General features: G+C 47.3%; 60 protein-coding genes and 1 tRNA gene (2 of these 61 only partly in view). 48 read left to right on the top strand and 13 right to left on the bottom strand.

The features are described from left to right. The 5 genes in view from F569_RS0103480 to F569_RS0103460 are tightly spaced (at most 40 nt apart) and all read right to left on the bottom strand, a layout consistent with a single transcriptional unit that may run on beyond the window. On the bottom strand, nucleotides 1–115 hold the start of the coding sequence (locus F569_RS0103480; RefSeq protein ID WP_026941064.1) for a hypothetical protein. The gene continues 119 nt to the left of window position 1, outside the view; 115 of the gene's 234 nt are visible here — the first part of the coding sequence; its start codon is at nucleotides 113–115; its stop codon lies off the left edge, out of view. A 40-nt stretch (nucleotides 116–155) separates the two neighbouring features. Beyond that, on the bottom strand, nucleotides 156–614 hold the full coding sequence (locus F569_RS0103475) for a MaoC family dehydratase (RefSeq protein WP_026941063.1): 459 nt from the start codon (nucleotides 612–614) through the stop codon (nucleotides 156–158). Beyond that, on the bottom strand, nucleotides 614–1783 hold the full coding sequence (locus F569_RS0103470) for an isovaleryl-CoA dehydrogenase (RefSeq protein ID WP_034387153.1): 1170 nt from the start codon (nucleotides 1781–1783) through the stop codon (nucleotides 614–616). The genes F569_RS0103475 and F569_RS0103470 overlap by 1 nt, the downstream gene beginning before the upstream one ends. Beyond that, on the bottom strand, nucleotides 1783–3657 hold the full coding sequence (locus F569_RS0103465) for an acetyl/propionyl/methylcrotonyl-CoA carboxylase subunit alpha (protein ID WP_026941061.1): 1875 nt from the start codon (nucleotides 3655–3657) through the stop codon (nucleotides 1783–1785). The genes F569_RS0103470 and F569_RS0103465 overlap by 1 nt, the downstream gene beginning before the upstream one ends. A 2-nt stretch (nucleotides 3658–3659) precedes the next feature. After that, nucleotides 3660–5243 carry a carboxyl transferase domain-containing protein gene (locus F569_RS0103460; RefSeq protein ID WP_026941060.1) on the bottom strand — a complete coding sequence of 528 codons (1584 nt, stop codon included), beginning with the start codon at nucleotides 5241–5243 and terminating at the stop codon, nucleotides 3660–3662. 79 nt (nucleotides 5244–5322) lie between these two features. Here F569_RS0103460 and F569_RS0103455 point away from each other — a divergent pair, with 79 nt between their 5' ends. The 6 genes from F569_RS0103455 (at nucleotide 5323) to F569_RS0103430 (ending at nucleotide 10194) form a co-directional block, all read left to right on the top strand. Beyond that, nucleotides 5323–5940 carry a TetR/AcrR family transcriptional regulator gene (locus F569_RS0103455; protein ID WP_084168748.1) on the top strand — a complete coding sequence of 206 codons (618 nt, stop codon included), beginning with the start codon at nucleotides 5323–5325 and terminating at the stop codon, nucleotides 5938–5940. Further along, nucleotides 5941–6642, top strand: coding sequence for a CoA transferase subunit A (locus tag F569_RS0103450; protein WP_026941058.1), 702 nt, complete (start codon nucleotides 5941–5943; stop codon nucleotides 6640–6642). Beyond that, nucleotides 6642–7280: a CoA transferase subunit B gene (locus tag F569_RS0103445; RefSeq protein ID WP_026941057.1), complete on the top strand. Its 639-nt coding sequence runs from the start codon at nucleotides 6642–6644 to the stop codon at nucleotides 7278–7280. The genes F569_RS0103450 and F569_RS0103445 overlap by 1 nt, the downstream gene beginning before the upstream one ends. Before the next feature lie 9 nt (nucleotides 7281–7289). Beyond that, nucleotides 7290–8468 (top strand): thiolase family protein, encoded by a 1179-nt coding sequence (locus F569_RS0103440; protein ID WP_026941056.1) that lies wholly within the window; start codon nucleotides 7290–7292, stop codon nucleotides 8466–8468. Beyond that, the gene (locus tag F569_RS0103435) at nucleotides 8468–9292 is read left to right on the top strand and encodes an HpcH/HpaI aldolase/citrate lyase family protein (protein ID WP_026941055.1); all 825 of its coding nucleotides are present in this window, start codon (nucleotides 8468–8470) and stop codon (nucleotides 9290–9292) included. Before F569_RS0103440 ends, F569_RS0103435 begins: the two co-directional genes overlap by 1 nt. 86 nt (nucleotides 9293–9378) lie before the next feature. Then, entirely contained in the window at nucleotides 9379–10194 is an 816-nt protein-coding gene (locus tag F569_RS0103430) for an enoyl-CoA hydratase (RefSeq protein WP_034387150.1), read from the top strand. A 26-nt stretch (nucleotides 10195–10220) separates the two neighbouring features. Here the strand turns inward: F569_RS0103430 and F569_RS0103425 are convergent, their stop codons facing one another. Next, nucleotides 10221–10901: a TetR/AcrR family transcriptional regulator gene (locus tag F569_RS0103425; RefSeq protein WP_051279215.1), complete on the bottom strand. Its 681-nt coding sequence runs from the start codon at nucleotides 10899–10901 to the stop codon at nucleotides 10221–10223. 173 nt (nucleotides 10902–11074) lie between these two features. On the opposite strand from F569_RS0103425, the gene F569_RS0103420 reads away from it, so the two are divergent. From F569_RS0103420 to F569_RS16275, 17 genes are all read left to right on the top strand, one after another. Continuing rightward, nucleotides 11075–13426, top strand: coding sequence for a TonB-dependent receptor (locus tag F569_RS0103420; RefSeq protein WP_026941052.1), 2352 nt, complete (start codon nucleotides 11075–11077; stop codon nucleotides 13424–13426). A 301-nt stretch (nucleotides 13427–13727) separates the two neighbouring features. Then, nucleotides 13728–14912 (top strand): amine dehydrogenase large subunit, encoded by a 1185-nt coding sequence (locus F569_RS16285; protein ID WP_233353583.1) that lies wholly within the window; start codon nucleotides 13728–13730, stop codon nucleotides 14910–14912. A 6-nt stretch (nucleotides 14913–14918) separates the two neighbouring features. Beyond that, nucleotides 14919–15458: a MauE/DoxX family redox-associated membrane protein gene (locus tag F569_RS0103410; RefSeq protein WP_026941051.1), complete on the top strand. Its 540-nt coding sequence runs from the start codon at nucleotides 14919–14921 to the stop codon at nucleotides 15456–15458. Beyond that, nucleotides 15451–16074, top strand: a complete 624-nt coding sequence (locus tag F569_RS0103405) for a thioredoxin domain-containing protein (protein ID WP_026941050.1) — start codon at nucleotides 15451–15453, stop codon at nucleotides 16072–16074. The genes F569_RS0103410 and F569_RS0103405 overlap by 8 nt, the downstream gene beginning before the upstream one ends. 2 nt (nucleotides 16075–16076) lie before the next feature. After that, a complete protein-coding gene (locus F569_RS20040) occupies nucleotides 16077–16631 on the top strand; it encodes a methylamine dehydrogenase light chain (RefSeq protein WP_084168744.1) in 555 nt (184 codons plus the stop codon). Next, nucleotides 16624–17235 carry a c-type cytochrome gene (locus F569_RS19825; protein ID WP_051279211.1) on the top strand — a complete coding sequence of 204 codons (612 nt, stop codon included), beginning with the start codon at nucleotides 16624–16626 and terminating at the stop codon, nucleotides 17233–17235. Before F569_RS20040 ends, F569_RS19825 begins: the two co-directional genes overlap by 8 nt. A 1-nt stretch (nucleotide 17236) precedes the next feature. Continuing rightward, the gene (locus F569_RS18720; protein WP_051279209.1) at nucleotides 17237–17767 is read left to right on the top strand and encodes a c-type cytochrome; all 531 of its coding nucleotides are present in this window, start codon (nucleotides 17237–17239) and stop codon (nucleotides 17765–17767) included. A gap of 59 nt (nucleotides 17768–17826) precedes the next feature. Continuing rightward, the gene (locus F569_RS0103390) at nucleotides 17827–19227 is read left to right on the top strand and encodes an aldehyde dehydrogenase family protein (RefSeq protein WP_026941047.1); all 1401 of its coding nucleotides are present in this window, start codon (nucleotides 17827–17829) and stop codon (nucleotides 19225–19227) included. A gap of 89 nt (nucleotides 19228–19316) precedes the next feature. Then, nucleotides 19317–21002, top strand: coding sequence for an AMP-binding protein (locus F569_RS0103385; RefSeq protein WP_026941046.1), 1686 nt, complete (start codon nucleotides 19317–19319; stop codon nucleotides 21000–21002). Nucleotides 21003–21366: 364 nt separating this feature from the next. Next, complete coding sequence (locus F569_RS0103380; protein WP_026941045.1) at nucleotides 21367–22683, top strand: MFS transporter; 1317 nt, start codon at nucleotides 21367–21369, stop codon at nucleotides 22681–22683. 612 nt (nucleotides 22684–23295) lie between these two features. Continuing rightward, on the top strand, nucleotides 23296–24348 hold the full coding sequence (locus tag F569_RS16280; RefSeq protein ID WP_084168742.1) for an ArdC family protein: 1053 nt from the start codon (nucleotides 23296–23298) through the stop codon (nucleotides 24346–24348). After that, complete coding sequence (locus F569_RS0103365; protein WP_026941043.1) at nucleotides 24345–24860, top strand: antirestriction protein ArdA; 516 nt, start codon at nucleotides 24345–24347, stop codon at nucleotides 24858–24860. The genes F569_RS16280 and F569_RS0103365 overlap by 4 nt, the downstream gene beginning before the upstream one ends. Beyond that, on the top strand, nucleotides 24860–25054 hold the full coding sequence (locus F569_RS0103360) for a hypothetical protein (protein WP_026941042.1): 195 nt from the start codon (nucleotides 24860–24862) through the stop codon (nucleotides 25052–25054). The genes F569_RS0103365 and F569_RS0103360 overlap by 1 nt, the downstream gene beginning before the upstream one ends. Next, nucleotides 25051–25530 (top strand): hypothetical protein, encoded by a 480-nt coding sequence (locus F569_RS0103355; protein ID WP_026941041.1) that lies wholly within the window; start codon nucleotides 25051–25053, stop codon nucleotides 25528–25530. The genes F569_RS0103360 and F569_RS0103355 overlap by 4 nt, the downstream gene beginning before the upstream one ends. After that, a complete protein-coding gene (locus F569_RS0103350) occupies nucleotides 25527–25820 on the top strand; it encodes a hypothetical protein (protein ID WP_026941040.1) in 294 nt (97 codons plus the stop codon). Before F569_RS0103355 ends, F569_RS0103350 begins: the two co-directional genes overlap by 4 nt. Continuing rightward, nucleotides 25817–26056: a hypothetical protein gene (locus tag F569_RS0103345; RefSeq protein WP_026941039.1), complete on the top strand. Its 240-nt coding sequence runs from the start codon at nucleotides 25817–25819 to the stop codon at nucleotides 26054–26056. The genes F569_RS0103350 and F569_RS0103345 overlap by 4 nt, the downstream gene beginning before the upstream one ends. Continuing rightward, a complete protein-coding gene (locus F569_RS16275; RefSeq protein ID WP_051279207.1) occupies nucleotides 26053–27807 on the top strand; it encodes a ParB/RepB/Spo0J family partition protein in 1755 nt (584 codons plus the stop codon). Before F569_RS0103345 ends, F569_RS16275 begins: the two co-directional genes overlap by 4 nt. Nucleotides 27808–27902: 95 nt before the next feature. Here F569_RS16275 and F569_RS0103335 read toward each other — a convergent pair whose 3' ends face one another. Both F569_RS0103335 and F569_RS0103325 read right to left on the bottom strand, forming a co-directional pair. Continuing rightward, nucleotides 27903–28730, bottom strand: coding sequence for a hypothetical protein (locus tag F569_RS0103335; protein WP_026941038.1), 828 nt, complete (start codon nucleotides 28728–28730; stop codon nucleotides 27903–27905). Nucleotides 28731–29106: 376 nt separating this feature from the next. Next, a complete protein-coding gene (locus tag F569_RS0103325) occupies nucleotides 29107–29445 on the bottom strand; it encodes a DUF736 family protein (protein ID WP_162143730.1) in 339 nt (112 codons plus the stop codon). Between the two features lie 298 nt (nucleotides 29446–29743). Between F569_RS0103325 and F569_RS0103320 the strand changes: the two genes are divergently transcribed. From F569_RS0103320 to F569_RS18710, 7 genes are all read left to right on the top strand, one after another. Beyond that, a complete protein-coding gene (locus F569_RS0103320; protein WP_026941036.1) occupies nucleotides 29744–30070 on the top strand; it encodes a DUF736 family protein in 327 nt (108 codons plus the stop codon). Between the two features lie 107 nt (nucleotides 30071–30177). Then, nucleotides 30178–30987 (top strand): hypothetical protein, encoded by an 810-nt coding sequence (locus F569_RS0103315; RefSeq protein ID WP_154813625.1) that lies wholly within the window; start codon nucleotides 30178–30180, stop codon nucleotides 30985–30987. A gap of 158 nt (nucleotides 30988–31145) precedes the next feature. Continuing rightward, the gene (locus F569_RS0103310) at nucleotides 31146–31379 is read left to right on the top strand and encodes a helix-turn-helix domain-containing protein (protein ID WP_034387593.1); all 234 of its coding nucleotides are present in this window, start codon (nucleotides 31146–31148) and stop codon (nucleotides 31377–31379) included. 2 nt (nucleotides 31380–31381) lie between these two features. Further along, the gene (locus F569_RS0103305) at nucleotides 31382–31831 is read left to right on the top strand and encodes a DUF2840 domain-containing protein (protein WP_026941033.1); all 450 of its coding nucleotides are present in this window, start codon (nucleotides 31382–31384) and stop codon (nucleotides 31829–31831) included. After that, complete coding sequence (locus F569_RS18715) at nucleotides 31821–32375, top strand: S26 family signal peptidase (RefSeq protein WP_026941032.1); 555 nt, start codon at nucleotides 31821–31823, stop codon at nucleotides 32373–32375. The genes F569_RS0103305 and F569_RS18715 overlap by 11 nt, the downstream gene beginning before the upstream one ends. A 190-nt stretch (nucleotides 32376–32565) precedes the next feature. After that, a complete protein-coding gene (locus F569_RS0103290) occupies nucleotides 32566–34479 on the top strand; it encodes a DUF3363 domain-containing protein (protein WP_026941030.1) in 1914 nt (637 codons plus the stop codon). 14 nt (nucleotides 34480–34493) lie between these two features. Beyond that, nucleotides 34494–35138: a hypothetical protein gene (locus tag F569_RS18710; RefSeq protein ID WP_154813624.1), complete on the top strand. Its 645-nt coding sequence runs from the start codon at nucleotides 34494–34496 to the stop codon at nucleotides 35136–35138. A 267-nt stretch (nucleotides 35139–35405) separates the two neighbouring features. On the opposite strand, the gene F569_RS0103280 is transcribed toward F569_RS18710, so the two are convergent. Both F569_RS0103280 and F569_RS0103270 read right to left on the bottom strand, forming a co-directional pair. Continuing rightward, the gene (locus tag F569_RS0103280; RefSeq protein ID WP_026941028.1) at nucleotides 35406–35768 is read right to left on the bottom strand and encodes a hypothetical protein; all 363 of its coding nucleotides are present in this window, start codon (nucleotides 35766–35768) and stop codon (nucleotides 35406–35408) included. Between the two features lie 506 nt (nucleotides 35769–36274). After that, the gene (locus tag F569_RS0103270) at nucleotides 36275–37537 is read right to left on the bottom strand and encodes a Y-family DNA polymerase (protein ID WP_026941026.1); all 1263 of its coding nucleotides are present in this window, start codon (nucleotides 37535–37537) and stop codon (nucleotides 36275–36277) included. Between the two features lie 367 nt (nucleotides 37538–37904). On the opposite strand from F569_RS0103270, the gene F569_RS0103265 reads away from it, so the two are divergent. From F569_RS0103265 to F569_RS20035, 14 genes are all read left to right on the top strand, one after another. Then, on the top strand, nucleotides 37905–39944 hold the full coding sequence (locus tag F569_RS0103265) for a conjugal transfer protein TraG (protein WP_026941025.1): 2040 nt from the start codon (nucleotides 37905–37907) through the stop codon (nucleotides 39942–39944). A 2-nt stretch (nucleotides 39945–39946) separates the two neighbouring features. After that, nucleotides 39947–40450, top strand: a complete 504-nt coding sequence (locus tag F569_RS18705; protein ID WP_051279205.1) for a hypothetical protein — start codon at nucleotides 39947–39949, stop codon at nucleotides 40448–40450. Beyond that, nucleotides 40443–41459, top strand: a complete 1017-nt coding sequence (gene trbB, locus F569_RS0103255; protein ID WP_051279203.1) for a P-type conjugative transfer ATPase TrbB — start codon at nucleotides 40443–40445, stop codon at nucleotides 41457–41459. The genes F569_RS18705 and trbB overlap by 8 nt, the downstream gene beginning before the upstream one ends. Next, nucleotides 41437–41775, top strand: a complete 339-nt coding sequence (locus tag F569_RS0103250) for a TrbC/VirB2 family protein (protein ID WP_051279201.1) — start codon at nucleotides 41437–41439, stop codon at nucleotides 41773–41775. The genes trbB and F569_RS0103250 overlap by 23 nt, the downstream gene beginning before the upstream one ends. Further along, a complete protein-coding gene (locus F569_RS0103245) occupies nucleotides 41775–42041 on the top strand; it encodes a VirB3 family type IV secretion system protein (protein ID WP_026941022.1) in 267 nt (88 codons plus the stop codon). The genes F569_RS0103250 and F569_RS0103245 overlap by 1 nt, the downstream gene beginning before the upstream one ends. After that, nucleotides 42035–44491: a conjugal transfer protein TrbE gene (trbE, locus tag F569_RS0103240; protein ID WP_026941021.1), complete on the top strand. Its 2457-nt coding sequence runs from the start codon at nucleotides 42035–42037 to the stop codon at nucleotides 44489–44491. The genes F569_RS0103245 and trbE overlap by 7 nt, the downstream gene beginning before the upstream one ends. Beyond that, nucleotides 44470–45195, top strand: a complete 726-nt coding sequence (trbJ, locus tag F569_RS0103235) for a P-type conjugative transfer protein TrbJ (RefSeq protein ID WP_034387143.1) — start codon at nucleotides 44470–44472, stop codon at nucleotides 45193–45195. The genes trbE and trbJ overlap by 22 nt, the downstream gene beginning before the upstream one ends. Then, on the top strand, nucleotides 45195–46556 hold the full coding sequence (trbL, locus tag F569_RS0103230) for a P-type conjugative transfer protein TrbL (protein ID WP_026941019.1): 1362 nt from the start codon (nucleotides 45195–45197) through the stop codon (nucleotides 46554–46556). The genes trbJ and trbL overlap by 1 nt, the downstream gene beginning before the upstream one ends. An 11-nt stretch (nucleotides 46557–46567) precedes the next feature. After that, complete coding sequence (trbF, locus tag F569_RS0103225; RefSeq protein WP_034387140.1) at nucleotides 46568–47272, top strand: conjugal transfer protein TrbF; 705 nt, start codon at nucleotides 46568–46570, stop codon at nucleotides 47270–47272. Further along, nucleotides 47272–48345: a P-type conjugative transfer protein TrbG gene (gene trbG / locus F569_RS16255; RefSeq protein ID WP_051279198.1), complete on the top strand. Its 1074-nt coding sequence runs from the start codon at nucleotides 47272–47274 to the stop codon at nucleotides 48343–48345. The genes trbF and trbG overlap by 1 nt, the downstream gene beginning before the upstream one ends. A gap of 101 nt (nucleotides 48346–48446) precedes the next feature. Then, nucleotides 48447–49568, top strand: a complete 1122-nt coding sequence (locus tag F569_RS0103215) for a TrbI/VirB10 family protein (RefSeq protein WP_051279196.1) — start codon at nucleotides 48447–48449, stop codon at nucleotides 49566–49568. Nucleotides 49569–49570: 2 nt separating this feature from the next. Beyond that, the gene (locus F569_RS0103210) at nucleotides 49571–49801 is read left to right on the top strand and encodes a DUF2274 domain-containing protein (RefSeq protein WP_026941016.1); all 231 of its coding nucleotides are present in this window, start codon (nucleotides 49571–49573) and stop codon (nucleotides 49799–49801) included. 37 nt (nucleotides 49802–49838) lie between these two features. Beyond that, nucleotides 49839–50162: a DUF736 domain-containing protein gene (locus tag F569_RS0103205; RefSeq protein WP_026941015.1), complete on the top strand. Its 324-nt coding sequence runs from the start codon at nucleotides 49839–49841 to the stop codon at nucleotides 50160–50162. A 57-nt stretch (nucleotides 50163–50219) separates the two neighbouring features. Next, nucleotides 50220–50414: a helix-turn-helix transcriptional regulator gene (locus F569_RS20035; RefSeq protein ID WP_026941014.1), complete on the top strand. Its 195-nt coding sequence runs from the start codon at nucleotides 50220–50222 to the stop codon at nucleotides 50412–50414. A 171-nt stretch (nucleotides 50415–50585) separates the two neighbouring features. Here F569_RS20035 and F569_RS0103195 read toward each other — a convergent pair. Then, nucleotides 50586–50661 (bottom strand) — tRNA-Phe (locus F569_RS0103195). A 307-nt stretch (nucleotides 50662–50968) separates the two neighbouring features. Between F569_RS0103195 and tkt the strand changes: the two genes are divergently transcribed. Both tkt and F569_RS16250 read left to right on the top strand, forming a co-directional pair. Continuing rightward, nucleotides 50969–52963 carry a transketolase gene (gene tkt / locus F569_RS0103190; protein WP_026941013.1) on the top strand — a complete coding sequence of 665 codons (1995 nt, stop codon included), beginning with the start codon at nucleotides 50969–50971 and terminating at the stop codon, nucleotides 52961–52963. 6 nt (nucleotides 52964–52969) lie between these two features. Continuing rightward, on the top strand, nucleotides 52970–53386 hold the full coding sequence (locus tag F569_RS16250) for a TIGR01244 family sulfur transferase (protein ID WP_051279193.1): 417 nt from the start codon (nucleotides 52970–52972) through the stop codon (nucleotides 53384–53386). Nucleotides 53387–53389: 3 nt separating this feature from the next. Here the strand turns inward: F569_RS16250 and F569_RS0103180 are convergent, their stop codons facing one another. Next, complete coding sequence (locus F569_RS0103180) at nucleotides 53390–54205, bottom strand: hypothetical protein (protein ID WP_154813622.1); 816 nt, start codon at nucleotides 54203–54205, stop codon at nucleotides 53390–53392. A gap of 190 nt (nucleotides 54206–54395) precedes the next feature. Between F569_RS0103180 and F569_RS16245 the strand changes: the two genes are divergently transcribed. Beyond that, nucleotides 54396–55658, top strand: a complete 1263-nt coding sequence (locus F569_RS16245; RefSeq protein ID WP_162143729.1) for a DUF917 domain-containing protein — start codon at nucleotides 54396–54398, stop codon at nucleotides 55656–55658. A 273-nt stretch (nucleotides 55659–55931) separates the two neighbouring features. Next, nucleotides 55932–56540: a hypothetical protein gene (locus F569_RS18700; RefSeq protein WP_026941010.1), complete on the top strand. Its 609-nt coding sequence runs from the start codon at nucleotides 55932–55934 to the stop codon at nucleotides 56538–56540. Nucleotides 56541–56773: 233 nt separating this feature from the next. On the opposite strand, the gene F569_RS0103165 is transcribed toward F569_RS18700, so the two are convergent. Further along, nucleotides 56774–56863: the 3' portion of a hypothetical protein gene (locus tag F569_RS0103165; protein ID WP_162143728.1), read on the bottom strand. The gene runs 462 nt beyond the window's last position; only the last 90 of its 552 coding nucleotides appear in the window; the start codon falls outside the window, past its right edge — the gene reads right to left on this strand; the stop codon is at nucleotides 56774–56776.

Raw genomic sequence — 56863 nt, 5'->3', positions numbered from 1 at the left:
CATTTTTGAGGGTGGTGGCGCGTGTTCTATTTTCAAAGTAGAGATGAGTCAGTGTTCCATTATCATCTCGTTTGACGGCCACAGGTTTGCCAACATGTTTAGCTGTTCTAGTCATTATTTATAGTCTTCTTGAAATGTGGGTAGGTTGAAAAACTTCAGGATAAAGGGTTTTTATGTTGTAATCCGCTGCGTTGAAGCGTGGCGATAAGAACGTCATTTTGATTGTATGCCCGATGTTCAAAAGTGACGATGCCCTGCATAGGCCTGGATTTAGACTCGCGTAATGCTATAATTTCCGTTTCGACATGGATAGTATCACCAGCAAACAGAGGTTTTGGAAAACGAACCTTATCTGTTCCAAGATTGGCAACTGCTGTACCGAGTGTCGTATCCCCAACAGAAATGCCGACAACAAGTCCTAATGTAAAATAGCTATTGATGAGTGGCTTGCCAAATTCAGTTTCTTTTTCGCAATAATCAGAATCTAAATGAAGTTGCGCGGGATTATGGGTCATGCTTGTGAAAAGGATATTGTCAGTCTCCGTTAATGTTCGCCTGATCGCATGTTGAAAGACTTGACCCACTTCCAATTCATCAAACCATTTACCGGCCATTACGCTGTCTCGCCAAAGAGTTCTCGGCCAATAAGCCAGCGGCGGATTTCGGATGTACCTGCACCGATTTCCATTAGTTTAGCATCTCGCCAAAGACGACCTGTTGGGCTTTCATTGATATATCCCATGCCGCCTAACATCTGAATAGCGTCACTTGCCATTAACGTAGATTTTTCGGCAGCATAGAGAATGCAACCCGCCGCATCTTTGCGGGTAGTCTCGCCGCGGTCGCAGGCTGCCGCAACGGCATAAACATAAGACCTAGCCGTAGAGAGCGTAACATACATGTCTGCGAGCTTGCCTTGCATGAGCTGGAATGTTCCAATGGGTTTGCCAAATTGTTTGCGCTCATGAATGAAAGGAAGAACGACATCCAAACACGCTTGCATGATACCTACTGATATGCCTGACAAGACAACACGTTCATAATCAAGGCCGCTCATCAATATCTCGGCACCTTGCCCTACTTCGCCAACAAGGTTCTCCTTAGAGACAAAACAATCTTCAAAAACCAACTCGCAAGTATCAGAGCCGCGCATCCCAAGCTTGTCGAGTTTTTGAGCTGTAGAAAAACCTTCCATATCTGGCGTAATAATGAAGGCTGAGATGCCTTTAGAACCAGCATTTGGGTCGGTCTTGGCATAGACTAAAAGTGTATTGGCTTCTGGCCCGTTTGTAATCCACATCTTATTACCGTTAAGGAGATATCCGCCTTGAGCACTTTCGGCTTTTAGTTTCATTGAGACTACATCTGAACCTGCACTTGGCTCTGACATTGCAAGTGAACCGACATGTTCTCCGCTCATGAGTTTAGGTAAATATTTAGCTCTTTGCTCCGCATTACCCCAGCGCCTAAGTTGGTTGATGCAAAGGTTAGAATGAGCGCCATAAGATAAACCAACAGAGGCAGAAGCACGGCTGATTTCCTCTAGGGCTATTGTGTGCTGAAGATAACCAAGGCCGGTGCCGCCGTCCTTTTCAGGCACTGTGATTCCGTGCAGGCCAAGCTTGCCCATTAAAGGCCATAGGTGACGTGGAAATTTATTATCTGCATCGACAGCTTCAGCTATAGGCGCAATATGTTCTTGTGCAAAGCCGTGTACGGTCTCGCGAATCATTTGCGTTTCTTCTGAATGACCAAATTGAAGTGTTGGGTAAGTTGTCGTCATTATGTGTCTTCTTCTAATGTGAGTAAAATGTCGCCATCTGCAACAAGGTCATTTGGTTTAATGTTAAGCATCTCAATTTTACCGTCACGAGGGGCTTCCAGTGTCATTTCCATTTTCATGGCTTCCATCACAATTAGGGGGTCTCCGGCTTTGACCACATCACCGGCCGCCGCGTTCACAGCGATAATTGAACCAGGCATAGGCGAGGCAATTGAATTGCCGCCGCTTGAATCAAATCTGCCAGACATGGGTGATTGGATGAGGTAGCTCAGGCCATCAACAATGACGACATCCCCCTCAGGTCTTGGATGACAGGAAATATAATCCTTCATTTTTTCGGGCTTTGGAGTGAGGCTTAGCTGGATATCTTCCTCGTCAAAGATTCTATTAAAAGTTGTTCTCGAGGGTTGGTTTAATCTCCATGCCCCACATTCACTAAAACCTGTTCCGTTAGTTGTTGGGGCGAGGGCCGATGAAAGACTTGGAAGGTCATGGCTAAGCGCGTCTTTATAGAAAAGAACGTCTGATTGGTCTTTTATGAAATTGGTCGATACATCGCCTGCGATGAAAACTGGGTGAGCTAGGCAATTGGCAAGAAATCGCGCATTAGTTTTCACTGGATAGACTTGCGTATCACGACATTGATTTTCCAACGTAGCAATGGCGCTATTTCGATCTTGTTCATGCACAATGATTTTAGAAATCATGGGGTCATAAAAAATTGAAACCTCGCCGCCTTCTTCTACGCCAGTGTCAATTCGGTGGTCTTCGGGAAACTTAAGCACGTGAAGTTTGCCTACACTTGGTAGAAAGTCATTGGCTGGGTCTTCGGCGTAAAGACGAGCTTCAAGGGCGTGACCTCTAAGCGTAATCTCGTTTTGCGGCGGCAACTTTTCGCCTTGAGCTACGCGAATTTGCCATTCTACTAAATCAAGCCCTGTAATCATCTCTGTCACTGGGTGCTCGACTTGAAGGCGGGTGTTCATTTCCATGAACCAAAACCCGTCTTCTTTTAGGGCTCCAGATCCATCGACAATAAATTCTACAGTGCCTGCGCCAATATAATTTACGGCCTTGGCAGATTGAATAGCAGCCTCGGTCATAGCCTTACGGACCTTATCGGTCATGCCGGGTGCAGGGGCTTCTTCAATCACTTTTTGATGGCGACGTTGCAGCGAACAATCTCGCTCAAACATATGAACGACATTGCCATGACTATCACCAAAGACTTGGACTTCGATATGACGGGGAGATGTAATATATTTTTCAATTAAAACGCGGTCATCGCCAAAGCTAGACGTCGCTTCACGCTGACAGGAGGCGAGGGAAGCTTCAAAATCAGCATCTTTATCGACTTTTCTCATGCCTTTGCCGCCGCCGCCCGCAACGGCTTTGATGAGGACAGGATACCCAATATTTTTGGCTTCCTTGCGCAAGAGTTGTGGATCTTGGTTTTCGCCGTGATAGCCTGGCGTGATGGGGACATTCGCGGCATCCATGAGCTTCTTCGCCGCATCTTTCAGGCCCATCGATTCCATGCTTTCAGCTTTTGGGCCGATAAAGGTGATGTTGGCGGCTTCGCAAGCGCGAACGAAAGAAGGGTTTTCAGATAGAAAACCATAACCGGGGTGAACAGCATCCGCTTTTGTTGCGTTGCAGGCCTTGATAATTTTGTCAGCTACCAAATAGCTTTCAGCCGCCGGAGGTGGGCCTATGTGAACAGCTTCGTCTGCCATTTTGACATGCACAGCATTTTTGTCTGCATCAGAATAGACGGCCACCGTTGCTATACCCATTTTACGGGCCGTCTTGATAACACGGCAGGCGATTTCGCCGCGATTGGCGATTAGGATTTTTTTGATCTTTTTTGTCATCATTACATCCTAAACACGCCAAACTGGGTCGATTGAACCGGTCCGTTAGCCGCCATAGCCAATCCGAGACCAAGAACCCTTCTCGTGTCGGTTGGCGCGATAATTCCGTCATCCCATATTCTAGCGCTAGCAAAATAGGGATGGCCTTCACGCTCAAAACGTTCACGAATAGGCTGCATGAAAGCTTCGCGTTCATCCGGCGACCAGTTAGGTGCATCACGGTTGACGGTTGCTAAAACGCTCGCGGCTTGTTCACCTCCCATTATGGAAATGCGCGCATTGGGCCACATAAACATCAGGCGCGGATCATAGGCTCGGCCGCACATGCCATAGTTGCCCGCCCCATAAGAACCGCCGACTATGATAGTGAATTTGGGGACTTTAGCACAAGCAACAGCATGGACCATTTTTGCGCCGTGTTTGGCAATACCGCCTGCTTCAGCTTTTGAACCAACCATGAAGCCTGTTATATTTTGTAAGAAAACGAGGGGAATATTTCGTTGGCAGCAAAGCTCAACAAAATGCGCGCCCTTTACGGCGGACTCGGAAAATAATACGCCGTTATTGCCAAGTATGCCAACTCTATGCCCCTCAATTTTAGCAAATCCACACACAAGTGTCTCACCGTAATTTTGTTTAAATTCATCAAAATGAGATCCGTCTACAATACGAGCAATAATTTCACGGCAATCATAAGGTTGGCGAGCATCGTCAGGGACAATGCCGAGCAGTTCGTCTTCATCATATGCAGGTGGCTCTATTGTTTGCGCTTTATAGCTGAGGTTTGCAGGACCAAGCGTCGCCACCGAGTTGCGCGCTATTTGTAAAGCATGGGCATCATTGCTTGCGAGGTGATCAACAACACCGGATGTTTTAGCGTGCAAAGCACCACCGCCCAGGCTTTCCGCGTCGATTTTTTCGCCTGTAGCGGCTTCAACTAGAGGGGGGCCTGCAAGGAAGATTGTACCTTGATTGGCAACGATGATACTTTCATCCGCCATAGCGGGAACATAAGCACCGCCAGCTGTGCAGCTTCCCATGACAACAGCAATCTGTGCTATGCCTTTAGCACTCATATTGGCTTGATTATAAAAACACCGACCGAAGTCGTCTTTTCCCGGGAAAATTTCTGCCTGGTTAGGTAAGTTACCGCCGCCGCTATCGACGAGGTAAATGCAGGGTAGGTGGTTTTTTTCTGCAATTTCCTGAGCTCGTGCCTGCTTTTGGCACGTCATCGGATAATAGGTTCCACCTTTTACAGTTGCATCATTGCAAATGATCATTACTTCGCGGTCTGAGACACGTCCAATCCCTGTTATGAGACCAGCGCTGGGGACTTGGTCGTTATACATGCCATATGCTGCTAGCTGAGACAGCTCCAAAAATGGCGTTCCGGGATCCAGCAGCCGCTCTACTCTCTCGCGAGGCAACAATTTGCCTCTGGCCAAGTGCTTTTCACGGGCGCGAAGGGGGCCACCTTCAGCTATCTTCTCAACTTTTTTTTGTAGGTCTGAAATGAGGGCTTTCATGCTTTTCTCATTCTCACGAAAAGCATCAGTATCAGGTTTTATTTTCGAAATAATCATCTTTTCTTTCACTTAATTAAATTTGAAGTAATAAAATTCTACTCTTGAGTCAAATTTATTCTTGTGATAATGCGTGAGCATGACGAAAACGACACTTATAAGTTCTCCATTTGATAGAGATGTTCAATTTGCGGCGAAGAAGAGAGCTGTAATCGTAAGCGCGGCAAGCGCTTTTAGGCGACGCGGGTACCACAATACATCAATGGTTGATATCGCTGAAACGTTGGGTCTTACTAAAGCGGCGCTCTATTATTACGTAAAGAATAAAGAGGAAATTTTGTATGAGTCGCATCTTATGACCTATGCCTCTATGGATGATGTTCTCCAACTGAAGCCTGCGACTAACCAAACTGCATTGGACTACTTGGCGGGGGTTTTTAGAAGTTTTGTAAACCTTCTCACACAATCTGGTGTTTCCTTATTAACAGATGTCGATAGCCTCAAGGGTGATTGGCAAGCCGAAGTACTTGCTCGCCGGGCAAGGATTGAGCGGCGAATTATTCGTATTGTTAAGTCCGGTCAAATTGATGGGTCCATTCGTAGCGGCGATCCTCGCTTACACGTTTTCTTTTTCATGGGAGCCTTAAACTGGCTCAATGCATGGTTCGACGCCGATGGGCGCCTAGATGGTCAAGATATTGCTGATCATTTTGTTGTGCAGCTGCGAAGTGGAATTTCGGCACTAGGTGAGGGTTAGGTGAGTAAAATTTATAAAACGGCTAGTACTGCTTTAGAGGGCTTAACCCTAAATGGCATGACGGTGATGAGTGGCGGATTTGGTCTTTGCGGTATAGCAGAGAACTTGATTGTGGCCTTGCGCGATAGCGGCGCAAAAGACCTCACGGTGATTTCCAACAATGCGGGCGTTGACGGTTTTGGCCTTGGGCAGCTTTTGGAAACGCGGCAGATTAAAAAAATGGTCAGTTCTTATGTTGGCGAGAATAAAGAATTTGAGCGCCAATATCTGGGCGGAGAGTTAGAGCTTGAATTCAATCCGCAAGGCACTCTCGCTGAACGAATCCGCGCAGGCGGGGCAGGTATTCCGGGGTTTTATACCAAAACAGGTGTCGGCACGCTTATCGCGCAAGGCAAAGAACATAAAGACTTTGAGGGTGAAGCTTATATCATGGAAACAGGGCTAAAGGCAGATCTTTCCATTATTAAAGCTTGGAAGGGAGATGCGGAAGGAAACCTGACTTTCAAAGCCACCGCACGAAACTTCTCCCCCATGATGGCGATGGCTGGTAAGGTGACGGTGGCCGAAGTGGACGAGATTGTCCCCGTCGGCACGCTTTATCCCAACTTTATTCACACGCCCGGTATTTTCGTACAGCGGATTATCGAAGCTGAATGTGAGAAACGTATTGAACAGCTGACGACACGCGAGAGGAGCACATAATGGCTTGGACACGCGATGAAATGGCTGCCCGTGCGGCGCAGGAGCTTGAAGACGGGTTTTATGTTAATCTCGGCATTGGGATTCCGACTTTGGTCGCAAACCATATTCCGGACGGGATGGATGTCACTTTGCAGAGCGAAAATGGTATGCTCGGCATGGGGCCTTTTCCGTATGCGGGTGAAGAGGATGCTGACCTTATTAATGCGGGTAAGCAGACGATTACAACTTTGCCTAAATCAAGCTTTTTTGACAGCGCGACCAGCTTTGCGATGATACGCGGCGGGCATATAGACTTGTCGATTTTGGGCGCGATGGAAGTGGCTGAAAATGGGGACATCGCCAATTGGATGATACCGGGTAAGATGGTCAAAGGCATGGGTGGCGCTATGGATTTGGTCGCAGGGGTGAAGCGCTGTATCGCTTTGTTTGACCATACTAATAAACGAGGTGAGAGTAAGTTTCTCAAAGAATGTACTTTGCCGCTGACAGGTAAAAACTGCATCCACATGGTCATTACAGATTTAGGCGTGTTTGATCGCGGGCATGGTCAAAAGCGCTTTCGATTACGAGAGCTTGCGCCGGATGTGATCGTTGATGAAGTTAAGTCTAAAACCGAAGCCGATATTGTTTTTGAATAGGGGTATATAATGTCTGATCCAGTCGTCATAGTAGGTATGGCCCGCACACCCATGGGCGCTTTTCAAGGAGCGTTTTCAACCGTGTCAGCCCCGAAACTTGGCGCGGTGGCTATTAAGGCCGCCATGGATGAGGCAGGCATGTCTGCCGATAAAGTTGAGCAAACCATAATGGGCTGTGTTTTGCCGGCAGGCCAGGGGCAGGCGCCTGCGCGTCAAGCCGCTATCTATGCGGGGCTTGGTGAGCATGCCGAAGCCACAACCGTCAATAAGATGTGCGGCAGTGGTATGCAGGCAGTTATTATGGCGCACGATGCGATTAAGGCGGGTTCTATTGATGTAGCAGTTGCGGGCGGGATGGAGAATATGACCCGCGCGCCGTATCTGATGCCAAGCGCAAGGGCCGGAGCGCGCATGGGGGATGCTAAGATGATTGATAGCATGATGTATGATGGCTTGACGGATGCCTATGAGGGGGACGCTATGGGTGTCTTTGCTGATATGATTGCAAAAGAATATCAATTTACACGCGAGCAACAGGACGCCTATGCCATAGAATCCGTACGCCGTGCCAAAGCCGCACAAGAGAGCGGTGACTTTGACCGCGAGCTTACGCCTGTTACCGTTAAAGGCCGTAAAGGGGATACCGTTGTGAGCGAGGATGAGGGCCCTAGAAATGCGCGCCCCGAAAAAATTCCAAGCCTGCGGGCTGTCTTTACCAAGGACGGGACTGTTACAGCGGCGAATGCATCCTCCATTAATGACGGCGCGGCGGCGCTTGTTTTGATGCGGAAATCAGAAGCTCAAAAGGGAGGGCATAAAATTCTCGCCGAAATCGTCTCGCACGCAGCCCACGCTCATGCGCCGGCCTATTTCACTACGGCCCCTGTGCATGCAATGAAAAAGGCGCTCAAGAAAGCTAATTGGGAGGCTGCTGATGTCGACCTTTGGGAAATTAATGAAGCCTTTGCCGTAGTCCCTATGATTGCAATGCAAGAACTTGGACTCAATCATGAAAAAGTTAACGTCAATGGTGGCGGCTGTGTACTTGGTCATCCTATCGGGGCCTCAGGAGCTCGGATTATGACAACCCTCATCGCAATGATGGAAAAACGCGATGCCAAAACAGGCGTTGCGAGTCTTTGCATTGGCGGCGGCGAAGCGACGGCGGTTTGCCTTAGGCGCATTTAGTGTATTATCGCAGCCAGCTTTTTGTTCCGGGCAATCGTTCCGATAGATTTGAAAAAGCCTGCAATGCAGGGGCCGATCTGGTTTGTATCGATCTGGAGGATGCAGTCGGGCCTGCTGCTAAGGACAGTGCACGCAATGACGTCTTCTCATGGTTGAAGGAGACACAACACACGCATGTGAGCTTGCGTATTAATCCTGTTGATACTGAAACCGGCCAAAAAGATATAACGGCCCTGTCAGAGGCCAATCTAAACCTTCCTTTCGTAATGGTTCCTAAGGTGGGCTCACTGCAGGACATTGTTGATTTGGATAACAAAATACCCGCTGTATCAGGACCGTTTTTTGCGATTATTGAAAGTGCAAAAGGGTTGGTGAATTGCAGCGATATTTTCAGTCATGCCCGCGTGAAGCTCGGCATGTACGGCGCTGTTGACTATGCCAGTGATGTTAATTGTGATTTGCAGTGGAGTACACATTTATATGGTCGGTCCAAGCTTGTCGCTAGTGCCAATGCTCATGATGTCTTGCTTTTTGATACCCCACATATCGACGTGCATAATTTAGAGGACTGCGAAGCCTCTACACGCAAGGCCAAGTCTGTAGGCATCCTTGCTAGAAGCGCTATTCATCCAGCTCAAATAGACTCTATTCATAGAGCTTTGGAATCATCTGATACTGAAATTAGTTATGCCAAACGCGTGATTGAAGCTTTTGAGGCATCACATGGAAATGTTGTTTTACTAGATGGTAAATTTATTGAAGAGCCCGTTGTAAAAAAAGCTCGTAGAGTTTTGCAATTTAGACAAGATGAGTCTCGTATTTAGAGGTGGTCAAAGCCTAACATTTCATAGTTATATTTCGCAGATAGAAAATATACCTCATATACGGCCCTAAAATAAGGCATTTATTCATGGAAATAAATTCTGATATTCTACTTACTGGCTTGGAAAATGGAATTCTTAGGCTGACTTTAAATGATAGTTCTCGTCGAAATGCACTTTCCAAATCCCTTCTGCAGAAATTGCTTGCTGAGCTAAAGGGAGCTCATGACAACAAAGCTATTAAAGTCGTTTTAATTACAGCGAATGGCCCAGTGTTTAGTGCGGGCCACGATCTAAAAGAAATTACTATTGCCAGAAAGTCTGAAGACGGCGGTTTAGCTTTTTTTCAAGAGCTTATGAATTTATGTGCGTCGGTTATGCAAGCCATTGTTAAAAACTCTAAGCCCGTTATAGCGCAAATTGATGGTGTTGCTACTGCGGCGGGATGTCAGCTCATTGCAAGCTGCGATTTGGCCTATGCCTCTAGGACGTCTCGATTTGCAACACCCGGAGTCAATATCGGCTTATTTTGTTCCACGCCTATGGTCGCTCTCTCTAGAAATGTTACTCATAAGCACGCCATGGAAATGCTCTTAACTGGGGATATGATAAGCGCAGGTCATGCACAAAATATTGGACTTCTAAACCGAGTTGTGGAGAGTGACGACCTGGCTTTAACAACGTCAGAAATTGCTAAAAAGATAATGTCAAAATCAAGCGCGGTTCTGTCAATAGGCAAGGGGGCGTTTTACACTCAAACTGAAATGCCTCTAGCTCAGGCCTATGAGTATTGCTCAAATGTTATGGTTGAAAATATGATGAATGAACATGCACAGGAAGGTGTTTCGGCATTCTTAGAAAAGCGCCCAGCAAATTGGGGGGGGGGGCACTTAATCAGAGTGTGAGTAATGCTCTAGGCTTGGATATACAATCAAGATTTTTTCGAATTGCTGAGAGCCGATATATCATTGACTGTAATGTTTTTTACGAGATCAAGAAAAGACTTCGTTGTTATATTGATGATCAATTCCATATGATCGGCCCACGGTTTATTATATCCGGCGAAAGTAGTCATGCCCTCCATTGATGCAGATAGAAAAAGCGCGAGTGTTTCGCGTTCTTTTGCAGGGAGGTCGGGATTAAGATCTAATATTATTTTATTCAGATAAGTACGAGCGCGACGATATAGGGCTTCTACTCTGTCCGCTACAAAAGAGTCTTGGTTAGCAAGGACCCAAAGTTCTGGAAACAACCGCGTTGTCTTTTTTGTCTTTATATCCTCTAACACAATTGTGATATAAGCCCTTAGCCGATCTTCAGCAGCGATACCATCTTGATCAAGACTTTTGTCAAATTCATCTTCGTAATGGCCGATGATCGCTTCGAGTAATTGTCTGATTAATTCTTGTTTCGATGAAAAGTAATAATTTACATTTCCAACATTCATATCGCAAGCTTTTGCAATATTTCGAAAACTGATAGAGTTGTACCCTTCTTCTATCAATATATTTAAAGTTGCGAACAAAATATGTTCGTAACCATTCTTTCCACGTGAATAGCCCGATTTTTTGCGAGTGATTTTCAGTTCGCCATATAGAGGATGTGTTTCCATTGGGATAAGCTAGCACCGAATAGAAATTAATCTAACAAAAATTCGTGGTGTGTAGTAAATATGTTACAATTATTAAAATAGTACGATTGACCAAAATAATACACTTGACCAAGTTTGGTTATATGTCCTAATTGGTATTGTTAATGATATATAAAGTCAAAAAGGGGACTCTCGTGGAACGTACTAAATTAAATTGGTTAAATGGAGCTGCTGTTATACCCGTGTTGGTAGGGATAGGTTTGTCTAGCCCTGCTTATGCGCAGGTATTTGAGGATGAAATCATCGTCACAGCAACCAAGAGAGCAGAATCTGTGCAAGATGTTGCGATTTCTGTTACGGCGCTGAGTGAGAAGCAAATCAAAGCTTTGGGGTATACAAATGCCCAGCAGATTACCGCTCTAGCTCCGGGTGTGAGCACTGTGCAGCCAAATGGAGAGTCAAATTATTCCGTTGCGATCCGTGGAGCTTCTAATTCGGACTTCACCACTAATGTTGAGAGCCCAGTGGCGCTATATGTGGATGAAACTTATATCAGTCAATCATCAGGCAGCGGATTTCAACTTTTTGATACGGAACGTGTAGAGATTTTGCGTGGGCCGCAAGGGACGCTGTTTGGAAGAAATGCAACGGGCGGGCTAGTTCATTATATTTCAGTCAAGCCTCAAGAGGAATTTGGGGGCTACGTGAATGCGTCATACGGGAGCTACGATCGAATTAAAGTTCAAGGCGCGCTAAACGCCCCTATCAGTGATACAGTTGCTGCACGTGTTTCATTTGCAACTCATCAGGGCGATGGCTATGTCGAAAATAGACTTCGTCCAGACAGAAGTCTGAATAATGCAAATGATGTGGCGGGTCGGGCGCAGTTGAGTTTTAAGCCAACTGATGATTTTGATTTATTGTTGGCGGCTCGTTATGGTTCTCAAGATATTCGGACTGGTTTCTTTGAATATGTCAGTGCCCCACTGCCTACAGGAGCAGGGCAGCCGTCATCACCTAATCCAGCTATCGGTGGATATACGGATCTTGATGGTGATATTTACGCGGGTTCGTATGATTTTCCAGGTCGCAACCAGCTAGAAACCTACAGTTTTACGGCAACAGGTAATTACAGATTCGGTGATAGCTTGGAGTTAACTTCAATCACCGATTATCAATCAACAGACCGAGATTATATTGAGGATTCCGATGCTTCACCATTTAATTTCTTTAATTTTTTTCTTACAACAGACGCTAAGCAGTTCTCACAGGAAATCAGGCTTTCTGGAAGTGCTGATAAGTTTAAATGGGTGGCGGGTGGCTACTATATTAATATAGATATTGATGATCAAAATGGCGGTATAGCGCCGGGCTTCATAGCAAACTTTGTCAATTTGTTGTCAGGACAAAACCCAAGTAATGTCGACTTTGATAATCTGGATGCAGAAGTCGCTAATGCCGGTTTCAATGGTGTAGACAATCCATATACGCAAGAGACGGAATCTTTCTCAATTTTTGGTCAAGTTGATTATGATCTTAGTGATCAACTTACTTTGATTTTGGGCGGACGTTTTATTAGTGAGAGTAAAGACTTTCAGTATAATAATAATGGCGTGTTGTTTGATGAAAATGCAACAAGTGGGCGCGATCCGCGTACTCAGCTAATCGCACCCGATCTTGTACCTTCATTTACAGGAGATCGGTCTGATGAAATGTGGTCATTGAGAGCTGTGCTTAATTATCAAGTGAATGATGATCTATTGCTTTATGGCGGGTATAACCGTGGGGTACGTGGGGGCGGTTTTAATGCGCCTTTATTACCTGGTATTATTGATGCAAGCTTTTATGAATACGAGCCTGAGACTCTCAACGCCTATGAAGCAGGGTTTAAGAAAACTTTTGCCGACGGAAGGGCCAGGTTGAATGCCTCGGCTTATTTCTATGATTACACAGACTATCAAGCCTTCTCTATAATTGGACTTGACACATTTACTCAAAATGCGAACGCTGAAAATTATGGCTTTGAGGCGGAATTGCAGGCTAATCCTGCTGAAGGTTTGGATGTTCTCTTGGGAGTTGGGTACATTAATTCAAACGTTTCTGACGTGGCTGGTGTCAACACAGATGCAATTGCATCCGATGGAAGTTTAATCTCAGCTGCATTCCGCCAGGGTGATATTGTCCCTGTGCAGACACCGGAATGGAACCTGAACGGACTTGTTCGGTATGAAGTTCCTGTAAGTAATGATTATAGCGTAGCGTTTCAAGCGGATGCTGAATATCGTTCTGAGCACGTATTCAACTTATCTGGGGCTGCGAGTTCCATCGAGGATGGATACGCTGTTGTAAATGGTTCCGTGACTTTATCTCCAGAAGAGCAGCCATGGGATTTGGCAGTAGGTGTAAGCAATATATTTGGAGAGGAATATCTTGTTCAAACATTCGATCTGTCGGGAACGTTAGACGCAGGCGGTTTTTTCGGGATGATTGAACAATATTATGGGCGTCCACGGATGTGGAATGTCTCACTTAACGTCGATTTCTAAATTCATTTAGCATAAAAAATACGCTGCAATATGCCAGTGCCTTACTAAATCGACTGAACCCCAGGCTTGGTCTGGGGTATATTTTATTTCTGGTTAAGTGCTCTGATCGCGGTGTTGTTTTCTTGACTACATTTCAGTCAAGTTGAAGGTATTAATTTTATAACATTATACTATTGACCAATTTTGTACATATGTATAAAATTGAAATCAAGTGATGTTAAATATCAGTAGATTCTGGGCGAGAACTAAGTGTTCGCCACTGCATTGAGGGTTAAATATGCGAAAATTCATTCTCGGATTAATGTTAACGACGTCATTAGCTGCATGCGTAGAAGGTGAGCGCCCAAAGTCCAATAGTTCTGCTAGTGACGGAGTTGTGGTTTCCAGTGAGTTTGAAGGTTTGCCGGAGCTTGAAATCGAAGAGGTGGGTTTGGTGCAGGAATTACCGTCCGATTATCCTTCGAATTATATTTTTGCTCATAATATGAATTTCTATTCGATCTTGGATGGGAATATCAATATTATAGATACGGCTGCTGATACACTCGAATTTAAAGGCATGATCAATGCGGCGCAAATGGCTTCGTTCGCTCAGTCAAAGAGCCGGAATGAGCTGTATGTTTCTGAAACTTATTATTCACGCGGCACTCACGGCAAAAAGACCGATGTGCTGACGATTTATGATATGGCGACGTTGAATATAAAAGATGAAATTCTCTTGCCGGGCGGAAAGCGAGGGCAATCAGTTATTCAAAAAGGGTCCTTGCAGCTAATCAATGATGAGAAGCTAGCACTCCTGTGGAACTTTACGCCGGCGTCGTCAATTTCAGTGATTGATATGGTAAGCCGAGAAATTGTCACTGAAATTCCTACTCCTGGATGTGCGTTGACCTTCCCGTTAAGGGGGGCCGCATTTGCGACTTTATGCGGTGACGGCAAGGTCGCATCATTTGTTATTGATGGAGCTGATGTTTCGCGGACAATAAGTGAGTCGTTTAACGACATTGATGATGATGCAATGTTTATGAAGTCGGCCCGTGTGGGAAATACGCAATATTTTCCAACATTTACAGGAAATGTGCGCCCCATTAGTGTCGGCACTGAGCAGGCTATCCCATTGGAAGAATGGTCCTTAGTCACTCCTGCAGAAAGGAAAGATAACTGGAGACCGAGCGGGTGGCAAGTTGTGACGGCTCAGCCAAACGGAAACCTTTTCGTTTTGATGCAAAATAACGGCGAAGAAGGCAGCCATAAAGCAGGGGGCTCCGAAGTCTGGATTTTTGACGTCGAAGCTAAAAAGAAAATTGGCGCCATAAAGCTCGATAAAGGCGGACTATCGATCGAAGCGACTAGGGGGGCTGATGGTCACCTTGTTGTCACAAATTTAGAAATGGGTCTTGAGGTTTATTCTTTTGATGGCAACTTACAGCGGTCGATTATCGTCAATGATACGGCAACGCCCTTTCTTCTTCATGCAGCGAAATAAAAGATCATGATTGATCCGCTCATATTGATGCCAGTGTCTCTAGGGTTCGCTATTTTTTGGGCTTTGTCTGGGCTTCACAAGCTCAATAATTTTCAATGGTTTATACAGGTTTTGACAGGTTATGAGCTTTTTCCAAAGCGCTTGATTGGTTTGATGGCTATGGCTGTACCTGTAATTGAAATTTCAGTAGCTGCAGCTTTAGCTCTGAAATCAAGCATCGGTCTTTTTGGTAGTGTCGCTCTTCTCGCGGTATATACTTTACTTCTCATATTTAACACTTTGCGTGGTCATGAGCTGAGCGATTGTGGTTGTCATTGGGGTGAGGGCTCTGGTGATGGCGGTGGTAAGATGAAGTCTTATATTTATCGTAACCTTCTATTGATGGCAGCTATGATGACGATGCTAATACCGACAGGCTCTCGTCATTTGGGGCTGTTGGATTGGGTAAATGTAGTCTTGGCTCTTGCTTTTTTATCTGTGTCATTCTTGGCGGTTATCTCCCTTTATTCAAATTTTCAAAAAATGAAAGCGACGGGTTATGTTTGAGGCTCTAATCGTATCTCAAGTGCTCTTATGGGGCGCCGTTATTATCATTGGCACGCTATGCCTTGCACTCGCAAGGCAAGTGGGCGTTTTACATGAGCGCATAGCGCCAGCTGGAGCGTTGTCTATGAATGAAACATTAAAGGTGGGGTCAAAAGCCCCTATGGTTCCTGTGCAAACAATTGATGGGGATAGCATAAAAATTGGATCGACAGAAACGAATGGTCGGTCGACTTTATTGTTCTTTCTATCGCCGGATTGTCCGATTTGTAAAAATCTAATGCCAGCGCTGCGCTCTGCTTTAGCAAGGGAAAGTGATTGGGTGGACGGAATTCTAGCTAGTGATGGCGGGCTTGAATCTATCCATCAAGATATTCGTAAATCGCAGAAAATGGATGATACACCTTACGTTCTCTCAGAAGCCTTAGGGCGTGCTTACAGCGTGGCTAAGCTACCATATGCCGTGTTGATAGACGAGAATGGATTGGTGGCGTCAATGGGCATGGTGAATACGCGTGAGCATATTGAGAGCCTATTCGAGGCTAAAGAACACGGCGTGGCTTCTATTCAGGAGTATTTAAATCGCGGTTCTCGCAAACCTCAAGACAAAAAGGCTTAGATATGAAGTTTTTAGATAAACTAACAGAGAAAACCACACGGAAAATTGCGCATAAAAGCTCAAGAAGAGGCTTTTTAACAAAAATTGGAACAGTTGTGGTAGGCACAGCAGTTGTACCGTTGTTGCCCGTCTATCGGGCTCACGCCAATCCAGCGTCAGCATCAAAATACCCGGGAGTTGGAGCGCAATCTACGGGTAACCCACAAGATCCCGGTGATCCAACGAGCTGTGATTATTGGCGGTATTGCGCCATTGATGGATTCTTGTGTTCGTGTTGTGGAGGCTCGGCGAGTAGTTGTCCGCCAGGTACAGAAATGTCGCCAATAACATGGATCGGTACTTGCCAAAACCCTGCAGATAACCGGAATTATATTATTTCTTATAATGATTGTTGTGGCCGTTCCAGTTGTGGGCGTTGTCTATGTAATCGCAATGAGGGGGATCGTCCAATGATCCGCCCACAGTTGAATAATGACATCAATTGGTGCCTTGGAACAGAAAGCCAGATTTATAATTGCTCTACAGCTGTTCTCATTGGAGTGGCACTAGATGGTTAATGCGTACTTACATCGTAAACATGATTGGCCCACATCGGTTGTGCTTATAGTGTGCGTTAGCATTCTTTTATTAGCAGGATGTGGTGATAAAAGCGCGCACAAAGTTAACCCACCGCAAACACCGCCAAAGACCGAACCTATTGTTATCGCTCCGCCGAAACAGTCTACTGCTCCTATAAAAGTCACTAGAAATACCACTCGGGTAGATGGAGCGAAGCTTTATAAGCGTTGTGCAGCTTGCCATTTGCCGACAGGTGAGGGTGTTCCGGGCGCCTTTCCTCCGCTTAAGGGGGAGATTGCCTCATTAATGGATAGTGATTTAGGTAAAGAATATCTTGTGCTTGTGGCTAATTATGGTGTTGCGGGAGAACTCACTGTAAACGGCCAATCCTATAAAGGCGTGATGCCGGCTCAAGGGGGGTTAAATCCTGAGAAAACCAGCGCACTATTAAATTACTTACTAGAAGAGTTCAACGGCTTTCTAAAAGAAGATGAGCGCCTCTATACACCAGAATTTGTTGCAGCAACAAAAACTAAATATGGCCGTATATCAGGCCGTAAAGTCAGGGAACTTAGAGACCCAGCTTTTGAGAGCGTAAGGTGATATGTGTGTCGGTTCAACTACGTCAGGTGTGACCAAAACTGGCTTTGCCCTTATGTTGGTTTTGTTGATTGGCTCTATTGCTTTGGCCAATTCAGACCCCAAGGATCCGTCGTTCATAGAAGTGAATTCAGAGGTATCTTACGGTGAGCTTCGTATTAATAACCCTCGCCTTGCAAAGCAAAACTGGATGCTAAATTGTCAAGGATGCCATAAATCAGGGGCGGTAGGTCTAGGGCCGGATATGCCGAACATGAACGGAAATGTATCTCGATTTTTACAAGTACCTGGCGGGCGAAAGTATTTATCTCAGGTCAACGGAATAACAAATTCCCCGCTTTCAGATGAAGACTTGGCTGATTTAGTAAATTGGATGTTTTTGACATATGACCCTTTGAATATCCCGTCAAAATTTTCAGGTATCACAGCACAAGAGATAGGGGAGTATCGTCAAGCACCTCTGGACCATACGATTTTAGAGCAGCGGGCTGCCCTTATAAAAGCGATGACCATAACGTCTAAAACACATGAATAATTATAACTGAATAAGCGCCCGAAGAGGTGCGTAACTGAAGCAATATAAAGGAAAATGGTATGTTTCAAAAAATGCTAATAAATGGGGAACTGGTTGGAAGTGATTCCAAGATTAATGTTTTAAACCCTGCCACTGAAGAGGTTTTCGCCGCTGTACCTAAAGGTACTAAAGATGATATAAATAATGCTGTTTCAGCTGCAAAAAACGCCTTCCCAGCATGGGCAGCGCGCCCAGAAAGCGAACGGCAAGGCATGGTCAATCAAATGGCCGATGTTATAGCGTCTAATGCCGATATGCTTGCACGCTTAATGACCCAAGAACAGGGGAAACCCCTAGCGGAAGCAATGGGCGAAATGGCATGGGCTGAAGGGTATTTGCGTCATTATGCTACTCTATCAGTATCAGGTCGAACAATCCAAGATGATGATGACTTTAAGATACAAATGCGCCGCGTCCCTCTGGGAGTTGTAGCTGGTATATGTCCTTGGAACTTTCCAGTCCTGGTGCCATTCTGGAAGATCGGCCCGGCACTGATTTCTGGCAATACAATTGTTGTGAAACCAGCACCGACAACGCCAGTCACTATTTTGAAAATTCTTGAGCTTTGCAATGAGTTCATTCCTGCTGGTGTTGTTAATATTGTTACAGATGAGAATGACCTCGGCCCGCTACTTACTGGACATCCGGATGTCGCTAAGGTCAGCTTCACAGGGTCTACGGCGACAGGTAAGAAAATCATGTCTTCCTCTTCTGGAAGCCTCAAGCGAGTGACATTAGAACTTGGCGGAAATGATCCCTCTATCGTCATGCCAGATGTCAATGTACCTGAAACTGCCGCTCAGATTTATGGCGGCGCTTTTCTAAATGCGGGTCAGGTGTGTTTGGCTGTTAAACGGGCTTATGTGCATGAAGACATCTATGATGACATGTGTGATGAACTCGGAAAAATTGCTGATGCGGCAATTGTAGGAGATGGGCTGGAACAAGGGGTCACCATGGGGCCTATTCAAAACAAAGCTCAATATGAACTTGTAAAAAATTTGCTAGAGTCGGCAAAGAAAGACGGAAAAATTGTATCAGGAGGCGTTGTAGAGAATAAATCTGGTTACTTCATCCGCCCTACAATTGTTCGGGATGTCACAGATGGTGACGATATTGTCGATCTTGAACAGTTCGGCCCGGTTTTGCCTGTAATCAAGTACACAGATTTAGATGACGCTGTTTCTCGCGCTAACAATTCTGATTATGGTTTGGGGGCCTCTGTTTGGTCGTCCGATGTGGATAAAGCTGCTGATGTAGCTGTTCAAATTGAGAGCGGTAGTGTCTGGGTTAATCAGCACATTAATATTGGCCCGCACATTCCAATGGCCGGTTTCAAATCTTCCGGCATTGGCGTGGAGCAGTCTGCTGAGGGCCTAGAGGAATACACTCAAGTTCAAGTGCTTAATATAGCTAAATAATTAAGTCGTACAAAAATCCACCCTAGTTGAATTTTCAACTTGGGTGAATTTTTGGTGCACCTTCGAATGATAATGTGAATGGACGTGAAATGACTCAGGCAAGAAATTCTGTCTATAAAAAAGCAATTTATGTTGGCGAAAAAGCAACACTTCTTGATATGACTATTGGTCAAAAACTTGAAGAGATCACAAAGCAAAACCCAAATCATCCAGCTCTCATAATGCCTCAACAAAACATTCATTGGAGCTATGAAAAGTTTAATGCACAGGTAGACAGATTGGCTGCAGGCCTTGTTAGATTGGGTATTGGGATAGGGGACCGTGTGGGAATCTGGTCACCTAACCGAGTTGAATGGGTTTTGACACAATTTGCGACAGCGAAAATTGGCGCAATAATGGTTTGTGTTAATCCCGCATATCGTTTGTTCGAACTTGAATATGTTTTGAATAAAGTTGGATGCAAAGCGCTTATCACAGCAGAGTCTTTTAAAACCAGCATGTACTTAGACATGCTTTTAGAATTGGCGCCAGAGCTAGAAACATCTGTCCTTGGAAAGCTAAATTCTGAAAAACTTCCTCATCTCAAAATTATTATACGCATGGGCGATGCTATAACAAACGGAATGTATAACTTTAATGATGTTCTGGATATGGGAACCCAAGAAGATAAAGATGTGTCCAGAGCTTTGTCTTTAAAACTCTCGCCCGTTGATCATATTAATATCCAATTTACGAGCGGAACAACAGGTACGCCTAAAGGTGCGACGCTCAGCCATAGTAATATTCTAAATAATGCTTATTTCTCAGCTCGGACGATGAATCTTACTGCAAATGATCGTCTTTGTATTCCTGTGCCATTGTATCATTGTTTCGGTATGGTTTTAGGTTCCCTTCTATGTGTCAGCGTCGGAGCAACAATGATTTTTCCTGGCGAGGGTTTTGAAGCAGAGCAGACCCTGAGGGTTGTTTCTGAGGAAAAGTGCACGGCCTTGCACGGCGTGCCAACTATGTTCATAGCCCAGCTTGATTTGCCAAATTTCAAAGACTTTGATGTGGGACCACTTCGAACAGGCATAATCGCGGGTTCCACATGTCCCGTTGAGCTAATGAACCGTCTTATAAATGATATGGAGCTAACAGAAATAGTGATTGGATATGGGCAAACAGAATGTAGTCCGATTAATACAATGACGGCCATAGATGATACTTTTGAGCAACGCGTCTCGACCGTTGGCCGTGCTCATTATAATTGGGAACAAAGAATTCTCCGCGAAGACGGAACCGTTGCCGCTGTAGGAGAGCAGGGAGAAATTTGCTCGCGAGGTTATGGCGTTATGGCGGGGTATTGGAATGAGCCTGAACGTACGGCCGAGACTATAGATAGTGATGGATTTCTTCACAGCGGTGATCTCGGTGAAATGGACCATGATGGCTACGTCAAAGTTACAGGCCGTATTAAAGATATGATTATTCGCGGGGGTGAAAATATATATCCACGTGAAGTCGAAGAATATCTCTATACCCATCCTCAAATCGCAGAAGCACAAGTTTTTGGAATACCGGATGAAAAATATGGGGAACAGGTCTGTGCTTGGGTTCAACTACGTCCTGGTTCCAACTTATCATCTCAAGACATACGCACATTTTGTCAGGGTCAAATTACCCATTTCAAAGTCCCAAAGATTGTAAAAATTGTCACTGAATTTCCGATGACTGTAACAGGAAAGATGCAAAAATTTGTTATGCGCGATCAGATGATAGAGGAACTTGGTTGATTAGAGTCTTCTGATTTCAGATGCATCCCACCCTATCTAAGTCATGGTTACAAAATTCTAGGAAATATTAAGCGTTGACTTTGATGGAGCTACACAAGGATACGCCGTAAAAAAGTGTCCTAATAATCAAAAATTCGTTTCGTTCCCCGACGAAATGGGATCAGTGTGCACTAGGTACGAGTGGATACGATTAACTTGCCCAGACATTGTCTGGGCATTTTTTATTAAACCGTGCAATGCATCGATATATCTTTACAGAAACATAGTCTTCATTATCCCTTCGTAAAAAATCGCCGTATCTCACCAATTAGAATTTGTACGAATGTATAAAAATTACTAGTATTATCTAAAACAGGGTAAGACTATGGCATCCATAGATAGGCTGAAACAAGCCCCGATGGGACGAGGACAGTGGCTCATTGTCATTCTCTGTATAGGTATCCTCGCTTTAGATGGTTATGATGTCCTATCAATCGCATTTGCCGCGCCTGGAATGACGGCAGAGTGGGGCTTAAGTAAGGCGGCGTTAGGGTTTATATTGCCACTTGAATTAGTGGGCATGGCACTAGGGTCAATATTTATTGGGGGATTAACAGATCAATATGGGCGCAGGCCAACAATGTTGTTGGGTTTGATCATATTGACAATAGGTATGGCGATTGCTGGAATATCACCCAATGTATATATCTTAGGCGCGGCTAGAGTTTTTACAGGTATAGGGATCGGGGGATTGCTTGCGACGGCGACAGCAACAACATCAGATTTTTGTAATGATAAGAACCGATCTCTCGCCGTTGTATTAGTCGCGGGCGGCTTTCCTTTAGGAGTCTACTTAGGCGCTACTTTCCTAGCACCATTGTTAAAACAATATGATTGGCGCGTAACGTTCTATCTGGGGGCTGCACTAAGCTTGGCGTTTATTCCGCTCGTCTATGTTTTTGTGCCGGAAACCATTTCTTTTCTTGAACGTAAGCGCCCTAAAGATACATTAAAGCGGATACAGAAAACAATGAAAAGATTGGGTCATCCAGCACCGCAAAACCTTTCTCCCCAAACTGCTGAAGGCTTGATCAAAGTAAACGTAATCCATTTATTTAAACCAGGCATGTTGAATATTACATGTATTCTTATTTTCGCTTATTTTGCCAATATCGCGACTTATTATTACTTCGTAAAATGGTTGCCGACAATTGTTACAGATCTGGGCCATACAGCGTCAGAGGCGACTAAAGTTCTTGGAGTAATTAGCCTGGGCGGCGTGATCGGTTCTATCGGTATGAGCATAGCCGCTAGGTTTCTTCCTATAAAACTTATTATGATCGTTAGTCTCCTTATGGCAGCGATAGGTATATGGTGTTTTCCGCTTTTCACGGAAACGCTTGAGAGTATGAAGTTGGTTGGCTTTGTTACGGGAATATTAATCTTTGCGGCGATATCCGGTTTTTTTGGTCTCTTCGCGACATCCTTCAAATCATCACTATTGGGTTCTGGCGCAGGTTTAGTTCTAGGCATTGGCCGAGGTGGCGCTGTTCTGGGTCCGATGATCCCTGGTTTTCTTTTTACAGCTGGACTAGCATTGCAAAGCGTTGCTCTTATTATGGGGGCAGGTTCCTTTTTCGCGGGCCTAACAGTTTTATTTTTGCGGCAGACCAAGCAGGTTGATAAATCACATTTGTCATAAAAGGAGACAATTGGCTTCTGATCTGACTATAGTTCTTTTAATTTTGTCTTGGTGGCGTACGGGATCCCGTAGTCATCGTTGGGTATTACGAACTCACTTACTTGGTGTATGGAAGTCATGAAGGTCGCTTTGAAGCCTAGCTAAGTTTAAAGTTGTTTCATTAGAATTTTTGCAAACTGAAGTAAAATTTAGCTGATGTGATTATGAGTTTGGGCGCCTCCCTTCGCTATCGCTTCGGGCCACGCTCGCGTGAATGGAGACACGCTTCGCTTTGTCTCCACCCTTTCGGGCTTTGATCATTCCCTCGGCTTCACCTCGGTTGGCGCTCCTCGCTTGCGCTGCGGCGGTAAGCGGCGCGGCGCGCCGGCATTAGATATTTGTTCCCTCCTCAGTCGTCGGGGGTTGGCGGACGGTCAGTCTGGCGACGGGCAGTCCCGCCGCAAGGGCTTAGGATAAAATCTTCAAAGTCTCTCCACATACTCCTACCTAAACCCTTGCGCCGGGCCTTCACTACCCGTCGCCTGTCTGCCCTCCTTGCCGCCAACCCCCGCCGCCTTGCGGGGGGAACGCGCGCGGTGGTTCGCGTGTGTGGCTTGATTTGGAGACTCAGATATGACTTTGCACTTAGTAGATAGACACGACTTGCCGCCTTGCGGCGACACGCCCCCGCTCGTTGGCGGGAGCGATAAACCCGCCGCTAGTCTTGCGCCCCAAGCCAAAGCGGGGAAAGGTAAAACCGACCTTTATCAATCGGTGACGGATTCCATCATTAAGCAACTGGAAGCAGGGGCCGTGCCTTGGGTTCAGCCTTGGGGCCGACCCGATAGCGAAACCCCCTTCGGACTGCCCACCAATGGCGATACGGGAAACGCTTATTCAGGGGTAAATATCTTGCTTTTATGGGGAGCCGCCATTGAAACCAAGCGCACGACGCAGGTCTGGCTGACCTATAAACAGGCCAAAAAATTAGGGGGACAAGTTCGCAAAGGCGAGACAGGGACAACGATTTGTTATGCCAGTTCATTCATTCCGAAAAATGAAAAACTAAGAGCGCAAGAAAACGGCACAGACGCGCAAAGCATTGGCTTTCTGAAAAAATACACCGTGTTTAATGCCGACCAATGCAAAGGCTTGGACGAGGAGTTTTTTAAAGATGTTCAGCCTTTACCAGAGCGTGAAGCCATCCCCGCCGCTGAAAGGTTGATAACCGCAACAGGGGCAGATTTTAGGGTAGGGGGCGATAGAGCCTTTTTTGCGCCGTCACAGGACTTTATCCAAGTCCCACCGCAACAGGCCTTTTATGAGCAAATCAATTATTACCACACCTGTTTTCATGAGCTTGGCTACTGGAGCGGCCATAAATCCCGCCTTGATAGAAACCTCAAAGGTAAAAAAGGCTCAAAGGATTACGCGCGGGAAGAGCTTGTCGCGGAAATGGCCACGGCGTTCATCTGTGCAAGCCTTGGGATTGTCCCAACCGTGCGGCATACCGACTATTTGGCGTCATGGCTTAGAGTCTTGAAAGAGGACAAGCGGGCGATATTTCGCGCCGCGTCAATGGCCTCAAAAGCCGCTGATTATATCCTTCAATTTCAGACCCCGCAAAAGGCAGACGCCGCCGCGCAGATAATGCCCCAATCCCTAAAAATGGAGATTGCGGCATGAGCGCGTTACGGATTTATGTGGCATGTTTGGCGGCTTACAATGAAGGCCACTTGCACGGACGATGGATAGACGCCGCCCTAGGCGAAGCCCATGTTATTGAGCAGACCCAAGCCATGCTAAAAGCCTCACCCATAGAGGCCGCAGAAGAATGGGCAATACATGATTATGAAGGTTTTGAAGGCGCTGAATTATCCGAATATGCCAGTTTCGAAACTGTTGCGGCCATGGCCGAATTTATCACCGAGCATGGCGCTTTAGGCGGCAAATTACTTTCCCATTTTAGCGGCCATATGGCGGACGCGAAAACCGCGCTTGAATATTATTACGGCCAATATGACAGCCTTGAAGATTATGCGCGGAGCCTGACCGAAGAGACGGGAACCCAAATTCCTGACAGCCTGAAAAACTATATCGACTACGCCGCTATGGGCCGCGATATGGACATCAATGGCGATGTGTTCACAGTTGAAACGGCCCATTCTGAAATCCATATTTTCGGGGGGATTTCGTGATGGCCCGTTATCAAGTGCGGCCTAGAGAGGATGGACGTGGCCCTTATCGGTGGAGCCATGTTGTTAAGACTAGAGGCAATTTACGCCAAGGCTCGATTTATCGACAGATGGGCGATGAACTGGACGCCGCAGACGCCGCGCAATTAGTCACCCTTTGCGACAAATCAGGTTTTGACATGCGGAGGGTTGCATGAGTTTCAAAGACACATTTGAGAACTATGTTTGTCTTGGCGATAAGATCACATGCGAGGTTAATGGCTACACAGTCACGGCGCGTATTGCCCATGACGATACGCCAGACCGCCCCGACCAGAGACAAGACGGATTTTGGCCGAGCCTGATTAAAACCGATGCAGGATTTATCGGACGCGACAAAACCCTTGACGATTTTATGCGGGAACAGGCCAAGACCCAAGCCATCATGGACGCATGGAAAGCGGATAAATGGTTTTATTGCGGAGTCATTTTATCGGTCAAAATTGAAGATGTGGAACTGACAGACCATGCCGCAAGCCTGTGGGGCATTGAGGCCAATTATCCCGATAGAGACAATGCGTATTTAAGCGAAGTCGCCAATGAACTTTTAGGCGAAGCCTTGAGTGAAGCGCGGAAAGAACGGACGCGGCGTTGCCGCATACTTTATCTTGAACCGAGCGTGAGCACGGCATGACGCGCCTTAATCGCACAGCCTCGCGCCTCTTAGAGCAAACATATTCCGAGCTTAGAGAGGGATATATTCAGCCCACGCTATTGGCCATATGGGAATCGAGCGGGAGCGGAGACGCCATTGCGGCAGAGGCTATGGTCGGGCTTGAATTGGCCGCGAAGGACGTAGCCAAAACAAAACGTATGACGTTTTCGAGACTCGAAGAGACGGAACCTGATTTGATCAAGCCGATGTTTCAAGCCGCCATAGCCATCACAGAATCCAGGCCCCGAAACAATGCGGGGGCGAAATGACACAACAATCAGAAAAAACAGAAGTCGGTGAGCAGACCCTGATTACAGGGGTGGCTCCCATCACCTTGCGGGAGAAATTGGCCTTGCTATCGGCACAGCCAATGAAAGGCCCCCGCAAATTCGGGCTGTTACAATTACGGCCCCAAAAATCTTGCAATCACGGCTTATTCAATGAGGTCAGTCGTGCGCAAATTGACCTTTTAGACCTCATTGCAACTATGGAGACTAAACCATGAAACTCAAAGAAATCCCATTAGGGAAATTAGCTATCTCAAAATTGAATATGAGAGCCAAGGACAAAAATCCTGACATCTCTGATATTCTTCCATCCATCCGCGAAAATGGTGTGCATCAATCTCTTCTCGTGCGTCCCGAAGGAGACGGTTACGGCGTTGTGGCAGGACGCCGCCGTTATTATGCGCTTTTGGAAGTTGCCACAGAGACAGGTAAAAAACTGAAAGCCCCTTGCGGTATTCTTGATAGTGGTGATGATGCAATCGCGATTGAAGCTTCATTGATTGAAAACCTCGCCCGATTACCCGCCACAGAATTAGAACAATTTGCGGCGTTTAAAGCCTTGAAAGTTACAGGCCGAACCGTGGCTGATATTGCCAACCATTTTGGCGTGACGGAACTTAAGGTCAAACGCATATTGGCTTTGGCGAATCTGAAACCCGCTATTCTCAAAATGTATGAGAATAAGGATATTGATATTCCGTCTATTCGTCTTTTGACAATGGCGAGTAAATCCAAACAGGGGGCATGGCTTAAACTCGCCAAAGACACCGAGCAGGATACCCCGACAGGTCATTGGCTAAAGTCATGGCTCTTAGGGGAGGAGCAAATCCATACCAAACACGCCTTGTTTGATGTGAAAGACTATAAGGGCGCTATCCTAACCGACCTCTTTGGCGAGACAGCCTATTTTGCAGACCCCGATAAATTTTGGGAACTTCAAAACACCAAGATAGCCGAGGCCGTTGCAGAGTATGAGTCCGATGGATGGACGGTTGAGCTCATGGGGCGCGGCAGACGGTTTAATAGTTGGGGTTATACGAAGCGGGCTAATGAGGCAGGTGGTAAAGTCTTTATCGCTATTGGCAATGATGGCGATGTTGAATTTAATGAAGGCTATTTAAGTCATGAGGACGATAAAAAAATCCAAGCTATCCTTACAGGCGAAGATGAAGCCGAGTCAAAAAAGGCTCCAAAAGCTAAACCCGAAATGTCAGGGCCGCTAACCGAATATGTGACCTTACATCGTCATAGCGCCATCCGCGCCGAATTGCTTAAGCATCCCAAAGTCGCGATGCGTTTGACCGTGGCCCATATGCTAGTCGGGTCATATCGGTGGTCTGTTGAAGCCCAAGGGACAAAATCCCGTAAAGAGTCGACAGCTAACAGCGTTGCGGGTTCACATGGCGCGACGATATTCGAAGCCGAGCGCAAGGCCATCTATGAGATTGTTGGGCTAGAGCAATTCATCAGCCCTTATAGCCCCCGCAAGCGTTTGGCTGATGGTGAATTAACGCCCGTTTTTGCCCGTCTCTTGGAACTGGATGACGCTAGCGTCATGCGGGTCATGAGTTTTGCCATGGCTGAAAGCTTGCAGGCTGACGAGGCTGTTGTTGAAGCCCTGACTTACGTCATGCCTGTTGATATGGCCGCCTTGTGGGAACCTGACGAGGCTTTCTTTGACATCTTACGCGATAAGAAAGTTATCAATGCTATGGTCAAAGACATTGCGGGGAAGGGCACTGCCGATAGCGCTATTACTGATACGGGGAAGGCTCAAAAGCAAATCATCCTCAACCGTATCGCAGGGCACGGCGTTGATAAACCCAATCCCGATTGGCGTCCACGTTGGATGCAAATTCCTGCCACCCATTATCTGGATAAAACAACATGCCCACCCGCAGGAGCGGATGCGGCCGTGTCAAAAGTGATGATGAAGGTCATTGAAGCTGATACCAAGATAGCCGCCTAAACACGGCTCTATCTGGCGCGGTTGTCTCCATTCGCGTCAGTCATTCGCCGCCATGCTATGGAGTATGGCGGCTTATGAACCAACTATTGTGAATATTATAGCGGAAGATGCACCTCATAAATACCGTCCTCAGCACAAGTTTTAAAACATGCCGCGTGATTTCCTAATGGGTTCAATTCTAATTTCTTTATTATTTCGGCATTGTCTATCATAGCTCCAATAAAAGCTGTTCCGTGATATGCGCAGAATATAGCATCGATATTATCGCCATCTTTTACATTGGGGTATCGAATAAAGAATTGGTCAGTTGATTTTTGTGAACCCTGAATAAGTTCAGCTGAATTTTGAAATAATGAAATAACTGATTCAAGTTCAGGATTGTCGGATAACTCGTAATTTGTAAGCCATCTCACAATAATAATTCCGTTCCCTGAAAATACCCTACCCGTCTTATCATACCAATGCGCAAGACATTGTTTGACGGCCCAACCATTTAGATGTTCTGTGAAAAGTTCTGGTTTAAACTTTAATTTACTATGGGGTTGCAAAACTCCCTTAGATTCTACCCATTGCGTTCCTCCATTACTAAAGAATGATTCAAAACCATCAATATTATGCAAGCAACCCTTAGTTAACTTACTTAAATAATCGAGTTTTCTTTCATCTGACAAGCCATCATAGAAAACTGGTGATTGCATAACGGCAATGAGCGCAGCAAGTTGATCTTGAGGTCCTGAATTATTATTACATCGTTTACATGCTGGGACTTCCATTCCTTGTAATCGTCGTTTGTCCCAAAACATAATTTTTGGAGGCGCATGTTCAATTGTTTGTGTGACGACACTTCCACCACAAATACAACAGAAAGGGTGATCTTGTTGAAAGGCCTTTAATCTGGTTAGTTTGCGTTTCTTTTCACCCATGGCGTGTCCTTCTTCTAAACTTAGTTGTCATGGATAATGTGAATGGGCTCTGAAAACTCGCCTATCCTTGACGATTAAGTAGGTCTGTCTGGCGGGTTTTACCTAGCAGGATGGGGCATAAATCGGAAAATATCTTTCTTCCACACCCTTACGTTTGCTTTGAATGGCAAGGGCTTCACGGGCGCTGATATTGAGATACTTAGAGGGCGCGGGCATATATTCCTAAACTGTCATTTCACGCGCCATAGTCACAGGGCTGTGAAGACTGCGGCAAAAGCGTCACCAAAGGTAAGATTCGCGGCCAGAGCAATAGGAGCGACCTGAATAAACCCGCGTCATCTTGACAATGAAACGGGTCAGTTCGGGGTGGTTTGGCCTAGCTACGCGGGCTCCAAATCAAGGCGTGAGTCTTATCTTTCACGTCTTTGCATTGGCCGAGATTGGCCCACAGACGAATAGACTTTACGCGCCGAAATATTGAGATGTCGAACATTGCGGAAGTATATTTTTTCCCTGACCTTCCGCCCGTCATATTCCAGGCCGCACCTACTTCGCCCATTGCATCACCAAAGAGGTTTCCATCAAGCTCTTGGGTTTTGGCTTTGCGGGATTCAATTAGAAGCCAAGCAAGATACGCGCATTCAAACCCATAGCGGTGAACACCCTCAGAGTAATCGCCTTCGAGGGCTTTACGTTTCCAACAGGTTTTGATCATGGGGTAAGGCGTCTTAGAAACCATATTGTTGGCACAAAGACCCAATACCCTTTCTGCCCCCTTGGACGTGAGCCGACAGCTAGAGAGCCTTAAACCGCTCCAAAGACACTAATTTCCTTTGGCCTTACGGCCATTCATCGCGATACAAATTAGCGCCTTTTACGGGTGCAAATGCCTAAGGCATTTGGCCTGCATTATGTTGGGTTTTTCGAAGGCGTGATGGCTCTCAATCTGCCTGCTTTTCACTGGGTGTCAGCAAGGGGATTGGCCCTTTGCGACAACAACATGGAGACTACCAATGTCAAAATCTATTGGAAACGTAAAGCTACTCGAAGACGGTAACTATGAGGGCATTCTGGCTATGGGTGTGAATGAGCGCATCCGCATGGTTCAAAATGAAACCCGCAAAGCCAAATCCCAAGAGCCTGATTTCATCATCTTCGGTGATACAATGGGCGAAGTAGGCGCGGCCTGGAATATGACGGGCGAAACGTCAGGAAAAAAATATATTTCCACAACGTTCGAACACCCCAATATCTCGGCGCGTAAAGTCTATGCCAATCTCGGCCAACGCAAAGGCGCAAAAGATAAAACTCACGCCTTGATTTGGAACCCGCGTAGCTAGGCCAAAACACCCCAGACTAACCCGTTTCATTATCAAGATGAAGCGGGTTTTTTCATGTCGTTTTCTCAATTTTTAGATGCATTATTTCTTTGAACACTACCAATAATATGGTAATTATAACTATGGGCGCTCAATATATAAATAACACGACCGAATGGCTGTCTTATGCGTCTTGGACGTGGGAGGTGCTGCGGCGTAATCCTGACTATATGAGCTACTATAAATCCCTCAAAAATAAGGGATTAGAGACGCGGTTTATTGAGAATGAGACGCCGCTTATTATTGCGTCTCAAGGTTATCCCACAGCTAAAAAAGCGGGGCTGTTATTTCCGGCTGACCCTGAACTCGATGCGGGATTAGGGCAGGCCATGTGGCACCCAGACGCGATGAAATCTGCTGTGCGCTTTCATGTCTTGCCGCGTCATGAAATAGACCGCCGCGATAAACCTATCCAGCTTTCGAAATTTCCGGCCCGTCAAACGCATTTTTTAGATGCCAATGGCACCTATCATATACGGCTACTAGGCAAGAATTTTTGGTTTCAAATGCAGTGTGATGGACTGCCCGAAATTGACCCAAATGCCTATATCGGTTTTGAAAATAATCGGGTTGGAGACTACCAAAAAAGGCTCAAAACACAGGGGCAAATTTACGGTATTTATGACGGCTCTATCCCCCTTGATTCAAAACTTCATGTGCCTGCCAGATTAGCCAGTCATCAAAAAGCGATGATTGCTTATGATATTCAGGAAAGCGGCGGGGCATTATCGACCATAGTTTCGGCCTTTTTTGAAGCCGAATTAGTCGTCAAAAATACGGATGATTTCAAGGATTATGACCATCACGCCAAAAATGCTTTGAAGCGCGCAAAAGCCTATATTTATGGGGATTATTTGGAGATTTTAGATAAACAATAATCATTAAAAGTCCTCCAAAATGGGCAGGTAAAATTAAGAGTAAATAAAAAATTCCTAAATTAGCCTTCTCAATCCACCTTAAATATGCACATGATTCGAAATGTTGGAACACGCGCTAAAGGACGGGCCAGCATGTATTTAGTGGGCGAGGTATGGTCATGGAAACGCAGATAGAAGGACATGGTAATAAACGTGTTATCTTGTTGCCGACGAAGAAAAGTCCGTTCTATCTCCCCAAAGAAGCCGCGCGATATTTACGCCTATGCCCGAAGACTTTAGAGAAATATCGTATCGCGGGAATAGGCCCTACGTTTCGGCGGCATGGCGGTAAAATTTGTTATCATGAAGATGACCTTTATGATTGGTCATCAAAACAAGTTGAAGAGATTTGAACATGATAACCCATGTTCAAATTCACTTTGTGAAGGATATCATAAATCATCGTCTCCTTTTTGGGGATCCTGTTGAGATTATAAAACTTGATAGATTTCGGCGTCTGGCGGTCTTTAAACCTCAAAGTATTTTTGGATATATCCGTTGGCGTGCTAATAATTTCGGGACGATAGATTGGAAACTCTATGTCGTTAAATCAGGCACTGAAGGATTAATGACACAGGTGAGGGGGATATCCCCCGCCGTGAAACTTCTGGTCTCTGTCAGTGGCCGTGATCCTATGAAACGCGGATTGGCCGTCATGGATGATATAAAGGCGCAATCTAAAAATGGGCTTATCGGCGTGCCAGAGAGTTATTGGCAGGCCGTGCACACAAGCCTGCTATTGCGTAAACCCGTTCACGAATTGCCTCGACATTACAGAAAAGAGGCGTTGTCTCATGCTCGGTAAATTCATCATTGCAGGCGTAATAACAATGGCGGTTATTGCGACGAGCGCAGAGATTGCCTTTCCGCCTAAGCCGCTCATTTTATATAATCCTAGCCCCTCGGCTCCGATTGGATTTTACAAATTAAACACAGATGTGCCCCCGACATTAGGCGCGCAGGTCGCCGCTTATGCGCCTGAATGGGCCCGAAAAATGGCGGATGAACGGGGCTATTTACCCTATGATTACCCCCTGATTAAACCGGTTATGGCCGTATCAGGAGATGAAGTTTGTTATCATAAATCGGGCGTTCGCGTCCCGAATGGTGCCGTTATTCCCGTACTCGGTCGGGACCATTCGGGGCGCGAAATGCCGGCGCTATCGGGCTGTATTTTTCTGAAATCGGATGAATATTTTATCGCCAGCCCTGATGTGCAGGCAGGATTTGATAGCCGATATTTTGGTCCTGTGAAACTTACGGATATTCTTGGTCAGGTGGAATATCTGGGAAAATCTAAAAAAAAGAAAATGTCGAAAAATGTAGGTTTTATGGGGTTTGAGGGGTGATTTTCTTAGGACAAGATAAAGGGCCCGGCCCATCATGGCCTAAGCCATTGTCTGCACATCTGCTTTTGCGGGACGTAGCCCGCAGCAAGTGGGACGCGGAATATGCGCTATTGCCCATAGCAGCGTGGGTTAAGGCCGGGACAAAGCCCATTTTAGGTGTTTTTGCCTGTTATAGCTGTAGGGCGATGCCGTGAGCACGGAGAACCCCTTCCATATAAAGCTAGGACGTATTTATGCGCCTAATGGAACGGGTAAGTTTGTGAGTTTTGCGGGCCAGGTGAGGCAGGCGGCGATGCGAAGCGCACGCTCATCGGGGCGTACCCGAAAAACAAGCGCGGCCGCTGAGCAATATTTTTCCCGCCGCGTGATTGTAAAAGTCAATCTCGTGAAGATGGGCAAACAGGGCTACGCAACCCAAAAATTGCACCTCGATTATATTCAGCGTGATAGCGCCGCGCGCGAAGGTGATGAGGGGTCGCTTTTTAGCCGTGATGATGTCTTTGCAGATGCCGATGAATTTCAGCAGCGCGGTAAAGATGACCGTCATCAATTTCGGATTATTGTATCGCCAGAAGACGGAAAAGAATTTGAGAGCCTGACGAGCTATACGCGGGGCATCATGCGCCAAATGGAACGTGACTTAGGTACAAAGCTAGATTGGGTGGCCGCCAATCATTATGACACGGCAAATCCGCACACGCATATTGTCATTCGCGGCGTCAAATGTAATGGCAAAACACTTATCATTCCGCGTGAGTATATTTCTTACGGGATGCGTGATGTCGCGGAGGACATTGCTACGCGTGAACTTGGCCCGCTCAACCAAATTGATATTGCCAAGAAACTTGCCCTGCAAGTGAGGCAAGATCGCTTTACGACCCTCGATAGAGATTTGAGCGAGCGCGCCGTTAACAGTATCGTTGATTTATCCAAGATTCCTTTGGACGGAACAGACTGGGCGCAGCGTCTACAAACATGGCGTGTCAAACAGCTAAGCCGTATGGGACTTGCAGAGAAAATAGGCTTTGGAAAATGGCGCTTAGAGGAGGGGTATGAGCGCACCTTGAGGCGGCTTGGAGAGCGCGGCGATATTCTCAAAGCCTATCACAGTTCATTGAGCGCAGCTAAGCTTGAGCGGCATATCATCAATGAGCCGATATATGACGCGCAGAGTGATCGCGCCAAGCCCATCACTGGGAGAGTTGTCAGTAAAGGGATCTTGGATGATGTGAATGACCGCTCTTATCTCGTCGTTGATACGATGTCGGGTGAAGCCGTATTTGTGGAGACGGGGCGCGCGGCTAACATAGCCGATATTAAGCCGGGCATGATTGTTAAAGTGGGACCGCAAAGCTATGCACCTAAACAATCAGATCATACGATTGTAGACATTGCCTCAAGACGCGGCGGTATTTACAGCCCATCCCATCATGAAATGAGCGACCCTTCCGCGCGCGAGGAGTTCATAAAAGCCCATGTGAGGCGGCTTGAAGCTATGCGCCGTAAAGGTCATGCCGAGCGCAATAAAGACGGCTCATGGCAGATACCGAAAGATTATCTGCGGCGCGCCAGTGCTTATGAAAAAGCGAATGGCTTCGGCAACCCCGTAAAGCTCGATATTCTCTCACATATGGCTCTTGAAGATTTACCAAGAGCTGTCGGTAAGACCTGGCTCGATAGTGAGCTGATGTCGGGCGCCTCGCATACGGCCCATGGATTTGCCGAAGAGGTTGAAGCGGTGAAGGTTCAGCGGCGGCAGTTTTTGATGACTGAAAAGCTGCTTAGCAAAGACGGTGTTGTGACGGATGCAACGCTTAAATCGTTGGAGAAAATTGATCTCGATACGCTCGGTGATAAGCTGAGTTCCGAGTTGGGTAAAGCGTATAATCCTGCGCCGCAACAAGGCCGTATCTCCGGCACATATCGAGAGGCGATTCAGAGGCCGAGCGGTAAATATGCCGTGGTTGAAAAGTCTAAAGAATTTTCACTGGTGCCGTGGCGCGAAACGATGGACCGTAATTTAGGTAAATCCATATCTGGCGTTATCAAAGGTCAGACAATCTCTTGGACACTGACCAAGGGCATTGGGCGGAGCATTACTTAACAGGAGGACGGACTATGAAACTACCATCAGGGAACACTACTTTTCTTATTTTAGGAGTAGCGATGATGCTGTCCGCATGCGCCAAGACATCTCAAATTGCTAGTGAGGAAAATTTTAAAAAGGCGCTTAATGCTCATTTTTCTAAAATGAAAGAATGTTCTGGCGTTGGCACGGGTGTGGATGATGAGGGATATGTTGGAGTCTTCCATGCTGAAGGAAGGGACTGGACGGCGAAAGACCGCGAACGATTTGAAGTACTTGAAAAATTGGGTGTGCTTGAGGTTACGAGGTTTCAGAAGTCAGAGAAAAGCACTCTTAATCCTGGCAGCACAAATGCTGTTGATTACGTGGGCTATACGTTTTCGGCTATGGGTGCTCAATATGTTAGACCCGCAGAACTTGATGCAGGCAATGTTCAAGCTGGTATTCCACAGTTGTGTTATGGAACTAAGCAAATCGTTGATGTGCTTAATTTTACAGAACCAGTGGCTGTATCCGGAGTGAAAGCATCCAATGTGAAGTTTACATACAAACTTGTCGATATTGCTCCATGGGCAGATAGTCCTTCTTTAAAAGCCAGTGCGAATAACACATTAGAAGGCAGTGAAGATTTGGTGCTGACTAAGAATGGCTGGAAGCATCACTTGGTTGTTAAGTAGCTTAGTTAACTGATGGGGGCAAAGGAGACATTGGCACGGTTTCGCTTGCTCGCTAATCAGAACAACATTTTAAAAGGGCTGCACGTGCTTTGAATGCTGGTTTGTGGTTCTTTAGTTTTGTCATTTTGATCTCCTAGTTTGAGAACAGACAACACAAATTTATAGCTTAAGTCACTGTCCAAATATTGGAGGGCACCTCAATTAGCGATTATGGGGTTGATGTAAGAACAATCAATCAGGATCACCTCACTATGAAGAGTAGTATATTCAAAATGAAATACCTTGAGTCTCAGTTATTTCATAACGCCCGTTTGAATGTCTTTTAAATGTTAGGGCTTTATGACTCTCACCTTGTCCAATAGTGCAACCTGCGTTGAATTTAGTAAGCCCATTAGATATGTCAGCGACATCAAAACTGTAAAATTTACGATTATCACAAACATGATCAGCAACAACGTTTGCCACTTCACTCGCGGGAATTGCATTTGAGTAAAAATAGCCTTCAATAGTTATAAAATCTACAACAACAGTAATCTTGTTGTTTTCCTTAGGGGGAGAAAGGTGTTCACTTGTAATACATGAGGATAGCCCGAATGTTCCTAAAAAAAGGAGGATTTTAAAGTATTTCATATTATTGTCTCAGTTAGCGTTGGTAAAGCTTAGCGTATTCTTCGACAACGGGCATTGCTGTGATAAAATCCACAACGATTCTTAGAGTTCTCTTTGCCCTACGAAACTTTAGTAGGCGTTAAACTCTATTCCAAAGGGGAAAATATTCAAGTCCTTAAACCATTTTCGCACTCAATTTAATATTTTATCATACCATCCCTAGGCATATTTGCCACTGAGCTAATGTCTGCAATGAGGATAATTTTCCGGTTTCGATAGTTACGCCAAACCACCTTGAAACCCTTCCGTTTCATGTTCTGTTGTCGCTGATACACAGATGTCACCTTTGCAATTCCATTGCTTGCATCTGAGCCTGTTTTCAAATTCATCCACGAACAACATGCGTATGTGTGACTTGTGAAAATAGATGCAGGGCATTTCATACCAAGTAAAGCCGCATGATTTACATCGTGCTTCAAGCCTATCGCCGCTATCAAAATCCAATATCTGCAATTGCCGTTTCCAAGTCACCAGAAATCCTCCGCGCGAGGGATGCGGGTGAAACTAATCTTGCCGCCGAGATTTCCGCCGGGCGGTAATTTCCACGGCCCCATTGTCACCAATGATTTACCGTAACGACTATTGAGACCATCCATAGCGGTTGTTATATTTTCCCATTTGGTGCGCTCGGGGTCATCATTGATAAGCATATCAAGCTGGCGCGTATCAGATGTTGTAAGATCGCCAAGGGTGACACCAACACGCACAATTTTTACGTCGCGTCGGAGTTTAGCTCTGGCCTCTGCCCATAAAACATCAAGAGCTTTGAGAACGGCTTGATCGTCATTGGCCATATGGAGCTTATGCTTGGTAGACCATCCTGCCTCTTTCATGCCTGACAATCTCAGGCTCAGCCACATATAAAGGGTGGAGGCATAATATCCTTCTCGGCGCATACGGCGCGCGGCTTTAACAAGCAGAAGCCTCGAACAATCGCGGGCGTCTTTAAAGTTTCGAAGGTCTGGCGGCAAGACGCGGCCATGACCAAACATGCCGCGCTCAGATTTTTGAGCCTGAACTTCATAGCCGTGTAGAGCATAACAAAGGCGCTCACCGGTAACATTACCCCATAGTTTGCGCATTTGTTTTGGCTGTGTGGCAAGCAAGTCTTTCATGTTGTAAATACCAGCTTTGAACAGTCGTTTCTCCATATTGCCGCCAATGCCTGGAATGTCGTCAAAGGGAAGATCGAGTAACGGCCCCGGCATCATATGCGGATGCCATATGGTCACCCCGTTAGGCTTATCCATTTTGCACGCAATTTTAGCTAGATGTCGATTAGCGGCAAAACCAATGGAACAAGTGATGAATGGCCCGACGCCTTCTGTGATACGGGATTTTATTTTTGAAGCCACGCCTTCAGGGTCAGCAATGTTGCCTTTATCGAGTACGCAGCACAGCTTATCGATGGACTTCACGGCCTCAACGGGCAACACGCTATTGATCTCGGCCAGCAGAGCATTGTGAGCACGGCGGTAAAGATCGGGGCTTTGGCATTGCAAGATAAGTTCAGGGCATATTTTCTTGGCATCACGAAATCTCATGACGTTTTTAACGCCGCGGGCTTTGGCTTCCTTTGAACAGGCAATGACAACCGTATGCACAGTTCCATCAAAAGGAACGATGCCGACAGGCTTGCCGCGCAGGGCAGGGCGCGCCTGTTGCTTAACAGAGGCAAAGAATCCGTCAAAGTCGAGATAGAGCCTTTCTATTGTATCTGGTTTTCGCATGTTTCGTCCATAAGTAGCGCGACGAACGAAAAAGAACAAAATAGGAACATTAGTCAATGGAAAATTAGGAATTTAGTCCTTTTATACGTGGATAAGCTGAAAATATTAGACAGTGAGAGGGGCCTAACCTTACGGAAACGCGGCGGGGTTGACGATAAAAGCAAATCACCTGACAGCGTGAGAAGGTCGGTAATGAAGCAATCGTGGCTACGGTCGATATTTTCTAACCGCAAAAATCTGTAAAATAGAAAAACAGGGAATAATGGGGAAAAATGGGGAATAATGCCCCTTAATTCACTCCATTTAGAATCTAGACGGAGATCCCAGTTTTCTGACAGCCTTAGTCCAACTCGAAAGGACTATGGCTATGTCGCCACAAAGCATTCTCATTGGACAAATCATCGTTGTATTCACGACAATCATTCTGACCACTTGGTATGCAACGCAATGGGTCGCGCTTCAGTTTGAGTATGATGCTTATCTGGGAAACGGCTTATTCTCCGTCGGCAAACACACTATCTATTCACCCTGGAGTTTGTTTCCGTGGTGGTATCAGTTTGATGCTTATGCGCCTCACATATTTGCCAAAGGCGGACAGATTGCGGCAGGCGGCGGGTTCATCGGAACAGTGTTTGCTATCATCGGCTCGGTAGCACGCGGACGCTCTGCTAAGAAGCTCAATACATTCGGTTCCTCGCGTTGGGCGACTAGTAAGCAAATTCAGCGTGCAGGCTTAATGGGGGTTGCAGGTGTTTTCCTGGGCCGCACTAAACACGACTATATCCGCCATGAAGGTCCGGAACACGTCATGGCGATTGCGCCGACACGTTCCGGTAAAGGTGTGGGTCTTGTCATTCCGACGCTCCTGTCATGGACTGATAGCGCTGTTATTCACGACATCAAAGGCGAGAACTGGCAGCTCACGTCAGGATGGCGGTCAACATTCTCTCATTGCTTATTGTTTGATCCGACCAATGCTGCATCTGCAAAATATAACCCCTTGCTGGAGGTCCGCAAAGGCGAGTGTGAAGTCCGTGATGTTCAAAATATAGCAGATATTCTGGTTGACCCGGAAGGTATGCTGGAGCGCCGCAACCATTGGGAAAAGACGGCGCACAGTCTCTTAGTCGGCACTATTCTCCATATTCTTTACGCCGAGCCAGAGAAAACATTAGCTCGCGTCGCGTCATTTCTTTCTGACCCCAACCGCTCTTTTGAAAAGACACTCGTAGTCATGATGAAAACTAATCATCTTGGGAATGCAGAGAAAGAAGGCGTACATCCAGTTGTTTCGCAAGCCGCGCGTGAGCTGCTCAATAAATCAGACAATGAGCGTTCAGGTGTTTTGTCAACTGCGATGAGTTTTTTAGCGCTTTACCGTGATCCCACAGTGGCCGAAGTCACCTCAAAGTGTGACTGGCGGATTTCTGACCTTATGAATGCGGATAAGCCTGTCTCGCTTTATCTGGTCATACCGCCGTCAGATATCTCCCGTACTAAGCCGCTTGTCCGCTTGATCTTAAATCAGATTGGCCGCCGCTTAACGGAAGAATTGGTTGTTAGCGGTGAAGCCAAACCGAAGCGCCAACTTCTATTGATGCTGGATGAGTTTCCGGCTCTTGGACGGCTTGATTTCTTTGAGAGCTCATTAGCGTTCATGGCGGGGTATGGACTGCGGGCTTTTCTAATATCTCAATCCTTAAACCAGATTGAAAAAGCTTACGGACCTAATAATTCTATTCTTGATAACTGCCATGTGCGGGTTGCGTTTGCGACGAATGATGAGCGAACAGCTAAACGTCTCTCAGATGCTATCGGCAGTACCACAGAAATGCGGGCCATGCGTAACTATGCCGGTCATCGCCTCGCGCCGTGGTTATCGCACGTCATGGTGTCTCGCCAAGAAACAGCGCGCCAGCTCATCACGCCGGGCGAGATCATGCAGCTCCCCGCCAATGAACAGCTTATTCTTCTGTCAGGGTTTGCCCCCATTAAAGCCAATAAAGTCCGCTATTACGCAGATAAGAATTTCACAGGCCGTGTCACAGCGCCTCCAACTCCCCCCTTCGGTAATGGTGATCTTTCCCCTGATAGCCCTTGCATGTGGGGCGCGCGGACACGGCTTGTGGATGACCGCCTTTATTCAGCTATCGATGAAGAGGAGCAGGCCAAGATAGCGGCGCGCCTCAACGCAAAAAAAGACGAAGGCGGTAAAGACCAAAATCCCGAGCTTGTTGGGCGTGATACGCCAACCATCAGAAAAACGGACAAAGACAAGCCTGCAGATATTGAAGCGGCTGATCCGGTTCTGGCTTCTGTTAAAATTGGTCAATTTGTGCGCGAGCCAAACACATTGCAGCGCGCGCACGGCCTTACGCAAACAACAGATCAAGACTTAGGAATTTAATTATGGCTGATAATCTCACAGCTCGCGTTCGGGCCCGTATTTCTCCTCAAAATGCAATGTTCTTAGCTGATAGAGCGCGCACCTCAGAGAAATCTAAATCACGTCTTATCAATGACGCGCTTTCAGCCAGTTTTAGCTATGAAATTGATGATGAGCGGGACGGTAAAATTCTAGACCGCCTAGATATGATGATGCGCCACAATCATCGTCATTCACGTGATCTCAACCTTCAAATGGAAAGCTTTGCGCTTTTCCTGCATTTCTTCTTTACGCTCTCGCCGGAAATCCCCGTGACTGATGAAGATGCGCGCGCCTCACGCGGCGTTACGCTTCTCAATCAATATCTGGACCAGCTTGGCTCTAAGATGAAAGGCGGCGGCAAGACGTTCAAACATGCGCTGTCAGATATTCTTATTTCCGATGATGACTTTTTTAGAATGGATGAGCTGAAGCTTCTCAAAACCCTCAAATCCCAGCGGATTACATCGGGGGCTAATGATGTCTAGCACCCAAAACCCCGTTACATCAGAACGTACATTAGCCATGCTGCGCACCGCCCTTGGTGATGACATTGTGACCGCTCTGGACGATGCCAAAGTTATCGAGATCATGGTCAATCCTGACGGTAAGCTTTGGCTTGATAAAATCGGCACAGGGATGAGTGATACGAAAGTGATTATCACGCCCGAGCAAGCCGAGCGCGTTGTCCGTCTTGTCGGCACTCATATCAATCAAGATGTCACAACAGAAAACCCTATTGTTAGCGCCGAACTTCCCGGCAATGGGGAGCGCTTCGAAGGTCTATTACCGCCTGTAGTCTCCGAGGCTGCTTTTACCATCCGTAAAGGGGCGGTTTCAGTATTTAGATTATCAGATTATGTCAAAGCAGGCACGATGACTCAGACGCAAGCCGAGGCGTTAACTTACGCGGTTGAAGCCCGTCAAAACATTGTCATAGCAGGCGGAACATCATCAGGCAAAACAACTCTGGCAAATGCCTTGTTAGCTGTTGTCGCCGAGACGGGCGACCGCGTTGTAATTCTCGAAGACACAAGAGAGCTGCAATGCGAGGCGGAAGATACCATTGCGCTGCGCACCCACGGTAAGAACGTGAAGCTATCAGATCTTGTGCGTTCAACCCTCAGATTGCGGCCAGACAGGATTATTGTCGGTGAGGTGAGGGGGCCGGAAGCCGTCGACATGCTCAAGGCGTGGAACACAGGCCATCCCGGCGGCATTGCGACGGTCCATGCCAATTCGGCCAAGGCGGGACTTTCCCGCATCGAGCAACTCATTCTTGAAGGCGTGCAAACGGTTCCGCGCACTCTGATAGCGGAGGCGATTGACGTAATTGTCTTCATTTCCGGACGGGGCTGTAAACGGCGTATCGAAACCATTGCGCGCCTGATTGATGTGAAGGGTGAGAGCTATCAGCTCGAACCTCTCAGAGCTCCATCCCCCATTTTGAACCTCACTTATCAAGGAGATCACCATGCAAGCACCACTTGCCATTAATATACAATCACGCCTGTTGCTTGGGTTTGTTATCATTGCAGCAGTTTTCATGCTGTTCCCGCATACGGCGCACGCGGCAGGATCGGCCATGCCGTGGGAAGCGCCGCTGACCAAAATACTTCAATCTATTGAAGGGCCGGTGGCGAAGATCTTCGGGACGGTTGTTATCATCATGACCGGGCTTGGACTTGCCTTTGGTGATGCAGGCGGCGGCGTTCGCAAGCTCATCCAAATTGTCTTTGGATTGTCAATCGCCTTTACCGCGACAAGTTTCTTCCTGAGCTTCTTCAAGTTCTCCGGCGGAGCAATGATTTAATGAGCGAGGGTCTTCCAGAAGGCTTTGCCATCCCGCTTCATCGGTCATTGACTGAGCCTATTCTTATGGGCGGAGCGCCGCGCACAGCAGCGATCATGAACGGGACAATAGCGGCAGCCTTCGGACTTGGGCTTCAGCTCTGGGCGCTCGGCATCATTTACTACGTCGTGTCCCATACGCTCTGCGTCTTTCTGGCTAATCGTGATCCGCAATTCATGGACGTGCTGGTCCGCCATATCAAACATAAGGCTTATCTCGCATGTTAAACCTCACTGAATATAGAAAGCGTCCGAACTGTCTTGCAGATTACCTGCCGTGGTCAGCGCTTATCGCGCCCGGCGTGGTTCTTAATAAAGATGGCAGCTTTCAGCGCACGGCGAAGTTTCGCGGGCCTGATTTGGAAAGCTGCACCGAAGAAGAATTAGTCGCTACATGTGCCCGTATCAATAATGCGCTGCGCCGCTTTAGCTCGGGTTGGGCCCTTTATTTTGAAGCCGCCCGCATTGAGGCCCATGACTATCCGCGTTCAGAGTTCACCGATGCCGCGGCGTGGATAGTCGATCAAGAGCGCTGCGGACAATTTGATGAGAACTCCGAACTGTTTGAGAGCGTCTATTATCTAACTTTTCAATTTATGCCGCCAGCCGACCGATCTTCAAAAGCTGAAAGCCTGCTGATTGAAACGCCTAAAGACGAAACGCCATTATCCGCGCAAGACCACCTGCATAGTTTTCAGTCGGAAACGGATAGATGTCTGGACCTTCTCAAGAACCAAATGCCGCTAGGGGCATGGCTGACCGACAATGAAACCCTGACTTACTTACATTCAACTGTATCTCCCATGCGCCACGCCGTTGTCACTCCCGATGTTCCAGCCTATATTGACGCTGTGATTGGCGGGACCGACCTTGTCGGGGGGCTTGTGCCGCGCCTTGCTAATCATTCCATCCATATTTTGACCATTCGCGGCTTTCCCAATGAGACGACACCGGGGATACTTGATGAGCTGAATAAGCTTGGTTTTTCCTATCGCTGGATGACGCGGTTTCTGCCACTCGGAAAATCTGACGCGGTAAAAACAATCACCAAAATACGCCGTCAGTGGTTTGCCAAGCGGAAATCAGTCCTCGCGCTTCTCAAAGAAGCCTTGCTCAATGAACAATCTGTCTTGGTTGATAGTGATGCCGATAATAAAGCGGCGGATGCTGATGCAGCCCTGCAAGACCTTGGCGGTGATTATGTTTCTTATGGTTATCTCACAACATCTATATGCGTCATGCATCCAGACGCCGCGACGGCAGAGGCTCGGCTTCATGCTATTGAACGCATTATCAATGGCAAAGGCTTTGTCACCATCCACGAGACTGTCAATGCAGTCGATGCCTGGCTCGGCACGCATCCCGGTAATGCTTACGCTAATATTAGAACGCCGCTTGTTTCCACCCTGAACCTTGCTCACCTCATGCCGTTATCAGCAGTGTGGGCGGGGCCGGTGGAAAACAAGCATTTCGAGGATGCACCGCTTCTATACGCAACAACAGAAGGTCATACGCCGTTTAGACTTGTTACCCATCAAGGCGATGTAGGACATATGCTTATTGTCGGGCCGACAGGGGCAGGTAAATCGGTCCTGCTCAATCTGTTATCATTGCAATTCAAACGGTATCAAGGCGCGCAGGTATTCACCTTCGATAAAGGCGCGTCATCGCGGGCCATGATTGAAGCCTTGCAAGGTGATTTCTATGACCTCGCTTCAACGGAATCCGAGCTAGTATTCCAACCGCTTAAAAATATTGATGATGAGGCCGAATTGTCTTGGGCCCTCGAATGGACGCTTGGACTACTTGCCAATGAATCCGTCGAGATTACGCCCGATGTCAAAGAGGTGGTGTGGTCAGCGCTTCAAAACCTTAGCAGTGCCCCCATCGACCAAAGAACGCTGACCGGATTATCAGCCCTACTGCAATCAAAGGACCTGCGGCAAGCGCTTAAGCCTTTCACGTTAGATGGCGCCTTTGGTTACTTACTGGACGGGAGTAAAGATACGCTCACGCTAAATTCTACGCTCGCCTTTGAGATGGAAACGCTGATGCACAGCAAAGCGCTTGTCGCGCCTGTCCTGACCTATCTCTTCCATAAATTAGAATCCCGCTTTGATGGCAGACCAACATTTTTGATACTGGATGAAGCTTGGGTGTTCCTTGATGATCCAATGTTTGCAGGCCGCATCCGTGAATGGCTCAAAGTGCTGCGTAAGAAAAATGTCTCGGTGATATTTGCGACACAATCATTATCCGACATAGCAGACTCGCCTATTGCGCCAGCTATCATTGAAAGCTGTCCGTCACGTATATTCCTGCCCAATGACAGGGCTATGGAGCCGCAACAGCAGACACATTATGACAGCTTTGGCCTGAATAAACGTCAAATCCAAATCATAGCCTCCGCTACGCCTAAGCGGGATTATTACTTTCAGTCGCGCGCGGGCAACCGCCTGTTTGATTTACAGCTTGGCCCTGTAGCTATGGCCTTTTGCGGTGTCGGGACGGAGGCAGGACATAAAGACCTCGATCATGTTCTGGATAGTCACGGCCCTGATAATTTTGCCGTGAACTGGCTCGACTTTAAGGGTCTGAATTGGGCCGCCGATCTTATCCGCACTGCATTTGACATAGAAGAAGAGGAGGATTTGCCGTGGCTCGACGTAGCAGAATAATACCGTTGGCATTGGCAGCCATTATTGGACTTTCCCATGCGCCAATTGCGAGCGCACAATTTGGCGGCATCGTCTATGACCCTGCCAATTTTAAGCAAAATTTCTATACGGCTGTCAGAAGCCATACGCAGATCATCCGGCAGGCCGCTCAGCTACGCAATGAAGCGCAAATGTTGATTAATCAGGCTAAGCATCTCTCAAAGCTTGATGTGAATGCGGCCGCTGAGCTCAATCGTATCTTGAGCGAGATCGCTTATCTAAATGCCCAGGCTGAAAACGTAGCTTATGAGGTGAGCCGCACTCGCCAGCTCGTAAAAGAACAATATCCAGAAACCTATAAAGGCATGACGGAAGATGATTTTTATGTTCGCGCTGAAGAGAACTGGCAGATGTCCCGGAGCGCTTATAACGACGCAATGGTTATGCAGTCCAAGATGGTCGAAAGTTTGGAAGATGACCGCGTTGTTTTAAACAATCTGACTAATAAGAGTCATGGGGCTACGGGCGCACTCCAAGCCACACAGTCAACAAATCAACTCATTGCGTTGCTTATCAAGCAATCCATGCAAGCTCAGCAAATGCAGGTGACGCAATATCGTGCCGACAGTGTTGAGCAAGCACGTCGATTAGCCAGTGAGAAGGAAGCGCGCGAACGCCTCAAGAATTTTGTTGGGTCTGACTCTGCTTACAAAGGGACGCCATAATGGAAGATCTTGGCGTCATTGATAAGTTTGTTGAGACGTTCAGTCGATACATTGATAGCGGCTTTGGGTTGCTTGGCGGCGAAGTTCAATACCTGACGGCTATCATCATTGGTATCGATATTACGCTTGCCGGACTTTATTGGGCCATGGGGTCTGACACATCCGTTATCGGGAAGTTTCTCAAGAAGGTTATGTATGTTGGTGTTTTTGCGCTCATCATTACAAACTTCTCGGGTCTATCTCAAATTATCTTTAAGAGCTTTGGGGGATTGGGACTTCAAGCAACGACAACAACCCTGACACATGAGCAACTATTAAAACCGGGCTTTATAGCAAATACGGGATTCAAGGCTGCCCATCCGCTTCTTATAGAAATCGGAAACCTCACAGGCCCGATTGATTTCTTCACCAACATTGTTCTTATCAGCGTACTTGCCTTGGCTTGGGTGATTACGATATTTGCTTTCTTCTTTCTTGCGATACAGCTTTTTGTCACTGTTATTGAGTTTAAGCTGACAACACTAGCAGGCTTTATCCTCATCCCATTTGCGCTCTGGAATAAGACATCATTCCTTGCTGAAAAAGTGCTGGGTAATGTCGTGGCCTCGGGCATCAAGCTCATGGTTCTAGCTATTATTGTCGGTATTGGCTCAACCATGTTTGGCGAGATAACCTCAGCCTTTCAGCCGGTCACTGATCCGGTCACGGGTGTCGTCACAACAGCTTCTGTTGGACTTGCAGATGCAGCAGCCGTAATTTTAGCGTCAATGGCTTTACTTGCCTTGGGATTGTTCGGTCCCGGCATCGCAACGGGTCTTGTCTCTGGAGCGCCGCAGTTAGGGGCTGGCGCTGCTGTCGGCACAATGGCCGCTGTTGGTGCGGGAGCACTCGCAGGCGGGGCCGTAGCAGGCGCAGTAGGCAAAGGGGGCATGAAGGCTGCAACGTCATCCGTTAAAGCAGGCGCCTCTATGACAGGCGGCACAAAGCTCGCCTTTGCGCTTGGTAAAATGTCCGTGGGGAATGAAGGGCACAAAGGCAACATTGCTGGAGCCGCAGCCGTTGCTCAAGCGGGCGCTATGTCTGTTGCCAAAAAAGTAGGCGGTAAAGCTCTAGCCGCAGGCGGAGCAATATCGACAGCGCATGGCAATGGCGCGCGCGGCGCTATGCGGGCACTGTCCAAAGGTATGAAGCCCGCCACCCCAAGTACAGCCACGGCAGGCGGCCCAAAGGCGCAGCCCGATTGGGCCAAGAAAATGAAAAAGCAACAACACACTCGCAATGCAGGCCGACACGCAGCTCACGCTATGCGCGGTAATGGCGGCGGCAGTGCGAGCGGCCCATCATTAAATCCAGACGGTTAGAGGAGAATATTATGTGGAAATGGAAACGCAATCAGAGCAAATATGGCAATACGCCCGTGCCGGAAACGCCTTATCAAAAGGCTAAGCAGGTCGTTGATAACCGGTTAGGGTCAGCTCTCGTGCGGGGAAAAAACTGGCGCGTAGCTTGTTTTGCTTCCTTCGGTCTTTCTGCGCTATTGGCAAGCGGCATGATTTATCAAGGCGCGCAAGCCAGTGTCCAAGTCCATGTTGTTGAAATCGACGCGGATGGCGGTATAAAGTCTGTGAACCCGCTACAGGGCAAGTTCGAGCCCAGCGACGCGCAAATTGCTAATCAGCTTGCGCGGTTTATAACCAATGTTCGCTCTGTCTCGATTGATCCCGTCGTCCTACGTGATAATTGGCTTGAGGCCTACGGTTTCGCCACTGATCAAGCGTCAATCACGCTTAATGATTACGCCCGCGATAATGACCCGTTCTCAGCAGTCGGCGAGCGCAGCGTTACCGTTGATGTTATCAGCATTGTGCGCTCATCAGGCGATAGTTTTGAAATTCGCTGGCGCGAGACTGAATTTGCGCGCGGGGCTAAAATGAGCGCCCAGACATATACGGCCTCGCTCTCGATTATCACCCAAGCGCCCAGGGACGCGCAGACACTACACCGCAATCCACTTGGCCTCTACGTACATAATCTCAACTGGTCGAAAGACCTCACAACAGCCGTAGGAGCACAATAATGAGACAGCTATCATTCGTAAAAACCGTATCCGTTTTGGCTATCACTATAAGCCTGACGGGGTGTGCCAGTCTTCAATCCGCCTTTGAAGATGTGAAGGCAGAATTTAAGTCACCCGGCACTGTGACTAAGCCTGATGAAATGTCCCGCGCCGTATATGTGGCCGAAGTTGGGTCTGGGGCTGATGAAGAAACAGAGTTTGAGGCGTATATCGACCCTGCGGTGCATTATCCAGATATGGTGATGCCAAGTCTCATCATGGAAGGCCAAATGAAGCCCAAGCCTGTCAATGTTGAGTTCTTTGATCAGCCAAGCATGACGGGGTTTCAGGCGGTCAGCTATGCGAATGAAAACGCAATCGTAAAGCCCACATCCGAGAACTATCTGAATGCCATACAGCTTTATCCCTATACGCCGGGGTCATTGTATCAAGTCTATGCGTCTCCCTCACAGGTCACGGATATAGCGTTGCAACGCGGCGAAGCGCTGACATCGGTATCAGCGGGCGATACGGAGCGCTGGACGGTCGGAGATACAGTGTCCGGGTCAGGCGCTAATGAGCAGGTGCATATTCTGGTAAAGCCCATGGCGGCCAAATTATCGACCAATGCCGTTATCACGACGACCAAGCGCACTTACTATCTCGACCTCAAATCTTTTGCCGATACCTACATGGCGGCGGTATCGTGGCGCTATCCCCATGAAGCGCTTAAGCAAATCAAGAAGGTCGTTCCGAAACAGCCGCGTTTCAGACAGGCGACTTTTGAAAAGGCGGATTTAGACTTTAAGCAAGAGAACCTTCGCTTTGATTATACCATCAAGGGCGACAACCCCAATTGGCGGCCTACGCGCGTCTTCGATGATGGCAAGAAGGTCTTTATCGAGTTCCCGAAAAGCTTGGCGGTCTCGGAAGCGCCGCCATTATTCGTGACAGACCGAAAGGGCAAGAAAAGCAAGCTCGTCAATTACCGCGTCAATGGTGAGTATTATGTCGTTGATCGTCTCTTTGATTTTGCCGAGTTACGCCTTGGCGAAAAGAAGCAACAGGTCGTTCGCATTGAGCGCCAGCTGTGAGCGATATTCCTCCAGATCTCACAATCAGGGCGTGGCCAAGGGCAGTTCGCCGTTTTAGTCGCAAGGCTCTGATCGGTGGGAGCATAGGGTTAGGCACAATTATGTTCGCAGCACTAGCCGTTGCGCTTCAATCTCCGGATTATGACGAGGCGAAGAGCGATGAGCTATACAATGTCACACATAAACCCATGGCAGCAGGCTTAGAGCTATTGCCCAAGTCATATGGCGAGATGAAACCAAGGCTTGGGCCGCCATTACCGGGTGACCTTGGCGCGGCCTATATGAGCGCTGATCTTGAGTCTGTGCCTGTAGAGCCTGACGCAGGCTCTAAGCCGCCGCAAAAGCTGGCCTCATATTCAGCGCCGAGAACAGCCAAACCGGCTTATCAGCCAATCCCCGTTCAGCCTGTGCCACAGAATGAGGGCAGTGCCAGTCTCTTTTTTGAATTAAGCGGGCGCGGTATCAATAGGCAAGCAGCGCAAATCGCGAGCGTTAGCGGCCCATATATACCGCCGCCCGAATATCCGAGCTTTAATCCACCGCCATCCGGTTTTGATTCAAGTCCGATAAGTTCTGACCCAAATGGACAGGGCACTAAACAGGCGTTCATAGACCGCGAGACTGACTATATTTACAATAGTCACGGCCTTGTATCACCGCGCTCACCCTATCAGGTCATGGCGGGCAATCTGATCCCGGCGTCACTGGTCACAGGGCTTAACTCGGATTTACCGGGACAAGTTATCGGCCAAGTCACCGAGAACGTCTTTGATACCGTAACAGGACAGCATCTGCTTATCCCGCAAGGATCTCGCCTGATGGGGCGCTATGATAGCGTCATTGCTTTCGGGCAGAGCAGGGCACTTGTTGCCTGGACGCGGCTTATTCTTCCCAACGGCGATAGTATTCAGCTTGATAACCTGCCTGGCTCAGACGCCCAAGGCTTTGCAGGTCTCAAAGATAAGGTGGACCGTCATACATGGCAGTTCATCAAAGGTGCGGCTTTGTCGTCGCTACTCTCAATAGGCTCTGAGCTTGCCAGTGATGACGGTGATCGGTTGACGCGTGCTTTGCAGAATGCCGGCCAAGACACCGCAAATATTGCGGGGCAGCGCATCATTGACCGAAACCTCAATGTGCAGCCCACACTCAAAATACGGCAGGGATGGCGGTTTAACGTCATTGTCAGCCGCGATCTCATTCTTAAACCTTACGGAGGATAGTTATGGCTGACGCCAAACCCAAATTGAAATTACCAAAATTGCAGCAACACAAACCTGTCAAAGTCCCTGTGACGCTACCTTATGACGTCAATCAAGATCTGGAGGCTTATGCCGCCATTTATGAAAATACTTACGGGGAGAAACAGCCCGTAAACGCTCTCATACCGTCCATGCTTGCCAGCTTTCTAGCTAGCGATACTGGATTTAAGAAGGCTAAGCGCGAGCTAGCTTAACTGTTTCGATTAACGCCAATTTTGAAAGGACTTCGATATGGCAAATATAGGTACATTTAAACCAATGGAAAAAGGCGGCTATCAAGGCACGATAGTCACCATGATGACGAGCCGAAAGGTACGCATTGTTCCCAATGAAAAGAAGAAATCCGAAAATAGTCCAGATTACTTCGTCAAATCCGGCCGTTGTGATCTCGGTGTTGGATGGAATGAAACATCCGAGCCAGATGATGATAAAGAACCGGTGGATTACGTCAGCATCAAGTTTGACGGCCCAGAAATGGATAAACCGTTTAATGCTGCGCTCTTTGACCGTGAAGACGGGGCTGATCTCGTTTGGTCACGGCCTAAGACTCAGTAACATAAAGGGCAGGTGAGGGCGCATCTAAATTGTGCGCCCTTAATCTGATTGAGAGATATGACCGACCAATTATTGACGTCCAAGGATGTGCAGGCAATTACAGGAATAAAGAGCAGGGCTACACTATGGAAAAAGTCGCGAAATTTAGAGGACCGTTTTCCCTTGCCATATCAAGATGGTACGCGTTTTACGCGATGGAAACTATCTGAAATCCAGAAATGGATCGATGAATTGGAGCTTGCTGACTCGTAATACTCTGCAGTATTTGATTAGGGGTAATTGACAGAGCTCGTAAGAGCTCTTTTTTTTATAACCAGATACGGTTGGATAGTAGATTCGAATTTGAAATGAGGGAGCGAATGAGGGAGCATTTATCCAAAATAATTAAATGCATATATAAAACAATGACTTATGAGGGGTAAATGGTGCCCGAACCTGGATTTGAACCAGGGACACACGGATTTTCAATCCGTTGCTCTACCAACTGAGCTATTCGGGCGTTCAAATGTGAGTCAGACTTACAAGTGAAGCGGCTATATAGGGAAAGCTCGGCGAGCTGTCTATGCTGTTTTTGACCTAATTTACTGCTATTTACAGGCGCGGCCCTATTCTCAGAATGGCTATGGTTTCAGCCGGGGGATATGGCCGCTTATTTAGACTCTTTTACGGTATGCGGCGGCGTTTCCTGAGGATCCGGTCTCTAATCCACATCTAGCTTTGACTGCGCTCTAGCTTTGAAAACAATGTCATGCCATTCATTTATGCAAAGAATCAGGCGGCAAATACCGCCCTCTACAGGTGATAAAATGTCAGAACTTTCTAAATCGGAATACGATCATAAGCAGATGAGTAACGCTATTGCGGCGCTTTCTATGGACGCTGTGCAAGCGGCGAATTCAGGCCATCCGGGTATGCCCATGGGGATGGCTGACGCTGCAACGGTTTTGTTTTCTAAGTTTCTAAAGTTTAATCCGTCCGATCCAAATTGGCCGGATCGTGACCGCTTTATCCTCTCGGCGGGGCATGGCTCTATGCTGATATATTCTCTTTTGCACCTGACAGGCTATAAAGCCATGACAATGGAGCAGATTAAAAACTTTCGTCAGCTCGGCTCCATTACGGCGGGCCATCCCGAATATGGTCATGTGCCAGGCGTCGAGACAACAACAGGTCCCCTTGGTCAAGGCATAGCCAATGGTGTTGGCTTTGCTCTGGCCGAGCGCCAGATGAATGCGCGTTATGGCGATGATATTGTAGATCATTATACCTATGTCATTGCGGGTGATGGCTGCCTCATGGAGGGCATTTCCCAAGAAGCGATTTCTCTTGCAGGACATCTGAAACTGAACAAACTTATTGTGATGTGGGATGATAATAATATCACAATTGATGGGAGTGTCGAAATTTCTGACAGCTCTGATCAAAAAAAGCGTTTTGAAGCTTGCGGATGGAATGTGATTAAAGTGGATGGCCACGACGCTCGCAAAGTTGGCAATGCGCTGCGCCGTGCAAAAAAATCTGACAAACCGACCTTAATCGCTTGCAAGACGACTATCGGTAAAGGCGCGCCTACCAAGGCGGGCACCTCTAAAGTGCATGGCGCCCCTTTGGGGGATGAAGAAATTGCGGGAACTCGTAAAGCACTAGGCTGGGATCACGGCCCGTTTGAAATTCCTGAGGATGTTTATAAAATGTGGAAGCGTCCCGGACGTAAGGGCCGCCGTGAGCATAAAGAGTGGAAAGAACGTTTGGCTGCCTCAAGCAAGGCGAATGACTTTAACCGCGCTATGAAAGGTGAGCTGAACATCGGGTGGAAAGATGCGATGCAAGCTTATAAGAATGAACTTGTTGCAAACCCGTCTAAACTCGCGACGCGTGTCGCCTCTAAAAATGCTTTGGTAGTCTTAACCGAACAGGTAACAGACATGGTTTCTGGATCTGCTGATCTGGAAGGGTCCAATAAGACCCGCACGCCCGCAACATCCTCAGAAATTCAAGCCGATAATTATGGCGGCCGTTATGTCAATTACGGTATTCGTGAACATATCATGGGGGCTGCGATGAATGGCATGGCGCTTCATGGCGGCATCATTCCATACTCAGGTACTTTTCTTGTTTTTGCTGATTATTGTCGGCCCGCGATACGTCTCTCAGCTTTAATGGGCGTGCGAGTTATATATGTGATGACTCATGACAGTATTGGAGTTGGCGAAGATGGTCCGACCCATCAACCCGTCGAACATGTAGCTTCGCTTCGCGCTATTCCAAACCTGTATGTTTTCCGTCCGGCAGACGCCATTGAAACGGCAGAATGCTGGGAGCTATCAGTTGAACGCGCAGATGGCCCATCACTCCATGCCTTAACCCGCCAAGGCCTTCCGCCCGTTAGAACGTCTGCGGATAAGAATATGTGTGCGCGCGGCGGTTATGTCCTTAAAGCGGGTGAGGGGGCTGATGATATCGTTTTGCTCGCCAGCGGCTCCGAAGTACACCTCGCCGTTGAGGCTCATAAAGAACTTTCCGCGCAAGGCATCTCCGCTCGCGTCGTCTCTGTCCCGTGTATGGATTTATTCCTCGATCAGGACGAAAAATACATCCGTTCTGTGATTGGGAAAGACCTCCCGAAAATCGCCATTGAAGCGGGTATCCGCCAAGGCTGGGACGGGCTTATCGGACGTCAAGGTGGCTTTGTCGGCATGAATAGTTTTGGGGCCTCTGCACCGGGAGCAGCCTTGTTCGAGCATTTTGGGATTACGACTGACGCTGTAGTGGCTAAGGCCAAAGAGATGTTAGGCAAGTAGATTGCCATGAAAGAGCTTCCAGGAGATGTATTTGTTACAGGGCAGCTTTTAGCGGTCCAAATGCAAGCCTTGGCCGAGCAAGGCGTTATGAGCTTCATCAATAACCGCCCCGATATGGAAGGGCCTATGCAGCCTCTCTCGGAAGATTTGGAAAAAACTGCGCAGGAACTGGGCGTAGATTACCATCATATCCCTATGGCAGGCGGACTAACCCCTGGTTTGATAGAGGCGTCTCAAACCGCTTTTGATAATCTGCCCCGACCCATTGTCGCGTTTTGCGCAAGCGGGATGCGAAGCGCTGCGCTCTGGGCTTTTGCCCATGTCGATAAACTCGGCGTGGACGGCGTAATGGAGGCTATTTGTGCGGCGGGGTATAATCTGGAGCAGATACGCGGACCTTTGGAGGCCCGCGCTAAGGGTTAGTCTCTAGCAGCTTGGCCGTTCCACCCGCTGACAAGGTAAGGGTGTAGGAACTGGATAGGGCACAGGAACTACCGGCCTGACCACATCAATCCGGCGCGTACGCGTTTCTGGTACCATGGTCGTGCGTTCTTTCTGTACTGTGACAGGACGCATGACTTTATGTTCTTTATATTCTGTTGTTGGCCGCATGACTGTATGTGTGCTTGTCTGCGTTTCAGGTACCATCGTCGTGACATATTGTGTTTCCGTGTGCGGCACCATTTCAGTATGTTCGACCATTTTCGTCTGAGGTTCGGTCGTGGTAAATTGCTCGACGTCGTCATATGACTCCATCTCTGTGTAAGTTTCAATTTCGGTATGAGGCTGCATTTCGATGAACTCCTTCATCACGGTCACAGGTTTCATAACCTTAACTTCTTTCATGACAGTCACTTCACGGGTTTTCGTGACTGGGCGCTGCTTGACCACTTTTCGCTCTTTGGTTACTTCAACCATTGTCGTCTGAGGTTTCATCGTTTTCACGGGCTTCATAACAGTAACATCTTTGGCGGTTCTGACTTCTTTCATCACCGTCTTGGTTTTTGTGACCAATTCGGGTTTTTGCACCGTAACGGCTTTGGTTTCGACATGCTCTTTCATGACGGTCACGTTCTCAAGTGTTGTCACAGGTCGCATATGTGTCTCGGTCACATAGACAGGCTCTGTTACGGACGAACCGGCCGAGGGAGAGCAGCCCCCGCAATTATTTGCGTTTGCCGGCATTGCCGCAGAGAAAGTCAACCCCAATAGGACAGCACCACTTTGTAATAAGTATTTCATAATAATCACCATTTTCCACAATCGCAGTCTTTGCTACGTGCAATGCTTGTGCCAAACCATGCGGAGGTTGACAAGAAAACGGTGCAGTAATGTGCAGTTGAGCCATTCTAGGTTAGTCATTGAATGACAATATATATTCTTGCGCCGCTAAATAATCTCAGTAACACTCAAAAGGCAAATGGAGGAAACAATGGGCCTGATGAAATTTAAAAGCTGTGCCGCCGCACTTACGGGTATAAGTTTATTAGCATTGACATCCTGCTCTGCTACGTCAGCAGACACTGAAAGCTCTTCTGATGTTGCTGCTAGCACTACGAATAAAATAGCTCCAAAGTTACGGACGCTCACTGAGCAGAACCTCATCGATATTCTTATTGGCTCTTGCATCCAATCCACGCGCAATTGCGATCCCAGCCCCTTTATCACAGAGGTCAAAGCCGCTCTTGCAGAGGGTAAAGTGTTTCGTACCATTACTGTGGGCAATGTCCCCGAAGACGGAATGGTTGTCGCGGTGCAAGGCATTGGCGGCGGAGGGCCGTGGCAGAATGTTATTGACCGCACTACAGAGCAGGGCCTTGAGAAAATAGACGACCCACGCCGCGCAACGGTGGACCTCTTCGAAGAGTTTACAGGGAAAGACGTTGCCGCGCTTGTGCGCTCTGAAGCGGCAGGCGCAACCGCGACGGCACTTCTGCTCGGCGCAGATATGGGCATCCCCACATTAGATGGCGGCATTACGGGCCGCGCCGTGCCAGAGGTGCAGCAATCTATTCCGTGGATAAACGGCATGGCCTCTGTGCCTACGGCCATCATCACTCCATGGGGCGATCAGATTGTTATTAAGCACGCCATTGATGAATACCGCGTTGAAGATCTTAGCCGCGCCATTGCCGTCGCCAGCGGCGGGGATGCGTGGATTACGATGACGCCCATGTCTGGCGAACAATTGGACCGCGGTATTTTGAAAGGCAATCTCTCCGAGGCGGAAACTTATGGCCGCACGGTGCGAGAAGCACGCGAGGCGGGTAAAGACCCGATTGACGCCATGGTCAAAGTCTCAGGCGGCTATAAACTCTTTGAGGGCGTTGTGACCAAAGCTGTTACCAAAGGTGAGCGCGGTTTTAACTGGGTCGAAGCCGAGTTTGAAGGTGTGGACGAATTTAAAGGCCGTAGTTATCGTGTCTATGTGAAAAATGAAAATATCGTGGGCTGGCTCGACGGAGAGCTCAACGCCATGGCACCAGATTACATCTATAACCTAGACCCCGATACAGGCGAGTCGACTTTGGGCGTCGGCTATGGCGGCTATGTCGTCGGTGAAAAAGTTGCCATGATAGGCGTAAAAGCGCCTGCGCCATGGCGAAGCAAAAAAGGCATCGAACTCATAGGCCCTCGTCACTTCGGATTTGATTTCGACTACATCCCTATTGAAAATATCCACGGTGATAAATAGGCGTTACGATTCCGGTATAAAGGACAGTATCACTATAGGCCTGATAGAACTTGTTTTCGCCAGAAACGCAGACGAAATCAGGCATAACTCACGCGCGATATCTCGAAGACCGTACTGGATTTCGTTTCACTCTATCCGACCTACGCCACCGCAAGATGAAGTCCTGAAAATCCTCTAAGGGTACGTTAGCTCAGCGGCAATAAGCGCCCAAAGAAGGCCACCCAAGAAATTCTAACAATCCGCTTTAGCGAACATAGTATTTCAGAATGACGTATGATGTTCAGTAAAAAATTTGAGGATTTACAATTGCGGATATATGCTTGCTACGAAGGAGATGAGTATAAAGGGGAACTTTCTCCATTTCACCCGTTGAATGGCGAGATGGACGAAGCAAGTTTGTTGAACTTTTTAAAAGAGCTCCACGACTATGGCGGAGATGAAGACGACAACCAAAATGCTGAAACTCCAGCCGCTCTAGTAAAAAGCCTGCTAGCGCGAGAGGACCAAGTTGTAGCTGGCGGACTTGTGATAATTGGTAAAGGATTTCGCCTGATCCCAGGTTGTTGTTGTGGATTAGAGGGTTGGGTCGAATGGAAAGACCTTAAAAAAGGCAGTCATAGCCCTTGGTTCGGACATGATCCTTTTCCTGGAGTAGATACGAGGGGGGATAAAGCAATTCTTCATAACGGCTTGAACGTTGAGCAGGAAAGCTATGAGCTTAGTTACGAAGAATTGTCCAAAATGGTAGAGCAAGTTTCGTTTACCTTGTCGCAGTTTCTTGGGCGACTACAAGTTTTTCTTAATAATATTGATTGCAAAAATTCAGAAAGATTGACTCAAAAAATCGCAGAGTGGTTTCATATAACGCCTTTATCAAGTTAGCCGAACCGAATTGATTAGGGCACATATCGTCCACTAATGCTGACTAACTGAGCGGCTTAAATTCGCCTATTAAGGACACTCAGCGTTTAGTGGTTTCATCCTCTAAGCAGACTTTAGCTCAAATCTGTGTTTAGACTGGAACAGCGGCAATAGCAGACCTTGATCACTCTATGTTTTCATCCTGAGTTTCAACATACTCGAGAATCCCAAGCGGCGGTCTTTTCAGCATTTTCTTAGAAATCTTTCTTGGAGTTTATCGAACAGTAATCCGTTTTCAATATATCTAAATTTGGCCCCGACCGAATGTTATTTCGAGAGCACTT

The sequence above is a fragment of the Hellea balneolensis DSM 19091 genome (assembly GCF_000428525.1).
Classification (GTDB): Bacteria; Pseudomonadota; Alphaproteobacteria; order Caulobacterales; family Maricaulaceae; genus Hellea; species Hellea balneolensis.
Note: the sequence above shows the minus strand (reverse complement) of the source record. Positions and strands in the feature narration are given on the sequence as shown.

Bases quoted from the DNA above. Each gene is read 5' to 3' on its own strand.
- F569_RS0103475 (WP_026941063.1), bottom strand. From the start codon at position 614: ATGGCCGGTAAATGGTTTGATGAATTGGAAGTGGGTCAAGTCTTTCAA.
- F569_RS0103470 (WP_034387153.1), bottom strand. From the start codon at position 1,783: ATGACGACAACTTACCCAACACTTCAATTTGGTCATTCAGAAGAAACG.
- F569_RS0103465 (WP_026941061.1), bottom strand. From the start codon at position 3,657: ATGACAAAAAAGATCAAAAAAATCCTAATCGCCAATCGCGGCGAAATC.
- F569_RS0103460 (WP_026941060.1), bottom strand. From the start codon at position 5,243: ATGATTATTTCGAAAATAAAACCTGATACTGATGCTTTTCGTGAGAAT.
- F569_RS0103455 (WP_084168748.1), top strand. From the start codon at position 5,323: ATGACGAAAACGACACTTATAAGTTCTCCATTTGATAGAGATGTTCAA.
- F569_RS0103445 (WP_026941057.1), top strand. From the start codon at position 6,642: ATGGCTTGGACACGCGATGAAATGGCTGCCCGTGCGGCGCAGGAGCTT.
- F569_RS0103440 (WP_026941056.1), top strand. From the start codon at position 7,290: ATGTCTGATCCAGTCGTCATAGTAGGTATGGCCCGCACACCCATGGGC.
- F569_RS0103430 (WP_034387150.1), top strand. From the start codon at position 9,379: ATGGAAATAAATTCTGATATTCTACTTACTGGCTTGGAAAATGGAATT.
- F569_RS0103425 (WP_051279215.1), bottom strand. From the start codon at position 10,901: ATGGAAACACATCCTCTATATGGCGAACTGAAAATCACTCGCAAAAAA.
- F569_RS16285 (WP_233353583.1), top strand. From the start codon at position 13,728: ATGTTAACGACGTCATTAGCTGCATGCGTAGAAGGTGAGCGCCCAAAG.
- F569_RS0103410 (WP_026941051.1), top strand. From the start codon at position 14,919: ATGATTGATCCGCTCATATTGATGCCAGTGTCTCTAGGGTTCGCTATT.
- F569_RS0103405 (WP_026941050.1), top strand. From the start codon at position 15,451: ATGTTTGAGGCTCTAATCGTATCTCAAGTGCTCTTATGGGGCGCCGTT.
- F569_RS20040 (WP_084168744.1), top strand. From the start codon at position 16,077: ATGAAGTTTTTAGATAAACTAACAGAGAAAACCACACGGAAAATTGCG.
- F569_RS19825 (WP_051279211.1), top strand. From the start codon at position 16,624: ATGGTTAATGCGTACTTACATCGTAAACATGATTGGCCCACATCGGTT.
- F569_RS18720 (WP_051279209.1), top strand. From the start codon at position 17,237: ATGTGTGTCGGTTCAACTACGTCAGGTGTGACCAAAACTGGCTTTGCC.
- F569_RS0103390 (WP_026941047.1), top strand. From the start codon at position 17,827: ATGTTTCAAAAAATGCTAATAAATGGGGAACTGGTTGGAAGTGATTCC.
- F569_RS0103385 (WP_026941046.1), top strand. From the start codon at position 19,317: ATGACTCAGGCAAGAAATTCTGTCTATAAAAAAGCAATTTATGTTGGC.
- F569_RS0103380 (WP_026941045.1), top strand. From the start codon at position 21,367: ATGGCATCCATAGATAGGCTGAAACAAGCCCCGATGGGACGAGGACAG.
- F569_RS16280 (WP_084168742.1), top strand. From the start codon at position 23,296: ATGACTTTGCACTTAGTAGATAGACACGACTTGCCGCCTTGCGGCGAC.
- F569_RS0103365 (WP_026941043.1), top strand. From the start codon at position 24,345: ATGAGCGCGTTACGGATTTATGTGGCATGTTTGGCGGCTTACAATGAA.
- F569_RS0103360 (WP_026941042.1), top strand. From the start codon at position 24,860: ATGGCCCGTTATCAAGTGCGGCCTAGAGAGGATGGACGTGGCCCTTAT.
- F569_RS0103355 (WP_026941041.1), top strand. From the start codon at position 25,051: ATGAGTTTCAAAGACACATTTGAGAACTATGTTTGTCTTGGCGATAAG.
- F569_RS0103350 (WP_026941040.1), top strand. From the start codon at position 25,527: ATGACGCGCCTTAATCGCACAGCCTCGCGCCTCTTAGAGCAAACATAT.
- F569_RS0103345 (WP_026941039.1), top strand. From the start codon at position 25,817: ATGACACAACAATCAGAAAAAACAGAAGTCGGTGAGCAGACCCTGATT.
- F569_RS16275 (WP_051279207.1), top strand. From the start codon at position 26,053: ATGAAACTCAAAGAAATCCCATTAGGGAAATTAGCTATCTCAAAATTG.
- F569_RS0103335 (WP_026941038.1), bottom strand. From the start codon at position 28,730: ATGGGTGAAAAGAAACGCAAACTAACCAGATTAAAGGCCTTTCAACAA.
- F569_RS0103325 (WP_162143730.1), bottom strand. From the start codon at position 29,445: ATGATCAAAACCTGTTGGAAACGTAAAGCCCTCGAAGGCGATTACTCT.
- F569_RS0103320 (WP_026941036.1), top strand. From the start codon at position 29,744: ATGTCAAAATCTATTGGAAACGTAAAGCTACTCGAAGACGGTAACTAT.
- F569_RS0103315 (WP_154813625.1), top strand. From the start codon at position 30,178: ATGGTAATTATAACTATGGGCGCTCAATATATAAATAACACGACCGAA.
- F569_RS0103310 (WP_034387593.1), top strand. From the start codon at position 31,146: ATGGAAACGCAGATAGAAGGACATGGTAATAAACGTGTTATCTTGTTG.
- F569_RS0103305 (WP_026941033.1), top strand. From the start codon at position 31,382: ATGATAACCCATGTTCAAATTCACTTTGTGAAGGATATCATAAATCAT.
- F569_RS18715 (WP_026941032.1), top strand. From the start codon at position 31,821: ATGCTCGGTAAATTCATCATTGCAGGCGTAATAACAATGGCGGTTATT.
- F569_RS18710 (WP_154813624.1), top strand. From the start codon at position 34,494: ATGAAACTACCATCAGGGAACACTACTTTTCTTATTTTAGGAGTAGCG.
- F569_RS0103280 (WP_026941028.1), bottom strand. From the start codon at position 35,768: ATGAAATACTTTAAAATCCTCCTTTTTTTAGGAACATTCGGGCTATCC.
- F569_RS0103270 (WP_026941026.1), bottom strand. From the start codon at position 37,537: ATGCGAAAACCAGATACAATAGAAAGGCTCTATCTCGACTTTGACGGA.
- F569_RS0103265 (WP_026941025.1), top strand. From the start codon at position 37,905: ATGTCGCCACAAAGCATTCTCATTGGACAAATCATCGTTGTATTCACG.
- F569_RS18705 (WP_051279205.1), top strand. From the start codon at position 39,947: ATGGCTGATAATCTCACAGCTCGCGTTCGGGCCCGTATTTCTCCTCAA.
- trbB (WP_051279203.1), top strand. From the start codon at position 40,443: ATGTCTAGCACCCAAAACCCCGTTACATCAGAACGTACATTAGCCATG.
- F569_RS0103250 (WP_051279201.1), top strand. From the start codon at position 41,437: ATGCAAGCACCACTTGCCATTAATATACAATCACGCCTGTTGCTTGGG.
- F569_RS0103245 (WP_026941022.1), top strand. From the start codon at position 41,775: ATGAGCGAGGGTCTTCCAGAAGGCTTTGCCATCCCGCTTCATCGGTCA.
- trbE (WP_026941021.1), top strand. From the start codon at position 42,035: ATGTTAAACCTCACTGAATATAGAAAGCGTCCGAACTGTCTTGCAGAT.
- trbL (WP_026941019.1), top strand. From the start codon at position 45,195: ATGGAAGATCTTGGCGTCATTGATAAGTTTGTTGAGACGTTCAGTCGA.
- trbF (WP_034387140.1), top strand. From the start codon at position 46,568: ATGTGGAAATGGAAACGCAATCAGAGCAAATATGGCAATACGCCCGTG.
- trbG (WP_051279198.1), top strand. From the start codon at position 47,272: ATGAGACAGCTATCATTCGTAAAAACCGTATCCGTTTTGGCTATCACT.
- F569_RS0103215 (WP_051279196.1), top strand. From the start codon at position 48,447: ATGTTCGCAGCACTAGCCGTTGCGCTTCAATCTCCGGATTATGACGAG.
- F569_RS0103210 (WP_026941016.1), top strand. From the start codon at position 49,571: ATGGCTGACGCCAAACCCAAATTGAAATTACCAAAATTGCAGCAACAC.
- F569_RS0103205 (WP_026941015.1), top strand. From the start codon at position 49,839: ATGGCAAATATAGGTACATTTAAACCAATGGAAAAAGGCGGCTATCAA.
- F569_RS20035 (WP_026941014.1), top strand. From the start codon at position 50,220: ATGACCGACCAATTATTGACGTCCAAGGATGTGCAGGCAATTACAGGA.
- tkt (WP_026941013.1), top strand. From the start codon at position 50,969: ATGTCAGAACTTTCTAAATCGGAATACGATCATAAGCAGATGAGTAAC.
- F569_RS16250 (WP_051279193.1), top strand. From the start codon at position 52,970: ATGAAAGAGCTTCCAGGAGATGTATTTGTTACAGGGCAGCTTTTAGCG.
- F569_RS0103180 (WP_154813622.1), bottom strand. From the start codon at position 54,205: ATGAAATACTTATTACAAAGTGGTGCTGTCCTATTGGGGTTGACTTTC.
- F569_RS16245 (WP_162143729.1), top strand. From the start codon at position 54,396: ATGGGCCTGATGAAATTTAAAAGCTGTGCCGCCGCACTTACGGGTATA.
- F569_RS18700 (WP_026941010.1), top strand. From the start codon at position 55,932: ATGATGTTCAGTAAAAAATTTGAGGATTTACAATTGCGGATATATGCT.